Genomic DNA, 57,671 nt, shown 5'->3' with positions numbered 1-57,671 from the left:
ACAGGTGTCTCGATCTCTCCGCCCATGAAGCCGGGGTCCGAGAAACCGAGGTCGTCGGCGACGATCAGCACGAAGTTCGGCGGCGAGCTGACCGCGGCGCCGCACACCAGCAACGCGAGGATCACCAGCGCGCGCACACGCGGGGTGGACGGTGCGGCGGTCAATGCCGCGACCCGGTCGCTGCGCCGATGGCGGCTTTCGGCGCTGGCCAGACGTGCATCGACGCGACGATTTCCTGATGCAGCTGTTCGAGCCGGCGTTGCAGCTCGTCGCGCTGCGCTCCGAGGTCGCGCGAGAGATCGCGGGACTCACCAACATCGTCGGGGAGCCGAAACACGGACACTCCACCAAGTCGCGCGGCGCGAACGCGACCGACCGTCGCCTCGGTGATGTTCTCCATTCTCGGCACCACCGCCCCGTTGGCATCCTCCAGACGAGCGAGCACCTTCCACGGACCGTCCCGCATGGCGATGCGCTGGTCGTTGATCGCGTTGTAGTACGCCCAGTAGAGCGGTTTTCGGCGCTCGAGGGGGGCGCCGGCGAGCCAGCCCGTGAGATCGGTGCCATCCAGTTCCAGGCCCGCGGGCAGCACGGCGCCGGCCAGGCGCGCAAAGGTCGGCAGCAGGTCGAGCGAGCTGATCGGCTCGTCGCAGACCCGACCCGGCGCGACGCGGGCCGGCCAGCGCAGGATGCCGGGTACGCGGATGCCGCCCTCGGTGGTCCACAATTTGCGGCCGCGCAGCGGCCCGGCCGAACCGTAGCAGCGGCTCGCCGCCTGATAGCGGTTCAGCGTCTCCGGGCCGTTGTCGCTGGAGAAGAATACGAGCGTGTTCGTCGCGACGCGCAGGCGCTCCAGCGCGTCGAGCAGTTCGCCGACCGCCCCGTCCATGTTTTCGACATTGGCGAAGTACTGCGCCTCGTTGTCGTTTCGCGCTACGTCCGCGTAGTGCCGCACGAGGTCGGGCGGCGAGGCGACGGGCTCGTGGGGTTCATGGAACGCGACGTAGGCAAAGAATGGGCGTGCCGGCTCCCGACGCCGCAGATCGTCGAGCCAATTGATCACCTCGCGGGCGACGAGTCGGCAACTGAATCCGGTCAGCGGCCCCACCGGCACACCGTTGCGAACGAAGTTCACCGGATTTTCGTGCGAGGGCGTGGCGTTGTTCTGTGTCGCGAACCAGTGGTCGAAGCCCGCGTCGCCCGGCTGCGGTTGTTCGGGGCGGTTGAACATGGAGTTGCAGTGCCATTTGCCGCTCATCGCGGTCGCATACCCGACCTGCTTCAGCACGCTCGGCAGCGTGACCTCGCCGCGGCGCAGGTGGACGGCGTCCCGCCCATCCGCGCGCGGCCGCCCGTCCGTCCGGGCCTCGGGGATCCAGTCGTAGACGCCCGCCCGGTCCGGCACGCGGCCGGTGAGCAGGCCGACGCGGGACGGCGAACAGACCGGCGCCGCGCAATAGCAGCTAGTGAGGCGCACGCCCTCCCGCGCGAGGCGGTCGAGGTTCGGAGTTCGGATGTGAGGGTGCCCGTAGCAGGCCAGGTCGCCCCAGCCGAGATCGTCACAGAGGATCACCAGAAAGTTTGGTCGTTCCGCCGCACCTGCGACGGCGACCGAGCTGACGAACGCGACGATCACCGGGCACAACGTCCGCATGTGCTTCATCGTCGATTCCTCCGATCCGGCGGTTCCGAGTCTCCCTGCCGCTGTGGTCGTGCCGCTTAGCAAGCGGCCGTGACCGCCCTCATTCTATCCACTGCGGCATCAAAATCCGACCGGTCGCGTGTCCTGTGGCGAGGCACGCGGATCGTCACGCAGACGGGGTCTTCGGCGCGGGGGTTCAAGTCCGGCGATTCCGCGGCAGTGTTGCAGAACTCCTCAGCCAGCCGGCGCATGTGGCGCCCCATCGGCCACAGCCGCGCCGCGGTGGGGAGGCAGAGGGGGGCCGGGCGACGAAGCGGGGTGGTTCCAGGCACATGCGTTGGGCCGCGGAAACAGGCCCGAGCGGAGCTCTGCGCGGTGCGGCCGGCACATCGCTCTGCTGACGTCGGCGCGGTCGAGCACGCGCCCCTCGCGCGCAAGACGCTCCGGCGACGGCGTGCGGGCGATCGGTCCGCCAGGGGCGGCAGGTTGTGCGCGGTGTCATCGTCCCGGAGCACAATGAGGAAATTCGGTCGCGTCGTGGGCGGGGTCGTTGCGCTGCACGCGGTGGTCTGCGGCAGCACCGCAGTGTGCGCGCAGTTTCACGGCGGTTCATCCTCGCGCGGACCGCGGCGCGGTGTGGCGAGCACCTTCGCGTATTCCCAGCGCGCGCGCCACGCCTCGAGATAGGGCTGGTAGAGTGGCGAGTTCCACCACATCGTCCGCGGTGGATCGGGGCGCTCGAGCTGCCGCTGGGGGTAGTCGCGGCCGGCAAAGCTCGCCTCGACGCTGGCCAGCCACTGCAGCAGCTCCACCTTCATCCGCTCCGCGATCGCCGGCTGCTCAGCGCTGAGATCGCGGCTCTCCGCCGGATCCGTCTCCAGGTCGTAGAGCTCGGCGGGCCCGTCTGGAAACTTCGGCACCACGAGCTTCCATCGGTCCGCGATCCAGGCGGCCTGGCGCTGATAGCGGAAGCCGATCGGGCGGGAACGGGAGGGGAGCTCGCGCTCAAACAGCGGTCGGAGGCTGATGCCGTCGATGGGTTGAATGAACACCTCCGGCGCCAGCCCGAGGATGTCGGCGACGGTGGGGAACAGATCCATCGTGCAGGCGGGGAACTTCGTGACGCGTGGCCGGATCACCGCCGGCCACTCGATGATGCCCGGCACGCGGATACCGCCCTCGTACAGCGTGCCCTTGTGCCCGCGCAATCCGCCGACGGTGTCGGGCCGGATCTTCGGCAGGCCTCCATTGTCGCTGCAGAACACCAGCAGCGTATTCTCCGCGATCCGCAGTTCGCGGAGCGCGGCGCGCAGCGCACCGAGGCTGCGGTCCATCGCGACGATCTCGCCGTGGTGCTCGGCCGAGTCCGGCCCAAGCGATGCAAACGCGGCGCGGTCCGGCGGCGAGGCGCGCCAGGGGCTGTGCGGCGAGCCGTACCAGATCACCAGAAACAGCGGACGGCCGGTGCCGACCTGCTCGCGAAGGTAGCGGATCGCTTCCGCGACGATCACTTCTGAGGAGTCCCCCTGAAACTGCTCGACCGTTCCGCGACGGCCGAGCAGCGGGTCGCGGTCGAAGTAGTTCGAGGACGACACCCACTCCTCGAAACCGAAGACGCCCGGATGGTATTCATCGCTGGCGAGCACCGGCACGCCGGGACCGGCCAAACCGTTGAGGTGCCACTTGCCGAAGTGGGCGGTGCGGTAGCCGGCCGCAGCCAGCGCCTGTGCGATCGTTTTCTCCTGGCGCCGCAGCGCATGGCCGTGGTTCAACGTTCCGCAGCGGTCGTGGGTGCGGCCGGTCAGCACTGTGGCGCGGGTGGGGGAACAGACGGGACCACCTGCGTAGAAGCGTTCGAACCGCAGCCCGGCGGCCGCCATGGCGTCGAGGTGGGGGGTCTTCAAGACCGGATGGCCCCGATAGCCGGTCTGTGCCCAGCCGAGATCGTCGGCCATCACGAAGATGATGTGGGGACGTTCGGCCGCGGGTACCGGACTCTGCGATCCGGCAACACCCGCCAGCGCTGTCGCCAGCCAGACTGCCCGGCACATGGTGTGGCCCCCTTCGCCCAACCGCGACTGCGGCGTCCGCGCGGCCGGTCCTGGCTGCAGCATAGGAGAGGTGCTCGTCGCGCACAAGGAGTCGTGTGTTCTCCGCGCCGGCAGGTTCCGCATGCTAAGATCTGTTGCAGGAGAATCGAGCGATGGAATGCCGGACCAGTGCGAACCGACGCAACTGCAACTGCACGTATGAACCCTGTTCGCGTAAGGGCGTCTGTTGCGAATGTCTGCGCGCCCATTTGGCGGCGCGGGAGCTGCCGGCGTGTTGTTTTCCGCCCGATGCGGAGCGGACGTGGGACCGGAGCTTTGAGGCGTTTGCGCGGCTGGTGAGGGACGGACGTGTGTGATGCGGGGCGCTCGTGTTGGGGCGCGGCCGCGCGGAGGGTGAGGCGCAGCGCCGCGGTGGCGCTGGGGCTCAGCCTTGCGGCGCTGGGAGCAGCGTACTGGCTGCCGGCGGGGGGTGTGCCGGCGCTGGAGTGTCGTTTTCGGCGGTGGACGGGCTGGCCGTGCCCGACCTGCGGCTACACGCGCGGCGTGCAGGCGGTGTTGCGGGGGCAGTGGGGGCGAGCGGCGCGGGACTGTCCGGCGGCGTTCGGCGTGACGATGGGGCTGGGCGGGGCGGCGCTGGCCGGCGCGGCTGCGCTCCTGCGCGGGCGGCCGGTGGCGATTCCGGTGGAGCCGGCGGTGCGGCGGCGGCGGCTGCGACAGGCGGGGTGGGTTGCGCTCGGCGTTCTGCTGGCGAACTGGATGTGGCGGCTCGTTCACCATCTGGTCTGAGCCGGCGTTGGCGGTGCTGGACCGCGACGCCCGGCGGGGTATAGTGGACCGGCCGGGCGGTGCCCCGGAGTTCGACGATGGCGGACTTCGTTCATCTCCACGTTCACTCGTTTTATTCGTTGCTGGACGGCGGCAACCGCATCAGCTCGCTGGTGGCGAAGGCCTCCGAGTTGGGCATGCGGGCGATCGCGCTGACTGATCACGGCAACTTGTACGGGGCGATCGAGTTTTATCTCGCGGCGCAAAAGGCTGGCGTGCGGCCGATTCTGGGGATGGAGGCGTACGTGGCGCCGCGCGGGCGCTTTTCGCGCGACGGCAGCGCGCGCGATGCGGCCGCGCACCTGGTGCTGCTGGCGATGAACGAGCGGGGTTGGGCGAACCTCCGCACGCTCAGCACGCAGGCGTTTCTTGAAGGGTTCTACTACAAACCCCGGATCGACCGGGAGCTGCTGGCGCGGCACCACGAAGGGCTGATCTGCACCTCTGCGTGTCTGAGCGGGGAGATCCCGCGCGCGCTGCTCGCCGGTCGCGAGGACGAGGCACGTCGCATCGCGGGCGAGTACCGCGACATTTTCGGGCGCGATCGTTTCTTCATTGAGATTCAGAACCAGGGCGTTGCGGACCAGACCCGGATCAACCCCGAACTGGTGCGGCTGGCGCGCGATCTGGGGCTGGGGCTGGTGGGCACCAACGACGTGCACTTTCTCCGCCGTTGCGACAAAGAGGCCCACCACACGCTCACCTGCATCTCGACGAAACGCACCGCGGACGATCCTGATGCGCTCGACCATCCCGAGGAACTGTACCTGAAGAGCCCCAGCGAAATGGCCGAGGCGCTGGGGGAGTGGCCCGAGGCGGTGGCGAACACGCTGCGCATTGCGGAGATGTGCGATTTGCGGCTCGACTTCTCGCGCAAGCATCTGCCCCAGTTTCCCACTCCGGATGGCAGCTCGCCCGACGAGTACCTGCGCCGGCTCGCGCACGAAGGGCTGCGCGCCCGCTTCGGCGGCCGCGAGCCCCCCGCGCCCTATCGCGAGCGGCTCGATCGGGAGCTCGCGGTGATCGCCGGCAAGGGATACAGTTCGTATTTCTTGATCGTCAACGACTTCGTTCAGTTTGCCCGGCGCAACGGCATTCCGGCCGCCCCGCGCGGCAGCGGCGTGGCAACGTTGCTCGGCTGGGCGCTCGGTATCGCGAATGTTGATCCGATCCGCTACGGGCTGTTGTTCGAGCGTTTCACCGACCCGCAGCGGAAGGAAGACCCCGATGTGGATATTGACATCTGCCAGGTCGGCCGTGCGCGCGTGCTGCAGTATGTGCGGCAGAAGTACGGCCACGTTGCGCAGATCATCACGTACGGCACGCTGAAACCGCGCGCGGTGGTCCGGGATGTTGCGCGCGTGTTCAAGTGGCCGCTCGACCGGGTGGAGAAGATCGTCAAACTGATTCCGGAGGGAGCGCGCACGTCGCTGGCGGCGCTGCTGGGGCTGACCGAGGGTGACGAGGACGAGGGCGACGAGGAGGACAGCGGCGCGCCACCGTCCGCGCCGGAGCTGCGCGCGGAGTACGACCGAGATCCCGAGGCTCGGCGGCTGATTGACCTGGCGCGGGAAATCGAAGGGGCTCAACGGCACGCCGGCGTGCACGCGGCCGGGGTCGTGGTCTGCGACCGCCCGCTGGAGGAGATTGTGCCGCTATGCCGGCCGAGCGACCGGCCAGACACGATCACGCAGTGGGACGGGCCGACCTGTGAAAAGGTCGGTCTGATGAAGATGGACCTGCTGGGGCTGAAGACGCTCAGCGTGCTCCAGCGGGCCCGGGAGCTGGTCCGTCAGCGCACCGGTGTGGATGTGGATCCCGACCAACTGCCGCTCGACGACGACGCGGTGTATGCGCTGTTCCGCGCTGGCGACACCGACGCGGTCTTCCAGTTTGAGTCGCCCGGGATGAAGCGCGTGCTGATCGAGATGCAGCCGACGCGCATCGAGGATTTGATCGCCGCGAACGCGATGTTCCGTCCCGGACCGATGGAGCTGATCCCCAGCTACTGCCGCCGCAAGGCGGGCCACGAGCCGGTCGAGCGCATTCATCCGCTGGTGGACGACATCCTCGCCGAGACGTATGGCGTGATGATTTACCAGGAGCAGGTGATGCAGGTGCTCAACCGGCTCGGCGGGTTGCCGCTGGGCCGCGCGCTGACGCTGATCAAGGCGATCTCGAAAAAGAAGCGCGACGTGATCGAGAGCGAGCGGGCGGCGTTCATCGAGGGCGCGCGGCGCAATGGCATCGGCGCGGCGGAGGCGCAGCGGCTGTTTGAATTGATCAGCCGCTTCGCCGGCTACGGCTTCAACAAGGCGCACTCCACCGGCTACGCGATCCTCGCCTATCAGACGGCCTGGTTCAAACGGCATCATCCCGCCGAGTTCTGGGCCGCAACCCTGACCTTCGAGTGCGACAAGATCGAAAAGCTCGGCCAGTACATCGCGATCGCGGTGAAGTCCGGCGTACCGGTGCTGCCGCCGGACATCAATCTGAGCGACGTGGAGTTTTCGGTGAACGATGGGGCGGTGCGGTTCGGGCTGGCGGCGGTGAAAGGGGTTGGCGAGGCGGCGGTGCGGGCGATCCTCGAGGCGCGGCGGAAGGTGGGTCGATTTGCGGACCTGGACCACTTTTGCCGCGTGGTGGATCGCCGCGCGGTGAACCGCGCCGCGATCGAGGCGCTGATCCGCTGCGGCGCGTTCGACCGCTGCGGAGGGTCGCACCGCGCGCAGATGCTGGCGGCGCTGGACGCGGTGCTCGCCTCCGCCGCGGACGCCGCACAGGACCGCGCCAGCGGGCAGCTCTCGCTGTTCGGCGCCGAGGAGCTCACCGGCATGCGCCGCTGGCCGGAGGTGCCGCGGTGGTCGCTGGCGGAGCTGCTCGCGGCGGAGCGGGAGACGCTCGGGCTGAGCCTGACCGGCCATCCGACGGAAGAACACCGTTGGGCGCTGGCCGCGCTGCGCTGGCCGGTATCGCTCTCGCTGGCGCACCCGCCGCCGCCCGGTGACGGACCGCCGGTGAGAGTCGGTGGTGCGATCGCGCGGCTCACGTATCAGACGGTGAAGCGCGGCCGCACGATGGGGCGGCGGATGGCGGTGTTCACGATCGAGGACGGCGCAACGGGCGAGCTCGAGGTGGTGCTGTTTCCGGATGCGCTGGAGCGCTGTGCGCCTGAGCTGTTGCGCGAGGGCGCGGTGGTGGTGGTGGAGGGCATGGTGCAAGCGAACTACCAGAACCGTGTGAGTCTGGCGGCGGAGCGGGTGATGTCGGTGGAAGAGGCGCTGAACCGCTGTGTCGGCAGGCTCACGGTGCGGTTGCCGGCGGCGATGCTGGACGACGCGGAGGCGCTGTCGGCGCTCGAAGATGCGCTGCGCGCCCACCACGGCACGCGCCCGGTGGAGTTCGAGGTCGAGTGGAGCGATTCGCCCCGCCGTCTGCGTATCCGCGCGGGGCCCGCCTGGAGCGTCACGGTGGGGAAGCCGCTTGTCGAGCGACTGGCGGGGTTGGTGGGCGAGGCTGCCATCCGCGCCATGCCGATGCCGGTGGAGACGCCGGCTCCCCGCCCTGTGCGGCCTGCGCGCACGGAGCCGGTCGCATGAGGGCGCCCCCCTCGGTGCCGACCCGTGCCGATGTGCTCGGCTGGCTCCGGGCGCGCGGCGCGGAACGAGAGGCGGTGTGGCGCGAGGCGGACCGCGTTCGACGGCAGTGGATGGGCGACGAGGTGTGGCTGCGCGGCATCGTGGAGTTCTCGAACGTTTGTGCCAACGACTGCCTCTACTGCGGGCTGCGCCGGTCGAACCGCCTGGTGCACCGATACACGATGGACGCGGGGGAGATCCTCGAGGCGGCTCGGGCGATGGCCGCACGCGGCGCCAGCACGATCGTGCTGCAGTCTGGTGAGGCGCCGTCGGCCGAGGGCGACCGGCGTCTGGCCGACATCATCCGGCAAATCCGCTCGACGACGCCGCTGGCGATCACGGTCTCGGTCGGCAATCGCCCGCGCGACGTGTACGCTCGCTGGCGCGATGCGGGCATGGATCGCTACCTACTGCGGTTTGAAACTTCCGATGCGGACGCGTTTGCGCGACTGCATCCCGGCAGCACGCTGGCGGACCGGCTGCGCTGCCTCGAGCACCTGCGCGAGCTGGGGGTGCAGGTGGGCAGCGGATTCATGATCGGTCTGCCCGGCGAAACGGTGGAGCGGCTCGCGGACAACCTGCTGTTGTGCCGCGCGCTCGACCTGGACATGGCCGGCATCGGACCGTTCCTGCCGCATCCGAACACGCCGCTGGCCGGCCAGCCCAACGCATGGGCGCACGATCCGGACATGTGGTTTCTGGCGATCGCTGCGCTGCGGCGGCTGCAGCCGCGCGCGCACATCCCCGCAACGACCGCGTTCGACGCGGCGTTGCCGGGCGGTCGCGACCGTGCGCTGCAGTGTGGCGCGAACGTGTTCATGCCCAACATGACGCCGCGGCGCTATCGGCGGCACTACTTGCTCTACCCGAACAAACCGTGCGTGGACGAGGAGCCGGGCGACTGCGCCGCTTGTGTCGCGCTGCGGCTCGCCGCGATGGGGCGGCGCATTGGCATCGGCCGCGGCGACGCGCTCCGCGAACCGCGCACCACCGCCGCCAGCGAGCGGAGGGAAGCGCCCTCGCGATGAAAATTCTTCGCCTGACCGGCATTCGGCAGCTGGAACTGCAGTCCGCCCCGCTGCCTGAGCTGCGCACACCGCGCGACGTCCGCATCCGGATCACGCGGGTGGGAGTGTGCGGCTCCGACATTCACTACTATGCGGAGGGACGGATCGGCAGCCAGGTGGTTCGCTATCCCTTCGCGGTGGGCCACGAATGCGCCGGCGTGGTCGACGCGGTGGGGCCCGCGGTGCGCGGCGTGAGGCCGGGTGACCGCGTCGCGGTGGAGCCGGCGGTGTCCTGCGGTGCGTGTGATCAGTGCCGTTGCGGGCGGCCCAACACCTGCCGGGCACTGAAGTTTCTTGGCTGTCCCGACCAGTTGGAAGGCTGCCTCGCGGAGATGATCGTGATGCCCGAGTCGAACTGCCTTCCGTTGCCGCCCGGGGCCGACGAGGATCTGGGTGCGTTGTCCGAGCCGTTCGCGATCGCGGTGTATGCAGTGCGCCAGAGCGGACCGATGGTGGGGCGCCGGGTTGCGGTGCTGGGCGCGGGTCCGATCGGGCTTTCGGTGATTCTGGCGGCGCGGGCCGAGGGGGCGGCGGTGGTGTACGCGACCGATCCGGTGCCAGAGCGGCGCGCGGCGGCGAGGCGGGCGGGCGCGGTGTGGGCGGGCGACCCGGAGCGCGACGATCCAGTGGGCGAGTTGGCGCGGCGCGAGCCGCTGGGGCTGGATGTGGTGTTCGAGTGCTGCGGTCAGCAGTCCGCGGTGGACCAGGCCCTGCGGATGCTCGGCCCGGGCGGGACGCTCTCGATGATTGGTATTCCGTCGGTGGAGCGAATCTCCCTGCAGATTGATCTGGCGCGCCGCCGGGAGATTCGGTTTCAGAACGTGCGCCGTCAGGCGCACTGTGCGGAACCGGCACTGCAGATGCTGGCGAGCGGCCGCGTCGACGCGCGCTGGATGATCACGCACCGCTATCCGCTCGAGCGCGCCGCAGAGGCGTTCGAGCTGGTCGAAGGGCTGCGCGACGGCGTGCTGAAGGCGATGATTGAGCTGGACGGCCAGCGCTAGACCTTGGACCGGCGCACGTGGAGGGGCAGCGGGTCTCTGCGTCGAGAGCGTCGGTGCCTGACCACTGGCGCATCGCGCGCTGTCCGGCTCAGCGCAGGCGGCGGGGGGCGTCGGGGGGTGGAGCGGGCGGATTCGTGGCCTCGGCGCCGGCGGCTCGCGCGTTCATCCAGGCGCGGCGAAACGCTTCCGCCTTGATTTCCGCCAGTTCCCTGGCTGCACGCTCGCGATCGAGCTGCTCCCGCAGCGCGCTGTCGCCCTTTTCGGGCCCGGCGGTGCGGGCCTCGTCACGAGCGCGCAGCCGGTTCTCAAGGTCGTCCAGCCGGGCGAGCGTGCGGCGCAGTTCCTCCCGGAGGCGGTCCCGCTCGGCCTCCGCTTCAAGGCGCTGCTGTTCGGCAAGCTCGTGAAGCGATTTCCACGTCTGCTTTTCCGCCGCGAACATTTGGTGCAGACGTTGGATCTCCTCCGGCTGCGGCGCGGCCGGCGGCGAGCGCTCGGGGGCGCCCGACTGGCGGCTGTCGCGTTCGAGTTCTGCGACGCGCCGACGGAGTTCGGCCAGCTCGCGGGTTCGCTGTTCGAGCAGGGATCGGAGCTCGCGGGTGCCGGGCGATTCGGCGGCGGGGGCGGCGGCCAGGCGGGCTTCCAGTGCGCGGATCCGAGCAGCGTCGTCGCGCGCTTGCCGAAGCAGATCGGCGCGTTCGGCCTCCGCGGCCGCCGCGACGCGGGTGACCGCGGCCAGGCGGGTGTTCGCCTCGTCGAGCCGTCGCCGCAGCGTTTCATTGTCGGCGCGGAGGCGTTCGAGCTCCTCCGCCAGGTCGGCGGCCCTGCGCCGCAGCGCGGCGGCGGCCTGTTCGACGGCCTGCAGCCGAAACGCGAGCGGGTCACTCCCGGCGCCGTCCGAGGGCGCCTGCGCCCGCGCGAGCGTCGCGATCGCGAGCATGAGGCGCAGTGCGATCGCGAGCGCGGCCGGCTCAGAGCCCGAGGCGTTGTTCGAGCTGCGCATCTGGCGGCTCTCCCAGCTCGCGGGCGCGGCGGTACAGTGCGCGGATCTCTTCCAGCGGCGGGTTGGGCAGGCTCATCAGCAGCGCGGCGAGGTTGAAGTGCGCTTGGCCGTCGTTCGGATGAAGCCGGATCACCTCGCGGTATTCCGCGATCGCGTCGTCGAGTCGGTTGAGCTTGTAGCAGGCGATCGCGAAATCGCGGTGGTAGGTCGGGTTGTTCGGCTCCAGCGCGACGGCTTTTGCGAACGCGCGGCCGGCGGCGCGGCGGTTGTTGTCGCGCGCCTCGACGAGTCCCAGCAGATGGTGACCGGCGGCGAGCTGGGGGTGGCGGTCGGTCAGACGCTCGGCGGCGGCGCGGGCGGGGCGCAGCTGGCCGAGCGCGAGCGCGGCGCGGCCGTAGCCGAGCAGCGCGTCCGGGTGATCGGGCGCGGCACTCAGCACGCGATCGAAGAGGTCCAGCGCCGGCGCGACCTGGTTGGAGGCCAGCAGGGAGACGGCGGTCTCCAGCTGCTGCTGCAGTTCGGGCGGCAACTCTGGGATGGGCGGCGGCGTCGCGGTCGTGGTGGGGGACGACTCCGGGGGGCGGCGCGTGGCAGATTCCTGAAGGCGGTCGCGTTCCGCGCGCACGCGTTCAAGCTCCTGGCGGAGCGCGTCGCGTTCGCGTTCCGCCTCACGAGCTTCGCGGTCGCGCAGATCGAGTTTCGCGGCGAGCGCCTGGAGGCGGGCTTCGGAGCGGCGAAGCTGCTCGCGTGTTTCCGCGAGTGCGGCATCGGTGTTGGCGGCGGGCTCCGGCGATTCGGTTCGGGCCGCCTCGAGCTCGCGCACGCGGAGCTGGAGCGTGGCGGCCTGTTCGCGGGCGGCGTCGCGCTCTGCGATCGTTTTTTCCAGCAGTGCTCGCAGTTCCTGTTCCGCGCGCGCTGCCGGTTCCGCGGCGCTTTTCAGCGCGCGGCCAAGTTCGCGGATGCGTTCGCGGTCGTCGCGGCGTTCCGCCTCGAGGCGCTCCAGCTCGGTGCGCAGCCGTGCGACCTCCGCGGCGGCCGCGTCGCGTTCGGCGGTGACCTGCTGCAGTTCGCGGGCGGGTGCGGTGTCGCCGCCGCGCGCTGCGGAGGTGGCGGAGGCTTTCAGCGCGGCGATTTCCTCGCGTGCGGCGTGGAGCTGCGCCGCGAGCGATTCCGCGCGGGCGGCGGTGGCCGCCTCGCGACGCGCGGCGGCGTCGGCGCGCTCGCGCGCCTCGCGCAGCTGCTGCTCGTAGGGCGCGGTGAGCCGGGCGGGGTCCGCCACGGTGGCCTCCAGTTCGCGCGCCCGCGACTCGGCGGCGGCGAGGCGCTCCTGCAGCGCGGTGGTGGTGCGTTCGGCGGCCTCGACGCGGCGCTGGAGCGCGGCGCGCTCGGTTTCGGCGGCGCGCAGTGCGGCGAGCGCTTCGCGGTGTTCCGCGACCGGCACATTCGCGCGAGCGGCGGCCAGCTCGCGCTCCAGTGCGGCGGACTGTTGCTGCGTGGCGGCGAGCTGGGCGCGAAGCTCCGCCAGATTCGCCTCCGCGCTGTCGGCCCGTGAGGTTGCGCGCTCGAGCTGCCGGCGGAGTTCGGCGAGCTCGTGCTGGAGGCTCTCGCGTTCACGTTGGAGCTGTTCGAGGGAGGCCTGCAGTTCGCGCAGCCGGTCGGCCGGCGCGGGCGCGCGCGGCTGAGCGGCGGCGGCCTGCACCGCGGGATCACCGAGCAGTGCTGCGATTCGCTTGCGGCAGTAGTCCATCCGGTATTCGATGGCGGCCGGCTTGTAATTCGGCCGCTCGCGGCGGAGCCGCTCGAACAGCGTGAGCGCCTCCTGGTAGGCGCCGAGCGCACGGGGCGCGTCGCCGGCCTCCAGCGCGCGGTCGCCGGCCAGCATTTGCTGATAGGCGGGTTTTTCCGGCAGCTCGCCCGACTGTGCGTTCGCGGCGAGGGGCAGCAGCACAAGCAGCGCGAGCGCGGCGCCGCGGCGCAGCAGGTCAGGGCGCCACATCCGGTTCCCGCAATCGTTGTTCGATCCGTTCATCTTTGGGCTCTCCAAGTTCGATCGCACGGCGGTAGCATTCAGCCGCGCGCTGTCGTTTGGGGGGATCGGTTTTGAGCAGACACACCGCGGCGTTGAACCACGAGAGGGAGTCGTCCGGCTCCAGGCCGGCGGCGGCGATGAAGGTGGCGGCGGCTTCGTCGTAGCGGCCCGCATCGTGGAGCGCGGAGCCGAGTTCCCGCGCGATGTCCGCGCGCAGCGGTGCGAGCTCGCGGGCGCGGCGCAGGTATCGGACCGCCTCATCGTGGCGGCTGCGGCGCGCGGCGACAGTGCCGGCCAGCAGCAGCCGGTCGGGGTGGTCCGGCGCGGCGGCGAGCAGCTGCTGTGCCTGCCGCTCGGCGGCGGCCAGATCGCCGAGCGCCAGCAACGTTTCCGCCAAGCCCGTGGCGGCCGAGGGATCACCCGGGCGCAGCCGCAGAGCTTCCTCGTAGAGTGTGCGGGCCTCCTCCCAGCGGCGCTCCTCGCGGGCAGTCGCCGCCTGAAGAAGCAGTTGAGTGAGCCGGGACTCATCGACCTCTTCAACCGGAACTAGCCGCATCGGCACAGGGGCGGCCTCGGAGGGCGGGGCGGCGGTGGTGAGCACGGCGACGGCCGTTGCCCCGCCGGTGGCGGAGAGGACGGGCACAGGAACGGGCGGAGGATTCGTCCATCCGGCCGGCGGCATCGGCAGGAGCGCGGTGCCGCTCGACGTGGTGGCGACGATGCTGGCGGGCGGCTCCGGTACCGGCCGCGGTGCGACGGTGAGGGTGGTGGTCGTGGCCTCCACCGCCGGCTCGGCGGTGGGCGGAGGGGCGGGAGGCGGCATCGTGACTTCCTGCGCGGGCTCGGCGGCTTCGGGCGGCGGGGCGTCCGGCTCGGTGGCGCTGCGCACGCGCCGCTCGAGATCGCGGACGACCGCGCGCAGACGAAGGCGGTCGCTCTCCGCCTCGTCCGCGCGGGCGCGTTCGCGTTGCAGCGAGGCGGCAAGCTCGTCGCGTTCCTGCGTGAGGCGCCGCAGGTCGCGCTGCACGGTTTGCAGCCGCTCGTCCAGCCCGCGCGCCTCCGTGGTGGCCAGCTCTGCGCGGCGATGGGCTTCTTCCAGATCGGTTTGCAGCCGGCTGATGCGCGCCTGCAGCGAGATGTTCTCGGCCTCCAGCTCGCGCACGCGGCCTTCCAGCTCGCGGTGGCGCGCTTCGGCCGCTTGTCGCGCCGCGCGCGCGCGGCGGAGTTCGCGGTCCTGTTCGTCCATGCGCAGCCGCAGCTGCTCGTAGCTGGCGCGGATGCGGGCGACCGCGGACTCGATTTCCGCCATCGGGTCGGTCGCGGTGGGGGCCGGATCGCGCGGGGGCGTCGTGTCGGGGTCCGCGGCGACGCCGCGCGCCAGCCAGAGGACGGCGGTGAAGGCGGCGATCCGGCCACTGGCACTGGTGTGAGGCATCGGTTGCGAGACCTGCGCTGATGCTATAGGAAGACCGCGTGATGCATCAACGCGAATCGGGCCCGGCTGAAGTGGAGTGGCTGTACGGGCGGCAGGTGCTGCTGGAGGTGCTGAGGGCGGGGCGGCGCCGATGCCGCGCGTTGTGGGTGGCCGAGGGGGTGCGGGAGGGGCCGACGGTGTCGGCGCTTGAAGGGTGGGCGCGGCGGCGCGGCGTGCCGGTGCGGCGGTGTCCGAAGTCCGAGCTGGACCGTCGCACCGCCAGTGCGAATCATCAGGGCGTGGTGCTCGAGGCGGAACCGTTTCAGGAGGCGGAGTTCGAGGAGGTGCTGGAGGCGACGCGTCACAGGGACGAGCCCCCGTTTTTGGTGGTGCTGGATCATCTGCAGGATCCGCAGAACGTCGGTTCGATCATGCGCTCCGCGGAGGCGGCCGGGGTGCACGGCGTGGTGCTGGCTCGCGACCGGGCCTGCGGCGTCACGCCGGCGGTGGTGCGGGCCTCTTCGGGTGCGGTGGAACACCTGGCGGTGACGCGGGTCGCGAACCTCGCGAACGCAGTGACGGAGATGGAGCGGCGGGGCATTCGCTGCTGGGCGCTCGAGGCGGCGGAGGACGCGCGGCCGATCTACGCATGGGATTTGCGCGGAGGCTTGGCGGTCGTGGTGGGCGCGGAGGGACACGGCGTGCAGAAGCGGGTTCGCGCGGCATGTTCGGGCTCGGTCGCAATTCCGATGCGTGGGAAGGTGGCCTCCTACAATGCCGCGGTCGCGGCGGCGATCGCGATGTACGAGGTGCGCCGGCAGCGCGACGCGTCGCTCCCGCCTCAATGACACTGCGGCACCACGCCGTTGAGGAGTTTGAACGGCGGCTGCACGAGATGTTCGGCCGGGTGGACCGCGCGCTTGAAGCGGAGTTCGGGTCCGTCGGGGTGCGGGATCCGCGCCGACCGCCCGCAGGCTCGATTGTGGACCACACCGCGGAGGGTCTGTTCCATTTGAGCGCGTCGTTCAGCGCGGGATTAGGTTCGGCGGCAGGGCCGGGATATGTGGTGACGCTTGACGTGCGGACGGTCGGACCGGTGCCGTTGGCGCTGAGGCGGCAAATCGAGGATCGCGCGCTCGAGTTGTTGCAGCGCGAACTGGCCGCGGCGTTTCAGGATCGCGAGCTCCGGCTCGTTCGGGACGGGCCGGTGTGGAAGATCGTCGGGGACCTTTCGTTGGGGCGCGCATAGGCGGCAGAGGGAGGAGCGCGGCGTCCAAGATTTGGAGAACTGCGGGAGGCGGGGTTCCCATCGTTGGACGAGCGGGAGGGCGTTCAGCTGATGGTGACGCGGCGGCGGGCGTCGTCATAGATTGCACGGAGGGTTTCTTCGATCGGAATGGACGGCAGCCAACCGGTGTGAGTGCGAATGCGGGTCCAATCGAGCCGGGGACCGCGATCTGCCGGACGCCAGAGTTCGGGCGCGGCCTCGACGGGCGGATGAAGGCCGGCGATCGCGCAGAGGCGCTCCCAGAGATCCGCGATGCGGTATTCGCGGCCGGAGGCCAGATGATAGGCTTCGCCGGCGCGGCCGCGCTCGAGCAGCAGCCGGTAGCCGCGCACCACGTCGCGCACGTCGAGAAAATCGCGGACACTCTCGAGGTTGCCCGCGCGCACGGGGGGGGCGGCGACCCCCAGCGAGATCCGCGCCAGCTGCAGCGCGAGCGAGGCGACCACGAACTCCGGCGACTGCCCCGGGCCGATGTGGTTGGTGGGGCGGGCGGTAAGGACCGGCAGCGAGAATCGGTGAGCCCATGCGAGCGCCAGCTGATCTGCCGCAGCCTTTGAAATCGCGTAAGGGGAGGCGGGACGCGGGGGGGTCGTTTCGTCGAGCGGGCGGTCGTCGCCGCCGGCGCCATAGATCTGCGAAGAGGTGACAATGAGGCAGCGGAGGCCGGGGCGTCGCCGTACCGACTCCAGGAGGTACAGCGTGCCGAGCAGGTTCGTCCGGAACGTTTCCGCCGGTGCGGCCCACGAGCGGGGCACCGACGAGACACCGGCCAGATGCACGCATCCGTCCGGGCGGAACCGGTCGAGCGCCGCCTCGAGATCGTCCGCTTCCGCGACGCTGCCGTGGTGCACGGGAATCTCGGGGGGCGGCGTTTCGCCCGGCAGGCAGAAGGCGGCGACTTCGTGGTTGTGCGCCGCGAGCTCCGCGACGAGATGACGGCCGACGAAACCGGCCGCGCCGGTGATCAGCACCTTCACGTCGCGTTGGCCGGCCGCGCGCGCAGCCGCTCCAGATCGGCGTCGACCATCATTCGAACCAATCCAGGGAAGTCCACGGTCGGCGCCCAGCCCAGACGGGCTCGCGCTTTCGCGGCGTTGCCGATGAGGTGCTCGACCTCAGCGGGGCGCAGGAACGCGGGGTCGCTGACGACGTACTGGCGCCAGTCCAGCCCGACGTGTGCGAACGCGATCTCGCAGAACTCGCGGACGGAGTGGGACTCGCCGGTCGCCACCACGTAATCATCCGGCTCCGGCTGCTGGAGCATCTGCCACATTGCGCGGACGTAGTCGCCGGCGAACCCCCAGTCGCGGCAGGCGTCGAGGTTGCCCAGCCGCAGCTCCCGCGCGAGGCCGAGGCGAATGCGGGCGACACCGTGGGAGATCTTGCGCGTGACGAACTCGAGCCCGCGGCGGGGGCTCTCGTGGTTGAACAGAATGCCGGAGACTGCATAGAGGCCGTAGCTTTCGCGGTAGTTGACCGTGATGTAGTGGCCGTAGACCTTCGCGACCGCATACGGGCTGCGGGGGTAGAACGGCGTGGTTTCCGATTGCGGCACTTCGCGCACCTTGCCGAACATTTCGCTGCTGGAGGCCTGGTAGAAGCGGGCTTTCGGGCAGACTGTCCGGATTGCGTCGAGCAACCGCGTGACGCCGAGCGCGGTGAACTCTCCGGTGAGCGTCGGCTGGTTCCAGGAGGTCGGCACGAACGACATGGCGGCAAGGTTGTAGATTTCGTCCGGCTGGGCGACCTCGAGCACTTGGATCAGCGAGAAGGGGTCGAGCAGGTCGCCCTGCAGCAACGTGATCCGGTCGCGGAGGTGTTCGATCCGTTCGAAATTCTCGGTGCTGGCGCGGCGCACCATGCCGATCACGGTGTAGCCCTTGGACAGCAGCCATTCGGCGAGGTAGGAGCCGTCCTGTCCGGTGATGCCGGTGATGAGTGCTCGTTTCATGTGGGGGTCTCCCAGGAAGGATGTGCCGGCCTCCAGAGCGCGTTCAGATGTTGCAGCGCTTTTTGTAGCGCTTCCGGGGGTGCATCGCGCGGCGGCTCAATCACGTACGGTACGGGTAGCCGAGCGAACTGGGCGAAGTCGGCGAACGGAATCATGCCCTCCGGCGGTAGTACATGGTCGGTGGCGGGCGGTGTGACGTCGTGCACATGGAAACCCACGACGCGGTCCGCAAGGTTTTCCAGCATGCGGCGGTGGTTGGTCCAGCCGAGGTTTTCCCGAATCTGGCCGTGGCCGAAGTCGTGCCAAACGCCGAACTGAGCGGGCGGCAGGCCCCTCAGGAGCTCCTCCACCTCGCGCTCGGCGGGGACAGCTTCCCACGAGGGGAGGTTTTCGAGTCCGAGGCGGACGCCACACTCCGCGAGCACCGGCTGCAGTTCCTCCAGGGAGGCGCGCAGCGCATCGAGGTGCCGCGCGACCCGCCGTTCCCGATCGCGGAGCGCGGCGGACCAGTGCCAGCGCCACCACCACCCCTCTCGGCGGCCGGCTGCAGCCAGCCGGATCAACCGTGCGCTGCGGTTCTTCATCCGTACGTAACCACCGTGGACGACCACCGCGCGGGCGCAAAGGGAGCCCGCGAACCGGATGGTTTCGCCGAGGTGCTGCACCGCCTTGCGGCGTTCCTCCGGCTCCAGCGAAGCGGGTAGCCAGAGCTCGGGGTGACCGCTCGGCACTCCGCTCGGAACGGGGCAGAAGGCGTGAACACTGACGATCTCCACAGCGCCCTCTCGGACGCGGGCCTCGACGCCCTCCACGAGGTCGCGACGGAGGTCGTAGCTCAGCTCGAGCGCTCGAAAGCCTGCGGCGAGGATTTCGTCAACCAGCGCCCGGCCATCGCGATGCCGACGCGCGTTCCAGCGGGTGGACAAGGCCCAGTTCATCGGCCCACCCGCGGCGGTCTCGCACCGGCAGCGGGGGAGGCGACCGACAGCTTACTTTGCGGCGTTTGCAGCGGCGGCGGCCCGGCTCCGGGCCCGTGCGGCCTTGCGCCGGCGCTGCTCCGACGGCTTCTCGTAGTGCCGCCGGGCGCGAAGTTCGCGCAGCACACCTTCCCGGTCGAGCTTTTTCTTGAGCCGCCGGATCGCCTTATCAATGGTTTCGCCTTTACGAACCTTGACTTCCGTCACAGTAGCGGTCACCCCTTTCCCAAGCGCGCCCCACACGCGCGAGGTCCGTGCTAAGCCACGAATCTATTGCGTCGCCGGTGCCCGGTCAAGCTGAAGATGCAGCTGCAGGGGGGGCATTGCAGTCGGTGGCCGATGGGCGTATGTTGCGCATGCGAGTCGAATCGGTAGCGCGAAAGAGAGGATTGATGTTGGGGGAGCGGGCATGGTGGAGAGCCGCGCTCGCGGGCGCGTTGTGGGGCGCGCTCGGGGCGATGGCCGGTTTTCGCGATGAACACTGGACGCCGCTCGGGGGGCCGATACGTCCCGACATCAACGGACCGGTGAACGGAGTTGCGGTCGCGGCGGACGGCACGGTGTTCATCGGCGGAAGTTTCACGCTCATTGGTAATGAGAGCGTCAGCCGGGTGGCCCGTTGGGAGGGGGGCCGGTGGCAGCCGCTGGGAAGCGGTGTGAATGGGGAGATCCGGGCAGTTGCGCTCGACGGGCAGGGGCGGCTGCTGGTGGGGGGGGCACTGACCAGCGCCGGCGGCGTCTCTGCAAACGGCATTGCGCGATGGAATGGCGCGATGTGGGAGGCGCTGGGCGCCGGGGTCTCGGGCGCGGTGCATGCGATCGCGGTGGACGGGCTCGGACGCGTGTTTGCAGCGCATGGCACTCCGGCGTCGGTCTCGATGTGGAATGGCGTCGCGTGGACGACGATTGGCACCGCTGGTGCGGAAGTTTGGGCACTGGTGGTGGCGGCGGACGGTACACTGTATGCGGGCGGGGCGTTCACGAACATTGGTGGCGTCGCTGCGGCGCGGGTGGCGCGGTGGAACGGGACGTCGTGGAGTTCGTTGGGGAGCGGGATGAACGGGCCCGTGCGGGCGCTCGTGCTGGATACGAACGGACATCTTGTGGCGGGTGGCGAGTTTACGAGCGCAGGCGGTGCGGCGGCCAACCGTGTGGCGCGGTGGAACCAGACGGGCTGGTCGGCGATCGGGGGTGGGGCGCCGGCGACGGTGCGGGCGGTTGCGGTGGGGTTGGACGGCCGTCTCTGGCTCGGCGGGGGGATGGCGCCGGGTTCCGGTGTCATTGCGGTCTGGGACGGCGTGCAGTGGAACACGGTGGCGCAGTGTGACGATCCGGTGCATGCGTTGGCGGTCTGTCCGCTCACCGGCCGGCTGCATGCGGCGGGTCCCTTCCGCAGCGCCGACGGTGTGTTCATGCCGCACGTGATGGTGAGAAACGGCACAGACTGGGTTCCGTTCGGGACGGGTTTTGATGGGCCAGTGCTGACGTTGGTGACCGATCCGGTGAGTCTGGATGTGTTCGCGGGAGGTGGGTTTCAGGTGCTGGACGAGCGGCGGGTTCGGCATGTGGCGAAGTGGTCGGGGGGCGTGTGGAGCCCGGTGGGCGAGGGGTTCGATGGCTGGGTGTACGCTCTGGCGATGGGGGCCGACCGGCGACTGTATGCGGGGGGGGACTTCTTGGCTTCCGGCACGGCGAGCGTCAACCGTGTCGCGGTGCTCGAGGGGGGAGGGTGGCGCGCGCTCGGCAGCGGAATGAACGGCGCGGTGTATGCGCTGGCGGTGCCGGCGACCAACCGGCTCTACGCCGGGGGGGTGTTTACAACGGCAGGCGGCACGAATGCGGCGCGCGTGGCGGAATGGGATGGCACGCGATGGCGGCCGCTCGGAACGGGGATGAACGGGCCGGTGTATACCCTTTTTGTGGATGACAATGGCGACCTGTATGCGGGGGGGAGTTTCACGACCGCGGGTGGGACGGCGGCAAACCGGATCGCCCGTTGGAATGGCGTGCAGTGGGCGCCGGTCGGAGGCGGACTGGACGGCGAGGTCTGGGCGATCGAACGCGCACCGGGCGGAGGGCTTGTTGTGGCGGGGAAGTTTTCGCAGGCGGGCGGACAGCCGGCGGAGCGGGTGGCGCTCTGGCGTGACGGCGTCTGGCAGGCGCTGGGAGCGGGGATTGAGGGTGACGGGGTGTTCGCGTTGCGCCGCTGTCCATCTGGGGCGCTATACGCGGGAGGGCAGTTTTCCGAGGCCGGCGGTGTCCCGGCGAACAACATCGCGCGATGGGATGGTTTGCAGTGGTCGGGACGGGGGTCGGGCGTTCAAGATGAAGCCCCCTTTGGTGCGCCTGACTTCACCGCCCTCTATGTCTACGCGCTGGCATCGGACGGCAATGGAGGCATCCTGGTGGGCGGTGCCTTCGGGCTGGCCGGGGGCCGTCCGTCCGCCTACCTGGCGAAGCTGGCTTCCTTTTTCGATATCGCTGCGTCGCCGAACGATTCGAATGCAGGCTCTGTCGCCGGCGCAGGGCGGTATTTGCCCGGCGACACGGTACAATTGAATGCAACGCCCTCTTACGGCTACCACTTCCGCAGGTGGACCGAAAACGGCGCCGCCGTTGCGACCAATCCGGTCATTGCGTTCGAAGCCGATCGCCATCGGACACTGATCGCTCTGTTTGGGACGAACGTTTACGTGGTCCGGTATGGGGTCAGCGTAAGTGGTTCAATTTCAGGAGTGGCGACGCAGTCGATCCCTCACGCGACCACAGGCACTCCGGTGCTGGCCGTGGCGCCGGCAGGCGCGCAGTTCCACCGTTGGAGCGACGGGCGGGTGGACAATCCAAGGCGCGACGGCCCCGTGACCAACTCGTTCCAGGTGCTCGCAGAGTTCCACACGGCGCGGCAGGTTCCGCTGGAGTGGTTTGCTCAGCATGGGCTGCTGCCGACGCCGCCGCAAACGTGGACGGAGCTCGAAGGGGAGGATTCTGATGGCGATGGCGATGCGAACTGGGCGGAATTCATTGCGGACACTTCGCCGACGAATGCGCAGAGCGCGATTCCACGTCTGCAGATTTCTCGCGCGCCGGTTGGCTGGAGACTGTCGCTCAATCCCACCTCGTTGCAGCGCAGATACCATTTGGAGCTCTGCGTCAGTCTGGCCGCCGCCTCGTGGACTGCCCAGACTAACCGTCCCGGTACCGGTGGCGAGTGGGTCGTGGAGGTGCCTGAAAATGTTGGCGCACCGCTGTTCTTTCGCATTCGCGTCACCTTGCCATGAGGTTGCGGCTGCCCATCGATTGGGATCGCGAACGGCGTTTTAGATTGCCAGTTTTGCAGAAATGGTCAATGGCTGCGGAGCGGGAAGCTTCTCGTTGAAAAATTTTGCTCCGAAATATTTGACAGGTGATCTGTGGAGTGGGAAGATTGAACTCTCAAGCCCGAGCCTGGTCCGGAGGCACGGAAACTGCTTCGACTGTTTCATAGAGGGGCCAGAGGCGTTGAAGAGCCGCGCTGCGGGCGACCGCCGCGAGGAGAGGACAGCATGCAAACACTGGAGCTGAAGAACGAGGGGACGGCGCGGGGAGTGGGCTGCGGCGCCGCGGTGGGGTGGCGTATCCGCGTTACGGCGGCGATTGGAGCGTTGGCGCTAACCAGCAGCGCACAAACGGGCCTCGAGATCACCAAGCTGGTAAAGGATGGGCTGACGACGGTTCCCACGGGTCAATCGTTTGCCTACATCCTGCGATACCGGGCTGCGAGCACTGTGACCAACTTTCACGGTGTGATCCTCGACGATGTGTTGCCTCCGGGCCTTGAGTTTCAAGGATTGACCGGTACCGTCCATGTGGACTCCTATACGTACACCGCATCCAACCGGCTGCTGCGCATTCGCTTCATCAACCCGCTGCCGGCAGGAAGCACGGGCGAGATTGAGGTGCAGGTGCGTTTCACACCCGGTTCCACCCTATCCGGTACGATTGCCACCAACACAGCGACAATGAGTTCCAGTAATGCGCCGCCCGCGACCGCTCCACCGGTGACGATTACCGCGCTGGCGACCAACCGGGCGACGTTGTCGAAAACTCTGGCGGGGGGGACAGTGCCGCTGGACGAGAACGTGACCTACACGATCACGCTGAACAACAATCAGACAGTGGGATCGCTCAATCTCACCAACGTGACACTAGTGGATGCGCTGCCTTCCGGCGCCGTGTTTGTGGCGGCGAGCGGTGGAGGCATGTACAGCGCCGGCCCCCCCCAGATGGTCACGTGGACGGCTGCAACTCTCAGCGCGGGATCTTCGCTTTCGCGAACACTGACAGTGCGGTATCCATCCGGAGCGTTTCCGCTGGGTGCGCGGATCACCAACCAGGTCTCCGCCACAGTGACGCCGTTGGGCCGGCCGCCGACCAATCTGACGGCGATCGCGGTTCATACGGCCGCGCTGGCTCAGGCGTCCTCGTCGTTCTCGAAAGGTGTCAATCAGAGCTACGTGTATGAAGGTAAGCCGGTTGCAAAGAACTGGACCTTCACGCTGCAGAACACCGGCACCATGCCGATACACAATGTGGTCGTGACGGATGCGATTCCGCGGGAAGTTCGAGTGACCTCGATCAATGTGGGTCAGCCGAGCGGTACGCCGCCCGGATTGCACAGTCCGATCAGCGTGTTCTACATGAAAACTGGTGGCAGCACCTGGCTGCCGGCGCCGGGCAATCCTTATCCGGGCACCTCCTCGGTGACGATTGCGGTATCGAGCCTTGGACTGGGGCCGGGCGAGGATGTGACGGCGATCATGTGGAACTTCGGCACTCTGCCGCCTGGATATTCGATTGGAAGTCTGCAGTTTGCTTCGACGATTCTCGCGACGAATCGGGATGGGCAACCCGTTACTGCCGGCACGGTGATCACGAACACCGCGCGGCTCTCATACGAGGCGCCGTTGGGTACTGCGACCAGCCGTGTCGCGGTGGCGACGCTGCCGGTGCTGACGCAGCGGCCTGTGGCAGAGATAACGAAAAGCGCGGACAACTCGACGTACAACGATGGCGACACCGCGACCTTCACGATTCGGTTGACCAACCGATCGGAGGCCGCAGAGCCGCTGGTCAATCCGGTGCTCGCCGATCTACTGGATCCGCGTCTCGTGTACGAGGTCGGCAGCTATACGATTGTCAGCAAGCCGGCGGGCGCACCGGATCCGGTGTTCGAAACGGTCCCGAACCACGGGGGGAGCGGTCGAATGCTTTTGCGGTGGAAGTGGACGGGCGCTTCCGCGTATTCGCTGCCGATCAACAGCTTCATCGAGTTGCGGTTCCGGGCGCGGATTCCCTCCGGCGCACTCTATGGCACCGTCACCAACGATGCGACGCTCGCGCAATGGGCGAACAGCGCGCTGGACAACGCCAACCTGACCGGCACGCCGGACACCTTTGACCTCGACAGTGACGGCAACAAAACCGAGACCGTGTACTATCGGCGGGCGACCGTCACCATCCGCGCGCGGGCCTCGATGGATTCGGTGAAATGGGTCCGCGGCGAGCTCGACAGCGACTGGTCCAGATATCCGGACGCCGGCATGACGGTGCCGGGAGGGCGGGCCGACTACCGGCTGATTGTGAAGAACACCGGCAACGTGCCGATTCGAGACGTGCAGGTGCTCGATATCCTGCCGGCGATTGGCGACACCGGCGTGATTGACCTCTCCGCTCGCGACACGCAGTGGAAAGCCGCGCTGGCAGGCCCGGTGGTGGCGCCGACGGGTGTCGTCGTCTATTACAGCCGCGAGATGAATCCGGCGCGGCCCGACTTTGTGCCGTCTGGCCCGCCGGGCTCGATGCCCCCCGGCTGGAGCACAAATCCGCCGGCGACGATCACCGACGCCCGCTCGCTGCTGTTCGTGTTCACTAACATCGTGATTCAGCCGGGGCAGGAGTTTGAGCTCTCCTGGCCAATGCGCTCGCCGGTGGGAACGCCGACCGACGGCCGCGTGGCGTGGAACTCGTTCGGGTATTCCGGCACGCGAGTGGACACCGGATCGAAGCTGCTGCCGTCGGAACCGATCAAAGTCGGCATCTGGGTGCGGCCGGATACGAACGCGGTCTATGGGAACCGCGTCTGGTTTGATCTGAACAAGAACGGCATCCAGGACCCCGGCGAGGTCGGCGTGAATGGCATCCGCGTGCGGTTCTACGAGGACAGCGGACCGGGCGGTTTCCCGGACGGCATCATCAACACGAACGAGGACCGCTACGTTGGGTTCACTGTCACCGCGGACGATTTCTACGGCCAGCCCGGCTACTACGTGTTCCCGAACCTGGACCGCGGCAACTACTACGCCGTGTTTGAGATTCCGTCCGCCTACACGGTCAGCCCGCGTGACCAGGGCGGCGATGATGAGGTGGACTCGGATGTGGATGCGGCGACCGGCTTCACGCCGATCACCTGGCTGGCGCAGGAGGAGACCGACCTGAGCTGGGACCTTGGTCTCTGGCTGCCGCCGACGGCGGTGAAGATTATGAAGACTGCGGGCACCGCGCCGGACGGCGGGGTGCACTGGTTCGTGCCCGGAACGGCGGTGACGTACCGGTACGTGGTGATCAACACCGGCGAACTTCCGCTGGTGCGGCTGACGGTGACAGATGACCGGCTTGGCGTGGTGGGGACGATTGCCGGCCCGCTCATGCCGGGGGCCACCTCGGTGTTGACCAAGGTGTCCGGCCCGCTCTCGGCGGGGGTCACGAACATCGGCTCGGTGGTGGGCCACCCGGCGGATCCGCAGGGGCGCGAAATTCCCGGCGCGCCGCCGGTCCGCTCGAATGACCCGGCGGTGGTGATGCCGCTGGCCGCGATCGGCGACCGGGTGTGGTATGACGTGAACCGCAATGGCGTGCAGGACGCGGGCGAGTCCGGGGTGCCGGGCGTTACGGTGGTGCTCTACAACGCGCTCGGCGCGCCCGTCGCCACCAACACCACCGACGCGAGCGGCCTCTACCTCTTCGAAGGCCTGATGCCGGGCGACTACTCGGTGGGATTTGTGCTGCCGGCCGGTTACGCGTTTACGCTGCGCGATCAGGGCGGCGATGACGCGCGCGATAGCGACGCGGACACCTCCACCGGCCGGACGGTTCTGACGAACCTGGAGGCCGGAGAGTACGACCGCAGCTGGGACGCGGGCCTCTGGCGGCCGGCGGCGATCGGGGACCGGGTGTGGCTCGATACGGACCGCGACGGCGTGCAGGATCCGGGCGAGCCTGGGATCCCGGGCGTGACGGTGACGCTGTATGACGGCAGCGGCAACGTGGTGGCCACCACCACCACCGATGGGAGCGGGAACTATCTCTTCGATCAGCTCGTGCCGGGCGACTACTCCCTCGGCTTCACGCCGCCGCCGGGCTATGCGTTCAGCCCGCGCGACCAGGGTGGCGACGATGCGAAGGACAGCGATGCCGACGTGACCACCGGCCGGACCATTCTGACACGGCTGGACCCGGGCGAGACGGACCGCACGTGGGATGCGGGTCTCTATCTGCGGCCGGCCTCGCTCGGCGACCGGGTGTGGCACGATCTCAATGCGAACGGTGTGCAGGACGCAGGTGAGCCCGGCGTGCCCGGCGTCACGGTGCGGTTGTACGACGCGAACAGCAACGTGGTGGCCACCACCACCACCGATGCGAACGGGAACTACCTCTTCAGCGAGTTGACGCCGGGTGACTACTCGGTGGGCTTCACGCTGCCGCCGGGCTACGCGTTCAGCGCGCGCGACCAGGGCGGCAATGACGCGCAGGACAGCGACGCCGACCCCTCTACCGGTCGCACGATCGTGACGACGCTGGAGCCGGGTGAAAACGATCTGACCTGGGACGCCGGCATCTGGCAGCCGGCCTCGCTGGGCGACTTCGTGTGGTTCGACGTGAACCAGAACGGTGTGCAGGACGCGGGCGAGCCCGGCGTGCCGGGGGTGCGCGTGGTGCTGCTGCAGGGCGGTGTGCCGATCGCCTCGACGGTGACCGACGTGAACGGTCTGTACCGCTTCGATCTGCTGCAGGCAGGAACGTACGAGGTCGAGTTCGACCTCTCGACGTTGCCCGCGCAGTACAAGCCGACCGTCCGCGGTCCGATCGGCGGTCCCGATCCGACGGACAGCGACGCGGACGTGAACACCGGCCGCACCGGGCCGATCACGCTGAGCTGGGGCCAGCACGATCCCAGCTGGGACCTCGGCATCGTGCCGCGCTCCGCGGACGTGTCGCTGACGAAGCAGCGGCAGCCCATCGCCGAGTATCCGAACAAGTGGACGATTCCGCTCTCCAAGGGTCAGCAGTTCGTGGACGGCGACTACTGGCTGCGTCTCGAATATGACCAGCCGAGTTTCGACGTGTGGGGACCGGGCAACCTGAAGAGCGGTGTGAACATCTCGAAGGGCTGGCATCACCTCGCCGGCCGGTTCCGCCGAGGCCCCAATTCGTGGGGTCCGCACACGATGGAGATTCTGGTGGATGGGGTCGTCGTCGCGACACGAACTGCCACCGGTACGACGGATCCTTCCACCGCACCGCTGGTGCTGGGTGCGTACCTGGGCAACAGTTACTGGTTCGCAGGGCTGATGGACGAGGTGCGGCTATCGCGCGGCGCGCGCAGCGATGCATGGCTGCGCGCGACGGTGGCGCAGCAGCGCGACCCGGCGGCGTTCGTCGCGCTCGGAGCCGAGCAGCCGGGCTCGCTGCCGGGCTATGCGCACCGCCGGGTGTTGACCGTGAACGGTGCGCTCGTTAGCTCGCCGCTGACGAACTTCCCGGTGCTGGTGAGCTTGACCGATCCGTTCCTGATGACAAAGGTGCAACGGCCCGACGGTGCTGACATCTCCTTCACGTTGCCGGACGGCACGCCGCTTGCACACGAGATCGAGCTCTTCTCGCGCGACAGCGGCCGGCTCGTCGCGTGGGTCCGCCTGCCGCTGCTCGCGTCGGGCACGCCGACCGATTTCGTGATCCACTACGGCCATTCGAGCCCGCCGCCGCCCGCGTACGCGCCCAGCGCGGTCTGGGACGACGGCTTCATGATGGTGCAACACCTGAACGAGGCCTCCGGCCCGGTCCGCGACTCAACCACGAACGGCAACCACGGTGTCGTTTCCGGCGCCACGCCGACGCCGTGGGGCATCACGGACGGCGCGTTCGCGTTCGACGGCCTGGACGACAAGATCACGATTCCGGACCACCCGACGCTCCAGTTGAACAGCACCGATTTCACGATTGAGCTGTGGGTCAGCCGACGCGCGGTGGCGGCGGACTACTTGTTCCAGCTCACCGTCCGCAACGACGGACCTGATCCGGCCGATGGGGTCGTGATTGCCGACCCGCTGGCGCCGGCGTTCCGCCTCGTCAGCGCGACGGCGACGCGCGGCGTTTACGCGGAGCCGCCGGGGCTCTGGACGATCGGCACGCTCGGCGTTGGCGAAACTGCGACGCTGTGGATCGCGGCCAGCGCCCGCGGCTGCGGACCGCTGACGAATCTCGCCGAGGTCGCGGCGCAGCAGACACCGGACCCGGACTCGACGCCCAACAACCGCGCGCCGGGTGAGGACGATCTGGCCTCCGTGGTGGTGCCGGGGCCGACCGGAGCGCTGGCCCGGGTGCAGTTGATCGTTCGCGCCGGTGCGGCTGCAGACGGGCAGATCCTGACCATCCCGGCTGGCGATCCGGTGGTGTACACCTATCAGGTTCGCAACACCGGCTCGGCGCATCTGGCGGACATCGCCGTCACTGACAGCCGGCTGGGCTCGATCGGCACGATTCTGGGGCCGCTGGCGCCCAACGCGAGTGTGACGCTGACCGCGACGGTCGCGTCGGTTTCGGAAGCGGTCACGAATGTGGGCAGCGTCACTGCGCGACCGGTCGGGCCGGGAGGTGTCGAGCTGCCGTGCGACACCGGGCCGGTGAGCGCGACAGACGATGCGATCGTGCACATCGCGGTGCCACCACCGCCGACGCCGGGACTGTCGGTCGTGAAGATTGCGGTGGGGGCGGCGGACGGCGCGGTGCTCACGGTGGTGAACGGATCGCCGGTGACCTACATCTACACGGTGCGTAACACCGGCAACGTGGCGCTGACGAACATCGTTGCGACCGACGACAAGCTTGGCGCGGTCGGCTCCGTGCCCTCGCTGCCGGCCGGCGGCAGCCTCAGTTGGACCGCGCGGCTGGACAGCGCCACGGCTGACGTGACGAACGTCGTCGCCGTCACCGCGCAGTATGGAGCGCAGACCCTCACCGCGCGGGATGATGCGGTGGTGCGCGTTACCGATCCGGCGCCCGCGATCCAGGTGGTGAAGATTGCGCTGGGGGCCGCGGACGGGGCGGTGCTGAGCGTCGAGGCCGGCGCGAACGTGACCTATTCGTACACCGTCCGCAACATCGGCAACGTGCCGCTGAGCAACGTGACCGTCACCGACGACAAGCTCGGGACGGTGGGCACGGTGGCGTCGCTGCCGGTCGGTGGCCAGGCGGTGTTGACGAAGACCGCGCTGAACGTGCAGGCGGATGTGGTGAACGTCGCAACGGCGACCGGGCAGTACGGCCCGACCACCGTCAGCGCGCAGGACGATGCGGCGGTGGTCGTCGTTGCGCCGAGCGGCGCGGACCTCTCGCTGCGGAAGGAGGTCGTGACGAACCTCGTGCCGCCGGTGCAGTGGTGCATCCCGATTTCGAAGGGCGAGCAGTTTGTCGACGGCGATTACTGGCTGCGCCTCGAACACAACGAGCCGAGCTTCGATGTGTGGGGGCCAGGTAACCTGAAGAGCGGCATAGAGATCACCCGCGGCTGGCACCATGTGGTCGGCCGGCTCACCCGTGGCCCGGCGGCCTGGGGTCCGCACAAACTCGAAATCCTCGTGGATGGCGTGGTCGTCGCGACGCGCACCGCGTCGGGAACGATCGACCACTCTACCGCGCCGTTGATCCTCGGGGCCTATCTCGGCAACAGCCACTGGTTCGGCGGGCGGATGGATGAAGTTCGGATCTCGAAGCGGGCGCGGTCGACCGCGTGGCTGTTGACGACCTGGCGTTCGATCGCACGGGCGGGCGAGTTCGTCCAGGTGGGGCCGGAGCAGCCGGGTACGCTGCCGGGCTATGCGCGGCAGCTGCCGATCACCGTGCGCGGCGCGCAGGTGGCCGGTACCCTTGCGCAGTTCCCGGTGCTGGTGCAGCTAACGAACGCGGCACTGCAGGTGGCGAAGGCGGATGGATCGGATCTGGTCTTCACGCTGCCGAGCGGTGAGGTGCTGCCGTTTGAGATCGAGCTGTTCGACGCGACGACCGGCCGCCTGACGGCGTGGGTCGCGCTGCCGCTGTTGCAGGCGGGTATGGACATGCCGTTCCTGCTGCAGTACGGCAACCCCGGCGCCCTGTCGCTCGCGAACCCCTCCGCGGTTTGGGACGGCGACTTCGTGTTGGTCCAGCACTTTGACGAGCTCGTCGGGCCGGTGCAGGACTCCACCGCGTTCGCGAACCACGGCACCGCGTACGGGGCCTCGCGCACCGAGCTGGGGCTGGCGGGCCCCGCGTACCGGTTCAACGGCACGTCGGACAAGATCGTGATTCCAGACAGCGCCAGCCTGCATTTGGACACGACGAGCTTCACGATCGAAGCCTGGTTCAACCGCTCGGCGCTCGAGGCGCAGCACACGTTCCGATTGACCGTTGCGAACGGCGGCCCCGCCACCGCGCCGCTCGTTGCGGTTGCGGACCTGCTGCCGTCCGAGCTGCGGTATCTGGGCTCGACCGCGAGCGCCGGCGCGTACAACCCCTCCAACGGCCTGTGGATTGTCGGCAGCCTGCCACCCGGCCGCTCTGCGACGCTTCACATCGAGGTGGACCGCCGGGTGAGCGGGACGGTGACGAACACCGCCGAGGTTGTATCGGCGGGCATTGCGGATCCGGATTCGACGCCGAACAACGGCCTGCCGGGTGAGGACGATCAGGCCTCTGCCGCGGTGCCGGGCACATCAAGCCCGCCGCCGTCGGGAGGTGGTGGGTACGTCGAACCGCCGGACTTCAAGGTCAACAGCATCGCCTTCGTGCCGGACCCGCTGACGCGCGGCGGTACGTTCACCGCGCGCGTGACGATTGAAAATGCGGGCGCCGCCGGCGCGCCCGGCCGGCTGGCGGTCTGGATCCACAAGCCTGCCGCCGCGGTTCCGGGCGAAGTCTCGGACGCGTCGGTGAGTGTCGGCGTGATGGCCAAGGGCGAGAGCCGCACGATTGAGTTCCCCGGCCTGGTGGCGCCGACCGCGAAAGGCACCTATACCTTCCGCGCGTTTATTGACGCGGACGGCGCGGTGGCCGAAAAGAGCGAGGGCAACAACCAGAAAACTCGCACCTACGGCTTCTATTGAGCCGGTGAGGAGCACCGGTGCGCGCGTCCGATTTCGAGCGCATCGGACCGCGTGTTCCGGCAGGCGGTGAATCCATCCGCGAGGGTGGGAGTAGCCCGCCGTACCCAAGGATCGCCCGCTCATTGGTCAGCATTCGACGTTGCCCGCTCTTCGCAGTGACCGTTCTCCTCGGAGTGTACCCCTCCGGTTGCCCGCGCGGGAGGGTGGCGGCTCGCGACTGGCCCGCTCGCATGTTCGTGATTCCGTGGCATTCGCCTTCACGGCCCGCGTGGACGCGGTCCTCCAGACGCGCCGTGTGCAGCTCCCTTGCCGTCATGCCTGCACGTAGAGGAGGGGCGGCTTCGACGCCGACCGATTCGTCTTCCGCCGCGTAACCACCCGGTTGCCCGTGGTTCGCACTGATTGGCCAGGCGGGAGTTTGCCCCTCCGATGGGCGATCAACCCATCGGTGAGTCCGAGGGGCGGTGGTTGCGCTCTCCAAGGGGGGCACCCGCGACCTTCCGGCACGCGCGATACCTGAAAGCGACTCGCGCACAGGTGTGTTTCGCTCGCCTGCACAAGGCCGGCCATGAGCGCGGCTTCGGGCTGCTTGAGTCAGTGAGACTGCAGAGTTTGGCGGCCGGATCGGGCGGCAAAGGGCGGACGAATGCACTACAGTCGGCATTGGGCGTGAGGACGCCCAATGTCTTAGTTCGGACGGATTGCGTGTCCGGCAGCCGTTGTCCGCCGGTGTGCTGTGAACCGATGGGAGCCGATCAATGAAGGCATCGATCATGCGAACAGACGAGGGGGGACGATCGGGAGGCCGGGTGTTCTGGCGTGCTCTTTGGTTCGGATTCACCGCCGCTGTGGCTGCGAGCGCACAATCTGCGGACGTTGTCGCGCCCGGCGCGGAGGCCGGCGGCTGGACTGCGATTGCCGCCCGTGCAGAAATCGCACCGATCTTCTCGTTTGCGCCCACTGGGGGTTATCGGCGCGGCCAGGTCTGGGTGCTGGCGGGTGGTGGCCGAACTGGCGTCAACGGATGGTGGCGGCGCGCTTTTCCGATCACGGGCGGCCGCTGGTATCGCTTCCGTGCGGTCTATCAGGCGCGGAATTTGCCCCATCCCGATCGCAACCTCATGGCGCGGATCTCCTGGCATGGCGCTGACGGGCGCGCTGCTTCCTTTGATGTTCCGCCGGAGGCAAGGGTGTGGGCGTTCAAGGTATCGGAGGCCCCGGCCGAGACGCCTTGGCCGGCTCGACCGGCAGACGAGCCGGGTTGGGAGGAGCTCTCCGGCGTCTACTGGGCACCTTCCAATGCGGCGTCCGCCGTCATTGAGCTGCAGATGCGCTGGGCGCCGGAGGGGATGGTTCGCTGGAGTGGTGTCGAGCTGGAGCCAGCCGCGGCACCCGCCCGGCGGCCGGTGCGCGTGGCTGCGGTCCATCTGCGACCATCCGCCGGTCGAAACCCCGCAGACAAGCCGCCTCAGTTTGCACCGCTGATTGAGGAGGCCGCCCGACGCGGTGCGGATCTGGTGGTGCTGCCGGAAGTGCTGACGTACTACGGAACTGGCAGAACGATCGCGGACTGCGCGGAACCGATCCCCGGTCCGTCCACGCGTTATTTCGGCGAGCTCGCCCGGCGACATGATCTCTACATTGTGGCGGGGCTGGTGGAGCGCGAAGGCGCTCTTGTGTACAACGTCGCGGTGCTGATCGGCCCCGACGGCGAGGTCGTCGGACGCTACCGGAAAGTGACGCTGCCGCAAGAGGAGATCGCGCAGGGCGTCGAACCCGGCGGTACGTTCCCGGTGTTCGACACGCGGTTTGGCCGGGTCGGCATGATGGTGTGCTACGACGGTTTTTATCCGGAGGTCGCGCGCGCGCTGGCGCACAGCGGGGCCGAGATCATCGCGTGGCCGGTATGGGGCTGCGATCCGCTGTTGGCGGCCGCGCGCGCATGCGAGAACCGCGTCTGGATCGTCAGCAGCACCTACATGAACAGCGGCGACGGTTGGATGCGCACCGCGGTATGGGATCCGCGCGGGGAGGTGGTGGCGGCCGCCGAGCAATGGGGTACGCTCGCCTTTGCGGAGATTGATCTCGCCGCGCGGTATTTGAAGTACAATCTTGCGGACTTCCGCGTGATCTGGCCGCGGCACCGGCCGCCGGTGCCGCTGCAGATTGCAGCGCCGTGCGGCGCAGGCCCCTGAGGCGCCGGAGGGTTTGACCGCGAGCGGCTCGCCGGGTATTCTTGCGCGTCCCGTCTCCCCGTGCCGCAGCGGAGCGCGGGTGTGGGGGCAGGGCGAACAGAGGAGCACGAAAGACCATGGCGATCAAGGTTGGTATCAACGGGTTTGGCCGGATCGGGCGGCTGGCGTTTCGCGCCGCGATCGAGCGGGGCGACGTCGAAGTGGTGGGCATCAACGACTTGTTCGACTCGAAGCAGCTGGCCTACCTGCTCAAGTATGACAGCCTTCATGGCAAGTTCGCGGGCAGTGTCGAGGCGGCGGAGGGCGCACTGATCGTGAACGGAAAGCGCATCCGGCTCACCGCGGAGAAGGATCCTGCGAACCTTCGCTGGGGCGACGTCGGCGCGGACTACGTGCTGGAGTGCACCGGACTGTTCTTGGAGAAGGCGAAGGCGGAGGCGCATCTGAAGGCCGGTGCGCGGCGAGTGGTGATGAGCGCGCCGTCGAAGGACGACACCCCGATGTTTGTGATGGGGGTCAATCACAAGACGTACAAAGGTGAGGCGATCGTGTCGAACGCCTCCTGCACCACGAACTGTCTGGCGCCGATTGCGAAGGTGCTGCACGACAACTGGGGAATTGTCGAGGGGCTGATGACAACGGTGCACGCGACGACAGCGACGCAGAAGACAGTGGACGGCCCGGGTGGGAAGAAGGACTTCCGGGGCGGCCGCGCGGCATCGGGCAACATCATTCCCTCCTCCACCGGCGCCGCGAAGGCAGTGGGCAAAGTGATCCCGTCGCTGAAGGGGAAGCTCACCGGCATGGCATTCCGAGTGCCGACGTTGAACGTGTCGGTGGTGGATCTGACCTGCCGTCTCGAGAAGGCGCCGGGTCCCGATGCGGCGAGCGCGTATGAGGCGATCAAGGCGGCGATGAAGGCGGCGTCGGAGGGCGAGCTGAAAGGCATCCTCGGCTACACGGAGGATGAGGTGGTTTCGTCCGATTTCAACCACGATCCGCGCACCTCGATTTTCGACGCGAACGCCGGCATCATGCTGAATCCGACGTTCGTGAAGGTGGTCGCGTGGTACGATAACGAGTGGGGGTATTCGAACAAGCTGCTGGACCTGATCCTGCACATGGAGACGGTCCGCTAAGACTGCCGGCCCCGGCGGAAGCGGGATGCCGGCCGCGCGTCGGCATCCCGCGACGCGTTTCGGGGGGCGGCGGACGGAGGCGACAGGCATGAACAAGCTGACGGTTCGCGATGTGGATGTCCGCGGGCGGCGTGTGCTCTCGCGGGTCGATTTCAATGTGCCCATTCAAGATGGCCGCGTGGCGGACGATACGCGCATCCGCGGCGCGCTACCGACCATCCAGTACATTCTGGACCACGGCGCCTCGTTGGTGCTGATGAGCCATCTCGGCCGGCCGAAGGGCAAGGGATTCGAGGCGGCGTTCTCGCTGCGGCCGGTGGCCGACCGGCTCGCCGAGCTGCTGGGGCGGCCGGTGAAGTTCGGGCCGGACTGCGTTGCGGAGGAAACGCTCGCGATGGCGCGCGCGTTGAGGCCCGGTGAGGTGATGCTGGTGGAAAACACGCGGTTCTATCCCGATGAGGGCAAGGTGAAGCTGCCCGACACCGCCACCGAGGAGGAAACGAAGGCGGCTAAGGCGAAAGCGAAGCAGCAACAGGCGGAGCTGGCGGAGAAGCTCGCGAAACTGGGCGACGGCGAGGTGTTTGTGAACGACGCGTTCGGATCCGCCCATCGCGCGCACGCATCGACCGCGCTGGTATGCAAATACTACCGGTACAACGTCGCCGGTTTCCTGATGGAGAAGGAGATCGAGTACCTGAGCCGCGCGCTCACCAATCCGGAGCGGCCGTTTGTGGCGATTCTCGGCGGCGCGAAGGTCAGCGACAAGGTGAATGTGATCCAGAACCTGTTGACGAAGGTGGACGCACTGCTGATCGGTGGTGCGATGGCCTACACGTTCTACCGCGCGCGCGGCCTGCCGACCGGCGATTCGTTAGTGGAAGCAGACAAGACCGAGCTGGCGCGTGAGCTCTTGGACCGCGCCGCTGCGGCCAACGTGAAGTTGTTGCTGCCGGTCGACCACGTGATCGCGGACAAGTTCGATGCGGCGGCGGCGACCGAGATCGTCGGCGAGCGCGGCATCCGCGACGGCTGGCGCGCGCTCGACATCGGGCCGGAGACGGTCCGCAAGTTTTCCGAGGTGATTCGGGGCGCGAAGACGGTGGTGTGGAACGGCCCGATGGGATGCTTTGAGATGGAGCCGTTCGCAAAGGGCACCTTTGCGATTGCGCGCGCGATCGCGGAGACGAAGTGTCTGAGCATCATCGGGGGCGGTGACAGCGTCAGCGCGGTCAACCGTAGCGGTCTGGCCGACAAGATGAGTCACATTAGCACCGGCGGCGGCGCGAGTCTGGAGTTTCTGGAAGGGAAGGAGCTGCCGGGCGTCGCCGCGCTCACGGATCGCGCCTGAGTCCAATGGGTGGAGGTGTTCGGATGCGAGAGCATGCAGCGGCGTTTGCGGCGGTGACGCTGCTGCTGTGGGGCGTGCGCGTGGCGCTTGCGGCACCAACTGGCGGCACGTTGGAGCTCGGCGTGACGATCCGCGGCGACTCGACCGGGTTCGGGCCGCGCCACGTGGTGGCGGTCTGGATCGAGGATGCGCAGGGGCGGTGGGTGCGGACGCTGGCGGTCGAAGGGCGCAAACAGTGGCGGCGGCTGGAGGCGTGGCGGGCGGCGGCGGGCCGCCTGGCCGGCCCGGACGCGGTAACCGGCGCGACGAGGACCGACTGGGGTCGCCTCACGGCCAGTTGGGACGGTTTGATGGCGGGTGGAACGCCCGCGCCGGACGGTGAGTACCGTGTCCGGATCGAGACGACCTGGTGGAATGGTGCGGGGCCGCGGGTGGACAACTTGAAGTTCACGAAGGGGCCATCGCCGCAGCAGGTCACCCTTCCGGACACCGGTCCCTTCCGCGAGATCCGCCTCGACTGGAAACCCGCTGCTCCGCCGTCGCAGTAGAAATCCGGCAGATTTCATCTGGTCCTCATGCGCGGCAGAAGGGGGCCAGGTTGTGGTCCAGCGCTGGCGGCCCGGCAGCGCACACAAGGGCGCTCCACCGCAGCGCAGGGGGGAGCGCGATCAACCCGCTCGGCGGGGTCATCCTGCGGAGAGGCCGCCGCGCCGGCGCACGAGGAGCTCCCGCATGTGCTTCACTTGAGAATTTCGAACTGGGAGGTGAAGTCGACGGAACTGGCACCGGCCGCCCGCGGGATGATCGCCACTTGGATCAACCCCTTCGGCAGTTTCGCGAGCTGCGGTGCCTGCCAGTTGGTCACCAGCAGGATCTTCGGGCGCGGAGTCGGCAGTGCGCTCATCTCGCCGGCGGCGAGCAGCGGCGGCGGGACGAACAACACCACCAGCTTCGCAGAGGCGTGACGCCGCAACAGCTCTAGAAAGTCGTTCTTGCGAAGCGCCTCGCCCGTGCGTTCGATCTGCGGGTTGATCGGGAGGCGCTCTTCGGCGCGAAGCGTCAGGCCCCGTGCTGCCAGCCCCGCGCGAATGCCCGCGATCGCGCGCGCGGAAAATGGATCCGTGAGCTCGGGCGTCCGCTCCACGTCCACCAACACGACATCGCCACCGGCGCCGGCGAGCGCGACGGCCTCATCCAGCGCGGCGGCGGTGAGCGCATCGGCGGCCTGGTGGACTTCGGCCGGGACGGACGGCTTGCGCCGGCACCCCGGCGCGGCGGCGAGCGCCACCAGCAGGACCACGCCCAGTGTTCCGAGCCGGCGAAGTGAGAGGGGGAGCAGCTTCATCACAGGTCTCCGGGCGCGCTACCAATAGAGGTCCACCGCCGCGATATAGGAGTAGGTGCGATACATTGTTTGCCGCGGCTTGTCGATCACGCCGCCACCGCCGGTGCAGATCTTGCAGACCTGGGGGCGAGCGGGGCCGGCGTGCGGGAAGGTCAGCCAGAACCGCACCTTGTCGCCCTCCAGCGGCGAGGGGCGCGGGGCGGAGCAAACGTCTGCCAGCAGCACCATGCTTTCATTGAGATCGGTGCTGCTTTGCGGATAGGGGGTCTTGTATTTTTCGACCGCGCCTTCGGGCGCGCCATTGTAGGCGTAGCCGATGCGGAACTCGTTGTACTGGGCCTGGGAGGTGTTGGGGTTCATCCAGTTCTGCGGGCCGCGGTTGACGGGGTCCTGGCGCATCAACGAGGGGCAGTACCAGATCAGCGGAGGCAGGCCCTGTCGGGTCATGTAGGCGGTGATGATCTCGTTTTCGCCGAGATGAAACGTCGCGGGGTTGTCTGCGTTGGCGGGGGGAAGACGGCCGGCATTGTCGGCGGCATACTGCATCACGACCTTGTAGCACTGCGTGAGATGATTGCTGCACGCGGCCTGCCGTGCTTTTTCGAGCGCCGGCCCGAGCGTGGGCACAATCAGCATCATCAGGATGGCGATGATGCCGATGATCACCAGCATTTCGACCAGCGTGACGCCGCGGCGGGGTGCGATCGGTCGTGTCGCGTTCATGGCCTGCATGCCTTTGCGGAGAAGATGCCATCAGCCGGTTGAGTTGTCACGCGCCGCGGTGCCGATGCGGTTCGCGCGCGGTTCGCGAGGCGCGCATACTGTGGGCTTTCGGTGACGATCCTTTGGAGAGCGAACGCATGACGACACCGTCCAGTTCCGTCCCCCCGCCGGGGGCGGCGGCGCGCGCGGACGAGCCCGCGCGCCAGGCAATGCGACTGCATCCTTTTTATCGCGGAAAGATCGAAACGGGGATCAAGTGTGCGGTCCGCAGCATGGAGGACTTTGCGATTTGGTATTCGCCCGGCGTTGCGGCACCGTGCCGGGCGATTGCGGCGGACCCGGCCGCGGCCGATGAACATACGAACCGCTGGAACACTGTCGCCGTGGTCAGCGACGGGAGCCGCGTACTAGGGCTGGGGGACATCGGTCCGCTCGCTGCGCTGCCGGTGATGGAGGGCAAGGCGCTGCTGTTCAAGTACCTGGGCGGGGTGGATGCGGTGCCGCTGGTGGTGGATGTGCACGAACCGGAGAGCCTTGTTCGGTTGGTGCTGGCGGTGCAGCCATCGTTCGGTGGGATCAACTTGGAGGACATCGCGCAGCCCAAATGTTTTGAGGTGCTGGATCGGCTGCGGGCAGAAGCGGCGATCCCGGTGTGGCACGACGACCAGCAGGGCACCGCGACCGTGATCCTCGCGGGGCTGATCAACGCGTTGAAGGTGGTCGGCAAGCGGCTGGAGGAGGTCCGGATTGCCTTTATCGGCGCGGGCGCCTCCAACACGGCGGCGGCGCGGCTCGCATTTGCGGCGGGCGCGGACCCTGCGCGTTGCCGCGTCGTGGACCGCGGTGGGATCCTCGGCCGGCATCGATCGGATATCGCGCGGCAGCGGGGTGAATATGCGGCGAAGTGGCGACTCTGCGAAATGACCAACGCGGACGGAGCGACAGGGGGCGCCGCGGAAGCGATCGAGGGGGCGGACGTCGTGATCGCCTGTTCGACGCCGGGACCGGGGACGATCCGGCCGGAATGGGTCCGGCGGATGCGGGAGGGGGCGATCGTGTTTGCGTGTGCAAATCCGGTGCCCGAGATCTGGCCGTGGGAGGCGGCGGAGGCGGGGGTGGCGGTGTTTGCGACGGGACGGTCGGACTTTCCGAACCAGGTGAACAACTCGCTGTGTTTCCCGGGGCTGTTTCGCGGCGTGCTCGACGTGCGGGCGACGACGATCACCGACGGCATGTGTCTGGCGGCGGCCCGTTCGCTGGCGGAGTCGGTGGGTTCCTCGCTACGGGCGGACCGGATTCTGCCGACGATGGAGGACTGGGAGGTGTTCCCGGCGGAGGCGGCGGCGGTGGCGATGCAGGCGCAGGCGGAGGGTGTGGCGCGGCGTCGACTCGCGCGCGAGGAGGCGCACGCGATCGCGACCGCCACGATTCGGCGTGCGCGGGCGATGGCGGCCGATGCGATGCGATTGGGGCACGTGCCGCTGCCGCCGTGAGGAGGCGCTGACGCCCGTCCGTTGTCGAGGAGAGGAACCTCGCGTTCGGCGAGCCGAGAGACCGCGCCTGTCTGGTGCCGATGGAGTTCTTCGCGGCGCCGGTGGAACGGCGCCCTCGATGCGTGTGGCATGCACGCCCCTTGCCGGCGTGATTGGGCGCTGGGACGCCCTGCGCGTGGTTTGACACGGTCGGCCGTGCCGTCTATTCGGAGCCGGATGACATCGGTGGTTCACGTTGAGCTGGGGGAGCGCGGGTATCCGATCGCGATTGGTCGTGGTGTGCTGTGTGATCTCGGTCGCTGGTGGCAGGAGGCGGGACTGGGCCGGCGCTCGCTGGTGGTGACGGACTCGAACGTCGGGCCGCTCTACGGCGAGGCGGTGCGGGCGCAACTTGCGCAGGCGGGCGTGAGCGCCGCGCTGGCGACGGTGGCGGCGGGGGAGGGTTCGAAAACCATCGAGCGGTGGAGCGAGCTGCTGTACGCGGCGGTGGAAGCGGGGTTGGATCGCCGCTCCGCGATCGTGGCGTTGGGTGGGGGAGTGATCGGGGATCTGGCGGGGTTTGTGGCGGCGACCTTTCTGCGAGGTATTCGCTATGTGCAGGTGCCGACGTCGCTGCTGGCGATGGTGGACAGCTCGGTAGGCGGGAAGACCGGGCTCGATCTGCGATGTGGGAAGAACCTGGTCGGCGCATTTCATCAGCCCTCGCTGGTGGTGGCGGACCTGGAAACGCTGCGCACTCTGCCGGAGCGGGAGCATCGGGCGGGCCTGGCGGAGGTGATCAAGTACGGTGTAATTCTGGATGCCGCGCTGTTCGAGCGGCTCGAGGCCAGCGCGGCGAGGTTGATGGATCCGGCCTGGTCGGGCCTGGACGAGGTGATTGCAGCCTGTTGCCGGCTGAAGGCTCGGGTGGTCGCGGCGGACGAGCGGGAGGGAGGACTTCGGGCGATTCTGAACTATGGCCATACGCTCGGCCATGCATTGGAGGCCGCGACAGGCTACGAGCGGCTGTTGCATGGGGAGGCCGTCGCGATTGGGATGGTGTATGCCGCCGAACTCTCGGTGCGGCGGGCCGGACTACGGCGGGAGGAGTGCGACCGGCTGGTGCGCCTGCTGCGCGCGGTGGGTCTGCCAGTGACAGTGGCGGGTCTGGGTGTGGAGTGGGAGCGTGTGGAAGCGGCGATGGGGCTGGACAAGAAGGCGGCAGACCGGGTGCCGCGGTTCGTGCTGGCCGAGACGATCGGGCGGGTCCGGCCCGGCGTTGAGGTGCCGGCGGCGGAACTGAAGGAGGCATGGGATGCCCTCGCTCAGTGAAACGGTGGTCCGCGACTGGCTGGAGCATCTCGGGTTTCTGGTGTGCCAGCCCCGAAAATACCAGGTGGTGGCCCGGGCGAAGCGGCCGGAGGAAGAACCGGACCTTTTGGGATGGAATCCGGCGGCTGCAGGGCCACCGCCGGAGCCGGGCGTGTGGACCGGTTCGACGCTGCGCCGGGTCAAGGCGGTGGCGGTGGGCGTGAAGGGCTGGTTTACCGAGCGGTTCGGGCCCTCGGCATTTCAGGATTCGGCGGAGTTGTTGCGGCTGGGGGCGCCGGACGTGCGGCGGGCGGCGGCGCGACGGTTGGGCGCGGACGATGTGGTTGCGGTGTTGTGTTTGCCGGCGTTGCCGGCCTCGGCGGAGCTGCGGCGTCGCACGCTGGAGATTTTGACCGGCCATGGAATCGCGGGCGTGGTGCTGTTCCGCACGGTCCTGGTGGAGCTGGCGGCGGTGGCGGGGCGCCGGCTCGACTACGACCGGTCGGACGTGCTGCAGTTGCTGCGCATGGTGCGCGCCTCGGGGCTGTTGCGGGACCCGCAGCCCGAGCTGTTCCGTGTTCGGCCTGCGCGCCGCCGTGCGACGACGCGTCCCGAGCGGGGTGCGGCGAGGTCGGAGAACGGCGGCCCGTGACCGAGCGCGAAGCGTACATTGCGCTCAACCTGATGGGCCAGATCGGGCCGGTGCGCGCGCGATCGCTGGCCGCCCGGCTGGGGTCGCTGGCCGCGATTTTTGAAGCATCCGAGCGCGAGCTGTGCTCGGCGGATGGCATCGGTCCGGAGCTGGCGGCGCACATTGTGCGTCGTCGTGGAGAGGTGGAGCCGGTGCGCGAGGAGGAGGCGGCTCGCGGGCTGGGGGCGCGCATTGTGACGCCGGCGGACGCGGGCTATCCCGAGCCGCTGCGCACGATCCACGACCCGCCGCTGGCGCTCTACGTGGTGGGGGAGTGGACGGCCGCCGACCGGCATGCGATTGCGGTGGTGGGTTCGCGCCGCTGCACGCACTACGGCCGCTCCACCGCCGACCGGCTCGCCGCGCAGCTTGCCGGCGCGGGCGTGACGGTGGTCAGCGGGCTGGCGCGCGGCATCGACATGGCGGCGCATGAGGGGGCGCTGCGCGGCGGCGGGCGGACGATCGCGGTGCTCGGCGGCGCGCTGGACCGGTTGTACCCGGCTGAAGCCGGACCACTCGCGGACCGGATTGCGGAGCGGGGCGCGGTGATCTCCGAATATCCACTGGGGCGGGAGCCGGACCGCACCACCTTTCCCTACCGCAACCGGCTGATCAGCGGTCTTTCAATGGGTGTGGTGATCGTCGAGGCGGACCGGCAGAGCGGGGCGATGATCACCGCGGCGCAGGCGCTGGAGCAGGGGCGGCTGGTGTTCGCGGTGCCCGGACGGGTGGACCAGCCGATGTCGCGAGGGCCTCACCAGCTGATCCGGCAGGGCGCACGGTTGGTCGAGGACGCGCGGGACGTCTTGGAGGAGTTTGAATATCTCTTTCCACCCGGCGCGACAACGACGCCCACCGCGGAGGAGCCGGCGCCCGCCGCGTTTGCGTTCAGCGACGAGGAAGCGCGAATTGTCGAGGTGTTGAGCGAGGGGGAGCTGGATGCGGACTCGCTCGCGCGCCGAGCGGGGCTGCCGCCGGCGAAGCTCGGGCCGCTGCTGGTGGGATTGGAAATCAAACGGGTGGTCCGTATGCTGCCGGGCCGGCTCGTCGCGCTGACGGTGAAGGTGCGGCGGAAGGCGCAACCGGAATGAGTTCAACGCTGGTCATTGTCGAGTCGCCGGCGAAGGCGCGTACGCTGGCCCGATTTTTGGGCCGCGACGTAACGGTGCGCGCTTCGATGGGGCACATCCGCGATCTGCCCGAGTCGGAGTTCGGCGTGGACATCGAGAAGGGATTCCGGCCGACGTACGTGGTGATTCCCTCGCGAGCAAAAGTGGTGCGCGAGCTGAAGGCGGCGGTGAAGACGGCGCGACGGGTCGTGCTGGCGCCCGACCCGGATCGGGAAGGGGAGGCAATCGCCTGGCATCTGCGCGAGGTGTTGGCGCCGGCGGCGGAAGGGTTGGAGTTCGTCCGGGTCAGCTACCACGAGATCACGGAGCGGGCGATCCGGCAGGCGCTCGCCGCGCCGCGCGACATCGACATGGCGATGGTGAACGCGCAGCAGGCGCGGCGGATTCTGGACCGCATTGTGGGCTACCGGGTGAGTCCGTTTCTGCGGCGCCGTATCGCCGGCGCCGCCAGCGCCGGTCGGGTACAGACCGCCGCGTTGCGGCTGGTTTGCGACCGCGAGAAGGAAATCCGCAACTTCCGCCCGGAGGAGTACTGGGTCATCGGCGTGCGGGCAGCGAAACGGGTCGAGCCGCGCACGCCGTTCATCGCGCGGCTCGCGAAGGTCGGCGGGGAGAAACCGGCGATTCGCACCGCGGCGGACGCCGACGCGCTGCGGCGCGAGCTGGACGACCGGCCGCTGCGCGTCGTGACGATCGAGCGGAAGACCGTCGAACGGCGTGCGCCGCCCCCGTTTGTGACCAGCACTCTGCAACAGGCGGCAAGTCGGGAGGCCGGCTTCTCGCCGTCGAAGACGATGCGGATTGCGCAGACGCTGTATGAGGGCGTCGACCTCGGTGACGGACCGGTCGGATTGATCACCTACATGCGCACCGACTCGGTCGCGGTGGCGGCGGAGGCGCGCGAGGCGTGCCGGCGACTGATCGCGGAGCGGTACGGTCCCGACTATGTGCCGGCGACGCCGAACGTGTTTCGCAGCAAAGCACACGCGCAGCAGGCGCACGAGGCGATCCGGCCGACCGACGTCAGCCGCACGCCGGAATCGGTGGCGGCGCGCCTGAAGCCCGAAGAGCGGCGGCTGTATGAGCTGATCTGGCGTCGTTTCGTCGCCAGCCAGATGGCACCGGCGCGGCTGGCACAGCTGCAGGTCGAGATTGAGGCAGTCCCGCCGGCTAGCGGGGGGCGGCCGATCATATTCCGCGCATCCGCCTCGAACGTCGAATTTCCCGGGTACCTGGCGGCGGCCGGCACGGAGGCGGTCGCTGCGCCGACGCCGGGGGCGGAGGGCGAGGAGGAGGCGGAGGAGGCGCAGACGCTGCCGCCGCTGGAGGAGGGGGAATGGCTGGACCGGGTCGGTGACTGGCTTGCGGAACAGAAGTTCACGAAGCCACCGCGCCGCTACTCGGACGCGACGCTCGTGCGCGCGATGGAGGAGCGCGGCATCGGCCGGCCCAGCACCTATGCGGCCACGGTGCAGCTGCTCTACGACCGGCGCTACGTGCAGCGGGAAAAACGCACGATCGCGCCGACCGAGCTGGGCATGGCGGTCAACGACTACTTGGCAGAGCGCCTTCCGGAACTGTTCGACATCGGGTTCACGGCCGCGATGGAAGAGCAGCTCGATGAAGTGGAGGAGGGACGCGTGGACTGGCGCGAGATGCTGCGCCGGTTTCACGAGCAATTTCAGGCGTGGCTGACGGAAGCGCGCGGCGCGGATCCTCACCCCGATGCGACCCGCCGCGTGCTGGAGCTGCTCGGACAGGTGCGCGAGTGGATACCCCCCAGAGTGCCGGGTCGGCGCGCCTTCGATGAACGCAAGTTTGTCGAATCGCTCCGCCGCCGGCTCGAGGAGGGCGGCGCTCTGACGGAGCGTCAGGCCGGCGTGCTGCGGCGGATCGCATGGACCTATGCGGACCAGGTGCCCGAGCTGGCCGCGCTGTTGAAGGAGCTCGGCTGGCCATCGCCCGCCGCGGAGCCGGCACCACCCAGCCCGGCCGAGCAGGATCGCGTCAAGCAGCTCTTCGCGGCGTTGGAGGGCGTCAGGTTCGAACCGGCCCGCCGGACGCGTGGGCGCTCGTTCGATGACGCGAAGTTCGTCGCCTCGCTCAAGCGGCAGTTCGAGGGCGGCCGGCCGCTGAGCGCGCGGCAAATGGACGCGCTGGTGCAGATCGCCCGCCGCTACGGCGTTGAACCGTCGGCTGGAGCGCCGCCCGCGGCGGGGGATGCGCCGAGCAGCGCGGAGGAACGCGCCGAGTGGGAGTCGCTGCTGCAGGCCGCTCGGGAGATCCGTGAGTGGAAGGCGCCCAGTCAGTCCCGCGGCCGCACATGGGACGACCGGCAGTTCTTCGAGTCGCTCGAACGCCAGTTTCGAGAAAAAGGCCGGCTGTCGCCGCGGCAAACCAGCGCGCTGAGGCGTCTGCTGGCGCGGTATGGCCGCACCGCGGGCAAAGAGGTGCCTCCGCCGGCGGCGCAGAATGATTGATTTACATCTTCACTCGACGTTCTCCGACGGCCAGCACACGCCCGAGGAACTGGTGCGCGATGCGGTGACGGCCGGACTGACGGCGATTGCGCTGACGGACCACGATACGATCGCGGGCTGGGCGCGGCTGGAGTCTTCGGCGCTGGCCGCGGGCATTCGGCCGGTCCGCGGTGTCGAAGTCAGCGCCGCGCACGCGGACGGTCCGTTGCACATCCTCGGCTATGGTTTTGCTGGCGAGCTCGGAGAGCTGTGCAGAATGCTTGAGCAGTTGCAGCGTGGCCGGGAGGAGCGCAACCGCCAGATTGCGGAGCGGCTGGACCGGTTGGGAGCGGGGGTGCGGATGGAGGAGGTCCGCGCACTTGGCGGTGAGGGCGGCCAGATCGGGCGGGTGCATTTTGCGCGCGCGCTCGTTGCGGCCGGACACGCCGCGACGACGCAGGAGGCGTTTGATCGGTGGCTGGGGCGGGGCCGGCCCGCGTACGTCGAGCGGTTCCGCTTTCCCGTGGCGCAGGTCATTCGGGTGTTCCACCGCGCCGGCGGGCTTGCGGTGCTCGCGCATCCCGGTCTGATCCCGGCGGGCGAGGCGCGGTTGGAGCAGATCGTCCGTGAGCTGGCCGCCGAGGGACTCGACGGCCTTGAGGCGATCCACTCCCGGCACGGTTCCGAACAGGTCGCCCGGTTTCACGCGCTGGCGAAGCGCTACGGGCTGGTGGCGACTGGTGGATCAGACTTTCACGGACCGGACGCCCGCAACGCGAGTGACGCCGGCACGGTGGGGGGTGTGCCGGTGCCGGATGAGGTGCTCGCGGAAATGGACGCGCGGCGCGCCCGGCTCAGCGGCCGGTCCCCGCTGCGGTGGGCGTAGAGCCGCCGCCCGTTCGCGTCACCTTCGGGCCGATGTACTCGGTGGCGACGACGACGTCGTCAAACCATACCGTCTGACGCTCGGGCCAGTGCGCACGCGTCGGGTCGGACTGGTCCATGCCGTAGTGCTGAAGCCAGAAGCAGTTGATTTTCAGATCCGGCGAGAGACGCCAGCGCAGGCCGGTGAACTCCGCAATCCGGCGGCCGTCCAGCCACATCGCCTGCCGGCCGTCGGCGCGGTCGGGCGCGGAGTTGGCCTCGATCATGAACTCCCAGCACTGCCATCGGTCCAGCGCGGGCAGCACGCGGGCCGGTCCGGCGGCGGCGCCGCGCTCCGGGCCCGGCGGGAAGAAAAAGTTTCCATAGTATCGGCCCGTGGGGCGGTCGAGTTCCATGTCGAGGAAATAGGTGTACATCGCCAGCTCACCGGGCGGGGGGTTGCGGCCCCAGGCGAACCACGGCTCCATGCCACTGCAGAACCAGGTGCCATCCGGGCGCAACCCCGCCTTTCCGAAGGCCGACCAGCGGTTGGTCGGCGAGTTCGCCAGCAGCGTGACGAAGTGGTGCGGATAGCGATAGTCCGCGGAGAAGCGCACATAGAAGCGCGCGTGCACGCGATCGGCGCCGCGGAACCACTTCTTTGCGTCCTGGCCGGTGTTTTGTCCTCGGATCATGGTCATCCGCGCGCAGAACCGGCCCGAGTTCGGCGCATCCTCCACAACCTCCGTCACCCCGCGCAGATGGTCCCAGCGTTCCATCGTGCCGGTCTCAAAGTTGTCCGCGAACAGCACCGCTGGATCGCTGGCGATGCCGGCATCGTCGGGGTGGCGGGCTGCGATTCCGAGCTGCAGCTCGCCGCCCCAACACGTGAGCCCCCAGAGAAGACCCAGGGCAAGCAGCGCGGCGGTCTGCAATGTCCAAGGGTTGGAGGGTGAACCGGGGCGGGCGTCCAACGCTTGGACGGCCCCGGGCGGTGACACCCCGGGCGCCGCGTTACCGCGAGGGCTCGCGGCGCGCGGCCCAAAGTATCGCGCGGCCCACCAGGGTTCGGAACGAAGGGTGGTCATAGGCCTTCTCGTCGTGGCCGAGCTGCACGTACACCACTCTGCCGCGGCCCTCCTCGCGGACCCATGCGATCGCCGGACTGGCTTTGGGGTGGGTTGTGGTCAGCAGCACATGCACGTCCGGCGCGATCCAGAGCCCACCGTATGTTTCGTCGCGAATGACGAAGTCGTCGAGTCCCTGGGTGATGGGGTGGTCGCGGTCGGCGATGCGCACGTGCACCTCTTCGCCGTGGGAGTAGGTGGATTTAGGTAGCTGGCGGCCGTCGATGGTTTCGGCCTTCAGCAGGAACTTACCGCCGATCAGCCGGGCATGGTCCATGGAGTCGGGGTGGGCGCCGATCGCATGATGGAGCGCGACGAGACCCATGCCGCCGGCAACGAGATCCCGGACGGCCCGTGCGTGCTCGGCGGTGCCGCGGAACATGTCGTAGCGGACGATCACATCGAACTCGCGCTCGAGGCCGGCTTTCAGCCGCTGCAGCGCGTCCGGTAGGCGGTCAATCTCGATGCGGACCCCCGGCAGCGATCGCATCGTTTCGAAGAACGCATTGGTCGGGAAGCCGTGGCCGCCGTAGAGAAGCAGTGCACGGACGGGCTCCTCCGCCGGTGCGTCCGCAATCGGAACCAGATAGAGCGCAAGGGGGAGATAGCGCAAACGAATCGATGAGCGAAGACTGAACATGACCACCTCCGAAAATCCACTACTTCAACCTTCGCACGCGGCCGCCGCGCGGGCAAGTCGAAAAGCGGTGCGCTTGCACGCAGATAGCTCCGATGAAACAATCGGAGAGCCGTGGAGCCAAAGGCGGGTCAGGCGTCATCGCGCCGGGAGGATGACCGATGAGCCCAGAGGGTGACCGAGTCCCAGAAAACGGACATCGAACGCGGCGGCGTTGGTGGCGGTGGTGGTGGCCGTGGGGTGACCGAGTCCCAGGAAACGGACATCGAACGCGGAGAACCGTACCGCCGGACCATGTTGTATTGAACTTGAGCATAGCGGGGGTCGCATTCGAGGGGCGAGCCGAAATCCTTCGGCGCTGCCGGTTGGGTCAGGAGGTGTGGTTGCGTCGCGAGTCCTGGAACGCACACGACTCGAACGCGATCGCAATTTTGGATTCCAAAGGTCAAAAGCTCGGCTATGTTGCCCGGGATTGCGCGGCCCGGCTGGCGCCCCACCTGGATGCTGACGGCCGGCCCCACCAAGCTTATCTGACCTTGCTGCAAGCGGATCTTGCCGGCGGTGTGGTCGGCGCGTCGGTCACGCTCGTGGTGCCGTCGGACTGGTTGAAGGGGCAACTCGGCGTCGGCCGCATTCGGGGCTTTACCTGCGAGCCCCGACAGGATGGTGGCGCGTATGTGTTTGCCGATTGCGAGGAGCAGACGATTCACGAAATTGTCGCGGCGATGTCCTCCCGTTTTCGGGTGTTGCGCCACGGCTATTCATACCGCTGCGCGAGCGACGGCCGGCATTACAAATGGTACATCGCGCTCGAAGACGCGTTTGATGAAGCGAAGATTCGGGAGTTTTTCACCGGCACGCTCGGCTGGTCGCAACCGGCCGAGCGCGGGACCGCTGCCCCAGACCACGAGGCGGCCGAGCTGCAACAGCTTCGGCGTTCCCTGGAGGACATGACCCGCGAACGCGATGAATTGCGCGCCCACAATGAGCGCTTGGGAAGAGAGAATCACCAGCTTGCGGAACAGTGCCGGCAGCTTCAAACCGCCGCGCAAAGAAAGATGACTGAGGCCGGCAAGCTGCTTACGATGATGGAGGAGGAGATTGCGGCGGCGGAAAAGAAAACTGATTCGGAGCGAGAGCTCAGACTGAAAGCGGAGGAGCAGGTCAAACAACTTGAACAGTGGCGGACGGAGGCGGAGCGCGAACTCGAAAAAAAGAGGGAACTGGAAGACCGACAGAAACGCCACAATGCTGAAATGATTGAGCTGCTTTGCGTTCTCTGCCCGAGGACCACGTTCGTTCGGGATTCCCTCGATGTTCTTTTCACGGAGCTGAAAGAGCACCGGCACGCTCTCCGTCTTGTGCACCAACTCGATGGCGGCGAGCATCCGCCGAATTGCAAACGGGTTCAACGGGCGCCGTCGTGGTGGGAGGCTCGCTTTTCGACCGGGGAGGACGACAGTGGGCGGTTGTATTACCGGATCCAGCGCGACAGGTGCGAGGTGTTGGTTTCGTTCAAGAGATCCCAGGACAGAGACGTCGCGTATCTGGCATCGTGCTGAGAGGGGAGACTGACGGGCGCGTCGCGGCGAATCACGGCTGCGGGTATAGTCGTGATGGAGAGGCGAGCAGATGAGCACGACGTCCACCAACGTTCAAACCGCAACCCAGATCTCCGTTTTTGTGGACAACCGGCCGGGGTCGTTGGCGGAGGTCGCCGCAGAGCTGGGCGCGCGTGGAGTGAACATCCTGGCGTTGAGTTTGGCGGAAGGCTTGGATCACGGGTACGTGCGGGTGGTGGTGGATCAGCCGGAGGTGGCCACCGCGGTGCTGGCCGAGCGGCGGCATATGTTTTTCACGCGGGAGGTGCGGCTGGTGGAGCTGGAGCATCGGCCGGGGCGCTTGGGGGAACTGCTCGGGGAATGGGGGCGGGCAGGACTCAACGTGGAGTATTGCTACACAGGCGCGACGCCGGAGGGCCGCCCGCTGGTGGTGGTGAAGGTGGAGCCGCCGGCGAGGACGCCGGCCGGCTGAGGGGGCCGTTGGGGTGCGGATCGTGTTCTTCGGCTCGGGGGACTTCGCGTGCCCGATCCTGGAGGCGCTGCTGAGCGACCGTAGGGAGGAGGTGGTGGGGGTCGTCACGCGGCCAGATCGTCCCGCGGGGCGTGGGCGGCGGCCGACTCCGTGTGCGGTGCGGGTGCTGGCCGAAGCGCAGCGGGTACCGGTGCGGACGCCGGAACGGGTGAATGTGCCGGAGGAGGTCGCCGCGATCGGAGAGTGGGCGCCGGACCTTGTGGTGGTGGCGGACTACGGAGCGATTCTGAAACCGCCGCTGCTGTCGCTGCCGCGTCTCGGCGGAATCAACGTCCATCCTTCGTTGCTGCCGAAGTATCGGGGCGCGGCACCAATCCCATGGGCAATTGCGAACGGCGAGACCCTCACCGGGGTCACCGTGCAGTTTCTGGCGGAGCGCATGGACGCCGGCGACATCATTTTGGCGGAGTCCGAGCCGATCGGGCCGGACGACACCGCTGCAACGCTGCAGCCGCGGTTGGCGGCGCTGGGAGCCAGGTTGCTGCTGCGGGCGCTGGCGCTGTTCGAGCGGCCGCCGGTGCCGCGCACGCCGCAGGACGAGTCCGCCGCAACCTACGCGCCAAAGATCCGTAAGGAGGACGGGCTCTTGGACTGGAACCGTCCGGCCGAAGAGCTTCGGAACCGGATTCGTGCCTTCGTGCCATGGCCGCGCGCGTTCACTTGGCTGCCCGGCTCTCCGCCGATGCGGCTGCAGGTGCTGGCGGCGCGCGTCGAGTCGGGGCGGGGCGTGCCGGGGGAACTGCTGGAGCTGGGGCGTGAAGGCCCGCTGGTGGCGACGGGCGAGCAGGCGCTGCGGCTGCTGCGGGTTCAGCCCGAGGGCCGGGCGGAGATGAGCGGCGGCGAATTTGCGCGGGGGTGCCGGATTGCAACGGGGACACGGCTCGGATAGCCAGCGGCGCTGTCCTCCTCGTCGGCATCGTCCTCGGGCGGCAAGGGGGTCTCGTCTTCGCTTTCTTCGTCGAGGCTCTCGGAGGTCAGCGGGGTCAACCGTCGGAGTTCCTGTTCGCGCCGCCGCTCCACTTCGGCGGCCTGCCGGCGCAGCGGCGCGAGGTCCACGCCGCGTTGCTCCAGCTTCGCGCGGATGGTGTCGTTAGTGGACTCGAGCACCCAGGCGCGCGACCAGTACTGCACCGCCTCGGTTTCGCGCCCGAGCCGCGCGGCGGTGTCGCCGAGGTGGTCGAGCACGGTGGGGTCCTCCTCCGGCAGTGCGGCGAGCGCGCGGCGCAGTTCCGCCTCCGCCTCCGCGTACCGGCCTTGCTGGTAGTAGATCCAGCCGAGCGTGTCGAGAAACGCGCCGTTATTCGGCTCGCGCTTCAGCGCCTCGCGCACGTAGCGCAGCGCGGTGTCGAGTCGTTCCCCGCGCTCTGCCCACATGTAGGCGAGGTAGTTCCAGGCGACGGCGAGGTCTGGATCGAGCCGCAGCGCGGTTTCGAGGCGCTCTTCCGCCTCCGCGCGGCGCCCGCTCCGCTCGAGGGCGCTGCCGTAGGAAAAGTGAAACTGCGCAGTGAGGAGCTCGCGGCCTTCATCGCTTTGCAGCGCGAGCGCTTCGGCCTGTGCGAACATGTCCACCGCGCGCGCGAACCGGTCGGCGCTGAGCGCGTGCAGCGCATCGTACATCGGCACCAGAGGGTCGTCGGGGCGTAGCCGAGCGAGCTCCGCAAAGGTGGCCTCGGTGGGCGTGTGGTCGCGCAGCCGGCGGCCGATGTCGTAGGCCAGCCGCACGAACAGTTCTGCGGCCAGGGGTGGAGGTTCCCAGACCTCGGCGAGCCGGCGGGCGGCGAGCGCGGCGCGCCCCTGATGCTGCAGCGCAAGCGCCTGTTCTATTTTCACCAACAACCGGCCGCGCAGGTCTTCCGCGGCGAGTCGCGACTCGATTTCCTCGTAGGTCCGCAGCGCCTCGGAAAACTGCCGGTCGAGCATCAGCAGCGTCGCGCGTGCGCGCAACAGCCCGACGTGGTCGGGCAGCCGTGCCAGCCCATCCAGAAGCCGCCGGTGCGCCGCTTCGGCGCGTCCGTCCTCCCAGTCGAGCGCGGCCAGCCGCACGTATGGCGCCGCCTCGTGCGGCGCGTCCGCGGCGCACAACGCCTCCAGCTCCGCCCGGCCGGCCTCGCGCTCGCCGATCGCAAGACGGATCTCCGCCACCAGATACCGCGCGAGTCGGCCGACTTGCGGGTCGGCGCGCAGCGACGCGATACGGCGGAGCACCTCGTTGGTGGGGCCGCGCGCGATCAGGCGCTGCGCCAGGCGGGCGCGGACGGTCATGTCGTCCTGCGGCAGGCCGCCGAGTGCTCGCAGCGCCTCCTCCATCCGATCCAGTGCGAGGAGCGCGCGGCCCAGCGCGGCCAACACGCGCCACTGCGGGGGCTCCATCGATGCCAGCGGTTGCAGCAGCGCCACCGCGCGCTCGCGGTCGCCTCGAGCGGCGGAAGGATCGTTGGACTGATCGGCACGGCGCAGCAGCGTCTCCGCGTGTGCGACGGTCCAGGCGGGGTCGCCCTGGGCGCTCATCGTTTCCAGCACGCGCAGCGCCGCGGCCATGTCGTTGCGCTGCAGGAGGAGGCGAACCAGTCGGCTGGCGACCTCCGGCCGGCCGGGTTCGCGGCGCCACAGCGTTTCGAGCAGGCGCAGGGCGGCGTCCGCGTCGTTGAGCGCGAGGTACACATTGGCGGCACTCAGACCGGCCTCGACAGAGTTGCTGGCGCTGCACGCGATCGCATCGAACGTGGTGCGCGCCTCGCGCGCAGCAGGGGAGTTGGTGTTCGCGTCTCGCAATCGCACCGCGAGCCGGCCGGCGGCGCGGATCAGCTCGGGGGTAGGCGGCGCAGCCGATGCGGCGCGGCGCAACGTCGAGATCGCATCCGCGGCGCGGTCTCGGTCGGCCAGCAGCTCCACCGCGAGCGCGACCAGCTGCGCGTCCGCCGGTGCGCGGGCCAGCCCCGTCTCGAGCGCACGGATGGCGTCCTCGGCGCGTCCCTGCATCGCATAGATCGCGGCGAGCAGCGCGACGATTTCGCGGTGGCCCGGATGCCGGCGCTGGAACTGTTCGAGCGTTGCGGTGGCGCCGGCCAGGTCGCGCCGGCCCCACTGCAGGCGGGCGAGGTCCCGCACGGGGGTGGGCGCAGCCGGGTCCCGTTCAATTGCTCGGCGAAGCTGCTGTTCCGCCTCGTCGGCGCGCTGCTCGCCGAGCGCGACGACCGCGGCGCCGTAGGCGGCGAGCGCAGTAGGATCGGGGCCTTGCGGCGCGCGCGGGGCCGACACGCATCCCGCCGCCACTGCGGCGACCGCCAGCATTGGCAGCGCGCGCCACGGCCGCTTCCAGGGGACGGAGCTCATCTGCGGCGGGCGGGGCCCGGCGCCGGTCAGCTCTTCTTGTGGCGCAGAAGACGGCGGCGCTTGCGCTGCTTGTGCTTGTTCATCTTCTTGCGCCGCTTCTTTTTGATGCTGCCCATGGATGCCTCTTCGCAGTCGGGCCGTTGGGACCGCGCCCTAGGGCACAATCTTGTTCAGCCCGATCTCGATGATACCTTCCGCGCCGGCGGCCTTCAACGCGGGCAGCAGGTCGCGGACTTGCCGCTCTTCGACGACGGTCTCCACGGAGCGCCACTGTTCGTCGCTCAACCGGCTGACGGTCGGGGCATGGAGAGCGGGCAGCTGCCGCAGCACCGCGTCGAGCCGCTCGGCGGGGACGTTCAACTTCAGCAGCACGCGGCCCTGGGCGCGCAGCACGCCCTGCAGCAGCATTGCGATCTGCTCGATCTTTCGGCGCTTCCACGGGTCGGCCCAAGCGGTGCGGTTGGCGATCAGCCGGGTGGTGGACTCCAGCACCGTGTCCACGATCCGCAGGCGGTTCGCGCGCAGCGAGGCGCCGCTCTCGGTGAGTTCGACGATCGCGTCCACCAGCTCCGGCGCCTTCACTTCGGTTGCGCCCCAGGAGAACTCGACCTCCGCATGCACGCCGTGCCGCTCGAGGTAGCGGCGCGTCAGGCCGACCGCCTCGGTCGCGATGCGGCGGCCCTCGAGGTCGCGGACGGAGCGGATGGGGGAGTCTTCCGGCACCGCGAGCACCCAGCGGACGGCCCGGAAGCCGCGCTTCGCGTAGCAGAGCTCGCAGACCTCGATCACGTCGGACCCGTTCTCCTGGATCCAGTCGTACCCGGTGATGCCGGCATCGAGGTGGCCGTTTTCGACGTACCGGCTAATCTCCTGTGCGCGGATCAGTCGGGCGCGGATCTCCTCGTCCTCAATTTCTGGAATGTAGGAGCGCTCGGTGGCGCGAATTGGAAAACCCGCCTTTTCGAACAGTGCGAAGGTCGCCTCCTGCAGGCTGCCCTTCGGCAGCCCGAGGGACAGCACGGGTCGGTTTTCGGTCGCGTCGCTCATCGTCTGGTCTCCCGGCCGCTTGGCCGCGCAGAGTGCGCGCGCGGCGGCGGCTTGTCAAATCCAGCGCACCCGGCGGCCCTCGATGCGCAGGCGACCCTGCGCGAGCAGTTCGAGCGCCTCCGGGTAGGCGAGGTGCTCCTGTTCTTGGATGCGGGCATGCAGCGTTTCGGGCGTGTCGTCGTCGAACACTGGCACGGTGCGCTGCAGGATGATCGGGCCGGTGTCCATGCCCTCGTCCACGAAATGCACGGTGCAGCCGGTCACCCGTACGCCGTACTCGAGCGCCTGCTGCCAGGCGCGCAGCCCTGGGAACGCTGGCAGCAGGGAGGGATGAATGTTCACGATGCGGCCCGGATACGCGGCGATCACACCGCGTTTCAGTAGCCGCATGAAACCGGCCAGCGCGATGGTATCTGCGCCGTACGCGCGCAGCCGTGCCAGCAGCCGCTGCTCCGCTTCGCCCTCCACCTTCGTGCGCCACGGCCCGCAGTCGATGTGTTCGGCGGGTATGCCCGCGCGTCGCGCGCGCTCGAGGATGAACGCGTCCGGCACGTCCGACAACGCGCAGACGACCCGCGCATGCAACCGGCCCGCCGCGATCGCGTCGAGAATGGACTGGAAGTTGCTGCCCTTCCCCGATCCCAGTACTGCCAGCGACAGCATCGCTCTCTCCTCGCATCCCGGTGGTCGCCCCGCTTCAGCTCTGGCGCTGTTCGGCCGCTTCGCCGTCGGGGCCATCCTGAAACAGCTGCGCCGCGTCCGCACGGGGACCCGGGAACAGTTCCGCCAGCGCCTCGGCCGGCGAGCGTCCGAACATCCGTTCCACCTCGTTGAACGCGGCACGGGGATACCGGAGCACCCCTTCGAGCCGACCCGTTGACGAGTCCTCAACCACGAAATCAACGTCGTCGCCGCCGTCGGCCGGTCGCCCCGCGAACCGGAGGCGATGCCGGGCGGGATCGAGCCGTTTCGGATTGCGCGAGAGCATCAGGTACTTCACGTATTCGACCAGCCTCTCGTCCAGTCCCGCCTCTGCGATGAAGATCCGCTCAACGAGCTCACGCCGCTCATGCACCAGCAACAGCCGCAGTGGCAGACCGCCGGTGTGCTGTTCGATTTGCGACTCGAGCAAGCGGAACTCCTTCGCGACCCGTTCCGGATCGCGCACCCCTTCCGGCGCCCACCAGATGCCGAATCCGCGGCCGGGGTCGAGATAGAGCAGCGGCTTGTCCACCCGGAACGACAGCTCGCAGGTGGGGCACTTCACCACGTTCAGGCGGTTCTGCAACACCTCGTCGCGGGCGGAGGGACGGTCCACGAGATTGACCGCGTCCCACAGCTCGACCTCGAACTCGTCGCGACAGCGCGGGCAGCGGATCGAATGTTGGCGGCTCGATGACATGGGTGCCATTGTCGGCGATGACCGCTAGCGGGCCAAGCCGGCCGCAGCGCGCGCGGAGCCGGGCGTGGAACGAAAGCTGCCGTTGCGCAGAAAGTGCACCGTGAGGCGAATCACCTCTTCGTCGAACATGATCCAGGTGTGCGAGCAGGGCACGAGAAGGAACTCCTTCATCCCGGGGACGTGCGCACGGGCGACTGCGACCTTGCCGTCGTCGGCGCCGGGGATCCATGCGGAAAAGAGCGGGTTGAGGGAGTGCCGGCCGGCGATGACGCCGAGCTCGAACCGCACCGGTTCGAGCGCTCGCAGCGGTGAGGAGGGCAGGGTGCCCAGCGCGCAGCCGGCCGGTCCGAGCAGGCGGCGGCCGAGGTTGGACGCGGCGAGGCGGTCGGCCAGCTCGGAACCGCGGCCGGGCGGGGCGAGCATCACGACGCGGCCGATGAGCATCTCCGGATGCCTCGCCGCGTACATCCACAACAACACGCCGCCCATCGAGTGGGTGACCGCGTGCGGCGGACCGTCCCCCGCGGCGTTGCTCCAGAACGGGTGCAGGCGCTCCACGAGCCGGTCCAATGGCTCGCGCTGCGAGGGGTAGTCGAAGAGGACCGGCCGAAAGCCGGCCTCACCCAGCCGGCGCGCAAGCCAGCTCATCGAGCGCGAGGTTCGGCCGAGACCGTGAATCAGTACCACTGGCGGACACTCCGCTGCGCGTGCGGAGATGGCGAGGAGCGCTGCCGCCGCGATGACGCGACGGAGCCGGCCGCTCCGCGGCAGGGGCGGATCATCCCGCGGCGGGCTTGAGGGGCCGACCCGCGCGGCGTGATGGCGGAGGGTCACGGCGGCGGGATCGGTGCCCGGTTGCTTGCGGGGGGGTGGCACGGCTCTCTATCATCGCGCCGTCTTCATGAAGAACAAGTTTCTCGACCGTCTGATCGATCGTCTTGGCCGTGTGGATCCCGGCAGTTTGCAGCTGCAGATCCTGCATCTGGCGCGCGAAAAGGGGTTGCTGGAGACAATTTTTCATTCGATGCAGGAGGGGCTGGTGGTGCTGGACGCGCGGGGGCGCATCGAGTTTGCGAACCGCGCCGCGGAACGGCTGTTGGGGTTTTCCATGGAGGAGGCCCACGGCACGCGCATTGGGCGGTATTTGCGGGAGGTGGACTGGGAACAGGTGCTCAGTCTGGACGCGGCGGAGTGGTCGCGGCTGTTGAGCCGCGAAATCGAGGTGAACTACCCCGAGCACCGGTTTCTCGCGTTCTATGTCGTGCCGTTGCGGCGGGATAGTGCGGACGGTGCGCCGCCCTCCTCGGGAGCGGTGCTGATTCTGCGCGATGTGACGCGGGAACGCGAGAACGCGGCGCAGTCGTTGGAATCGGAGCGGCTGCGCGCGGTGACGCTGCTGGCGGCCGGCGTCGCGCACGAGATCGGCAATCCGCTGAATTCGCTGCACATTCATCTGCAGCTGATCGAGCGCGCGATCGCACGGCCCGGTGGCGCCACCGCGCAGGAGCTGGCGGAGCTGGTGCGCGTCGCGCGGACGGAGGTCGAGCGGCTGGACCGGATCATCACAGAGTTTCTGCAGGCGGTGCGGCCGGTGAAGCCGCAGCTGGAGTCGGCAGATTTTGGCGAGCTACTGCGCGACGCGCTCGCGTTTCTCGGGCCCGAGCTGTCCGACCGCCGGATTCTGGTCGAGACCGAGATTCCGCCCGACCTGCCGACCGCCCGGGTGGACCGGGGCCAGATCCGGCAGCTTCTGTTCAACGTGATCAAGAACGCGGCGGAGGCGATGAGCGGCGGCGGTGTGCTGAGGGTGACGGTCGGCGCGACCGACCGGTTCCTTCGCTGCACAATTCGGGACACCGGACATGGGATGACCGCTGAACAGATGAGCCGGATTTTTGATCCGTACTACACGACGAAGCCCGGCGGCACGGGGCTGGGGATGATGATCGTGCAGCGGATCGTGCGCGACCACGGCGGCGAGATCGAGATTCACAGCGAGCCGGGCGGCGGCACCGCGGTGACGGTGTACCTGCCGCGGGAGGACCGCCTGATTCCTGTCTCTTATACACATCT

General features: G+C 68.7%; 44 protein-coding genes (1 of these 44 running past the window's edge). 24 read left to right on the top strand and 20 right to left on the bottom strand.

Going from position 1 to position 57,671, the window contains the following annotated elements; all coding sequences use genetic code 11:
• The 3 genes from N2652_06600 to N2652_06590 form a co-directional block, all read right to left on the bottom strand.
• On the bottom strand, positions 1-164 hold the beginning of the coding sequence (locus tag N2652_06600; protein MCX7818859.1) for an arylsulfatase. 1,915 nt of this gene lie to the left of the window's left edge; only the first 164 of its 2,079 coding nucleotides appear in the window; the start codon lies at positions 162-164; the stop codon falls past the left edge of the window.
• Positions 161-1,663: a sulfatase-like hydrolase/transferase gene (locus N2652_06595; GenBank protein MCX7818858.1), complete on the bottom strand. Its 1,503-nt coding sequence runs from the start codon at positions 1,661-1,663 to the stop codon at positions 161-163. Before N2652_06595 ends, N2652_06600 begins: the two co-directional genes overlap by 4 nt.
• Positions 1,664-2,241: 578 nt before the next feature.
• Entirely contained in the window at positions 2,242-3,693 is a 1,452-nt protein-coding gene (locus tag N2652_06590) for a sulfatase-like hydrolase/transferase (GenBank protein MCX7818857.1), read from the bottom strand.
• A 152-nt stretch (positions 3,694-3,845) separates the two neighbouring features.
• On the opposite strand from N2652_06590, the gene N2652_06585 reads away from it, so the two are divergent.
• The 5 genes from N2652_06585 (at position 3,846) to N2652_06565 (ending at position 10,227) form a co-directional block, all read left to right on the top strand.
• Positions 3,846-4,049 carry a DUF6485 family protein gene (locus N2652_06585; GenBank protein MCX7818856.1) on the top strand — a complete coding sequence of 68 codons (204 nt, stop codon included), beginning with the start codon at positions 3,846-3,848 and terminating at the stop codon, positions 4,047-4,049.
• Between the two features lie 159 nt (positions 4,050-4,208).
• Complete coding sequence (locus tag N2652_06580; protein MCX7818855.1) at positions 4,209-4,523, top strand: hypothetical protein; 315 nt, start codon at positions 4,209-4,211, stop codon at positions 4,521-4,523.
• Positions 4,524-4,556: 33 nt separating this feature from the next.
• Positions 4,557-8,117, top strand: a complete 3,561-nt coding sequence (gene dnaE, locus N2652_06575; GenBank protein ID MCX7818854.1) for a DNA polymerase III subunit alpha — start codon at positions 4,557-4,559, stop codon at positions 8,115-8,117.
• On the top strand, positions 8,114-9,184 hold the full coding sequence (gene hydE, locus N2652_06570; GenBank protein ID MCX7818853.1) for a [FeFe] hydrogenase H-cluster radical SAM maturase HydE: 1,071 nt from the start codon (positions 8,114-8,116) through the stop codon (positions 9,182-9,184). The genes dnaE and hydE overlap by 4 nt, the downstream gene beginning before the upstream one ends.
• Entirely contained in the window at positions 9,181-10,227 is a 1,047-nt protein-coding gene (locus tag N2652_06565) for an alcohol dehydrogenase catalytic domain-containing protein (protein ID MCX7818852.1), read from the top strand. Before hydE ends, N2652_06565 begins: the two co-directional genes overlap by 4 nt.
• An 88-nt stretch (positions 10,228-10,315) precedes the next feature.
• On the opposite strand, the gene N2652_06560 is transcribed toward N2652_06565, so the two are convergent.
• Genes N2652_06560 through N2652_06550 form a run of 3 tightly spaced genes read right to left on the bottom strand, consistent with a single transcriptional unit; the run spans position 10,316 to position 14,691 of the window.
• The gene (locus N2652_06560) at positions 10,316-11,227 is read right to left on the bottom strand and encodes a hypothetical protein (GenBank protein ID MCX7818851.1); all 912 of its coding nucleotides are present in this window, start codon (positions 11,225-11,227) and stop codon (positions 10,316-10,318) included.
• Positions 11,196-13,256: a tetratricopeptide repeat protein gene (locus tag N2652_06555; protein ID MCX7818850.1), complete on the bottom strand. Its 2,061-nt coding sequence runs from the start codon at positions 13,254-13,256 to the stop codon at positions 11,196-11,198. The genes N2652_06560 and N2652_06555 overlap by 32 nt, the downstream gene beginning before the upstream one ends.
• The gene (locus N2652_06550) at positions 13,210-14,691 is read right to left on the bottom strand and encodes a tetratricopeptide repeat protein (GenBank protein MCX7818849.1); all 1,482 of its coding nucleotides are present in this window, start codon (positions 14,689-14,691) and stop codon (positions 13,210-13,212) included. Before N2652_06550 ends, N2652_06555 begins: the two co-directional genes overlap by 47 nt.
• A 41-nt stretch (positions 14,692-14,732) precedes the next feature.
• Here N2652_06550 and rlmB point away from each other — a divergent pair, with 41 nt between their 5' ends.
• Positions 14,733-15,518: a 23S rRNA (guanosine(2251)-2'-O)-methyltransferase RlmB gene (gene rlmB / locus N2652_06545; protein MCX7818848.1), complete on the top strand. Its 786-nt coding sequence runs from the start codon at positions 14,733-14,735 to the stop codon at positions 15,516-15,518.
• Positions 15,515-15,919: a hypothetical protein gene (locus tag N2652_06540; GenBank protein ID MCX7818847.1), complete on the top strand. Its 405-nt coding sequence runs from the start codon at positions 15,515-15,517 to the stop codon at positions 15,917-15,919. Before rlmB ends, N2652_06540 begins: the two co-directional genes overlap by 4 nt.
• Positions 15,920-16,002: 83 nt before the next feature.
• On the opposite strand, the gene N2652_06535 is transcribed toward N2652_06540, so the two are convergent.
• The 4 genes from N2652_06535 to rpsU are packed head-to-tail and all read right to left on the bottom strand — an operon-like array spanning position 16,003 to position 19,093.
• On the bottom strand, positions 16,003-16,935 hold the full coding sequence (locus N2652_06535) for a GDP-mannose 4,6-dehydratase (GenBank protein ID MCX7818846.1): 933 nt from the start codon (positions 16,933-16,935) through the stop codon (positions 16,003-16,005).
• On the bottom strand, positions 16,932-17,909 hold the full coding sequence (gene gmd, locus N2652_06530) for a GDP-mannose 4,6-dehydratase (GenBank protein MCX7818845.1): 978 nt from the start codon (positions 17,907-17,909) through the stop codon (positions 16,932-16,934). The genes N2652_06535 and gmd overlap by 4 nt, the downstream gene beginning before the upstream one ends.
• Positions 17,906-18,847: a sugar phosphate isomerase/epimerase gene (locus tag N2652_06525; GenBank protein MCX7818844.1), complete on the bottom strand. Its 942-nt coding sequence runs from the start codon at positions 18,845-18,847 to the stop codon at positions 17,906-17,908. Before N2652_06525 ends, gmd begins: the two co-directional genes overlap by 4 nt.
• Before the next feature lie 51 nt (positions 18,848-18,898).
• Positions 18,899-19,093, bottom strand: coding sequence for a 30S ribosomal protein S21 (gene rpsU, locus N2652_06520; GenBank protein MCX7818843.1), 195 nt, complete (start codon positions 19,091-19,093; stop codon positions 18,899-18,901).
• 185 nt (positions 19,094-19,278) lie between these two features.
• Here rpsU and N2652_06515 point away from each other — a divergent pair, with 185 nt between their 5' ends.
• From N2652_06515 to N2652_06490, 6 genes are all read left to right on the top strand, one after another.
• A complete protein-coding gene (locus tag N2652_06515; GenBank protein MCX7818842.1) occupies positions 19,279-22,164 on the top strand; it encodes a hypothetical protein in 2,886 nt (961 codons plus the stop codon).
• A gap of 264 nt (positions 22,165-22,428) precedes the next feature.
• The gene (locus tag N2652_06510; protein ID MCX7818841.1) at positions 22,429-31,281 is read left to right on the top strand and encodes a DUF2341 domain-containing protein; all 8,853 of its coding nucleotides are present in this window, start codon (positions 22,429-22,431) and stop codon (positions 31,279-31,281) included.
• A gap of 758 nt (positions 31,282-32,039) precedes the next feature.
• Positions 32,040-33,476 carry a carbon-nitrogen hydrolase family protein gene (locus N2652_06505; protein MCX7818840.1) on the top strand — a complete coding sequence of 479 codons (1,437 nt, stop codon included), beginning with the start codon at positions 32,040-32,042 and terminating at the stop codon, positions 33,474-33,476.
• Positions 33,477-33,592: 116 nt separating this feature from the next.
• Complete coding sequence (gene gap / locus N2652_06500; GenBank protein MCX7818839.1) at positions 33,593-34,615, top strand: type I glyceraldehyde-3-phosphate dehydrogenase; 1,023 nt, start codon at positions 33,593-33,595, stop codon at positions 34,613-34,615.
• Positions 34,616-34,703: 88 nt separating this feature from the next.
• Positions 34,704-35,963 carry a phosphoglycerate kinase gene (locus N2652_06495; GenBank protein MCX7818838.1) on the top strand — a complete coding sequence of 420 codons (1,260 nt, stop codon included), beginning with the start codon at positions 34,704-34,706 and terminating at the stop codon, positions 35,961-35,963.
• A gap of 23 nt (positions 35,964-35,986) precedes the next feature.
• Complete coding sequence (locus N2652_06490) at positions 35,987-36,511, top strand: DUF2271 domain-containing protein (GenBank protein MCX7818837.1); 525 nt, start codon at positions 35,987-35,989, stop codon at positions 36,509-36,511.
• 191 nt (positions 36,512-36,702) lie between these two features.
• Here N2652_06490 and N2652_06485 read toward each other — a convergent pair whose 3' ends face one another.
• Entirely contained in the window at positions 36,703-37,308 is a 606-nt protein-coding gene (locus N2652_06485; protein ID MCX7818836.1) for a hypothetical protein, read from the bottom strand.
• An 18-nt stretch (positions 37,309-37,326) separates the two neighbouring features.
• Positions 37,327-38,031 carry a type II secretion system GspH family protein gene (locus N2652_06480; GenBank protein ID MCX7818835.1) on the bottom strand — a complete coding sequence of 235 codons (705 nt, stop codon included), beginning with the start codon at positions 38,029-38,031 and terminating at the stop codon, positions 37,327-37,329.
• A 137-nt stretch (positions 38,032-38,168) separates the two neighbouring features.
• On the opposite strand from N2652_06480, the gene N2652_06475 reads away from it, so the two are divergent.
• The 6 genes from N2652_06475 to N2652_06450 all read left to right on the top strand — a co-directional run bounded on the left by N2652_06475 (position 38,169) and on the right by N2652_06450 (position 45,980).
• Positions 38,169-39,524 carry an NADP-dependent malic enzyme gene (locus tag N2652_06475; protein MCX7818834.1) on the top strand — a complete coding sequence of 452 codons (1,356 nt, stop codon included), beginning with the start codon at positions 38,169-38,171 and terminating at the stop codon, positions 39,522-39,524.
• A 216-nt stretch (positions 39,525-39,740) separates the two neighbouring features.
• Entirely contained in the window at positions 39,741-40,835 is a 1,095-nt protein-coding gene (gene aroB, locus N2652_06470; protein ID MCX7818833.1) for a 3-dehydroquinate synthase, read from the top strand.
• A complete protein-coding gene (locus N2652_06465; protein MCX7818832.1) occupies positions 40,819-41,466 on the top strand; it encodes a hypothetical protein in 648 nt (215 codons plus the stop codon). Before aroB ends, N2652_06465 begins: the two co-directional genes overlap by 17 nt.
• Positions 41,463-42,596 (top strand): DNA-processing protein DprA, encoded by a 1,134-nt coding sequence (dprA, locus tag N2652_06460; GenBank protein MCX7818831.1) that lies wholly within the window; start codon positions 41,463-41,465, stop codon positions 42,594-42,596. Before N2652_06465 ends, dprA begins: the two co-directional genes overlap by 4 nt.
• Positions 42,593-45,115, top strand: a complete 2,523-nt coding sequence (gene topA / locus N2652_06455; GenBank protein ID MCX7818830.1) for a type I DNA topoisomerase — start codon at positions 42,593-42,595, stop codon at positions 45,113-45,115. The genes dprA and topA overlap by 4 nt, the downstream gene beginning before the upstream one ends.
• Positions 45,108-45,980 (top strand): PHP domain-containing protein, encoded by an 873-nt coding sequence (locus N2652_06450; GenBank protein ID MCX7818829.1) that lies wholly within the window; start codon positions 45,108-45,110, stop codon positions 45,978-45,980. The genes topA and N2652_06450 overlap by 8 nt, the downstream gene beginning before the upstream one ends.
• On the opposite strand, the gene N2652_06445 is transcribed toward N2652_06450, so the two are convergent.
• Together N2652_06445 and N2652_06440 are read right to left on the bottom strand one after the other, a co-directional pair.
• The gene (locus N2652_06445; protein ID MCX7818828.1) at positions 45,949-46,932 is read right to left on the bottom strand and encodes a hypothetical protein; all 984 of its coding nucleotides are present in this window, start codon (positions 46,930-46,932) and stop codon (positions 45,949-45,951) included. The genes N2652_06450 and N2652_06445 overlap by 32 nt on opposite strands.
• A 40-nt stretch (positions 46,933-46,972) precedes the next feature.
• Complete coding sequence (locus tag N2652_06440; protein ID MCX7818827.1) at positions 46,973-47,725, bottom strand: ThuA domain-containing protein; 753 nt, start codon at positions 47,723-47,725, stop codon at positions 46,973-46,975.
• A 171-nt stretch (positions 47,726-47,896) separates the two neighbouring features.
• Between N2652_06440 and N2652_06435 the strand changes: the two genes are divergently transcribed.
• The 4 genes from N2652_06435 (at position 47,897) to fmt (ending at position 50,705) form a co-directional block, all read left to right on the top strand.
• Positions 47,897-48,028, top strand: coding sequence for a hypothetical protein (locus N2652_06435; GenBank protein ID MCX7818826.1), 132 nt, complete (start codon positions 47,897-47,899; stop codon positions 48,026-48,028).
• Positions 48,025-49,284 carry an HIRAN domain-containing protein gene (locus N2652_06430; GenBank protein ID MCX7818825.1) on the top strand — a complete coding sequence of 420 codons (1,260 nt, stop codon included), beginning with the start codon at positions 48,025-48,027 and terminating at the stop codon, positions 49,282-49,284. The genes N2652_06435 and N2652_06430 overlap by 4 nt, the downstream gene beginning before the upstream one ends.
• Before the next feature lie 70 nt (positions 49,285-49,354).
• Positions 49,355-49,756 (top strand): ACT domain-containing protein, encoded by a 402-nt coding sequence (locus N2652_06425; protein ID MCX7818824.1) that lies wholly within the window; start codon positions 49,355-49,357, stop codon positions 49,754-49,756.
• A 22-nt stretch (positions 49,757-49,778) separates the two neighbouring features.
• Complete coding sequence (gene fmt, locus N2652_06420) at positions 49,779-50,705, top strand: methionyl-tRNA formyltransferase (protein ID MCX7818823.1); 927 nt, start codon at positions 49,779-49,781, stop codon at positions 50,703-50,705.
• Here fmt and N2652_06415 read toward each other — a convergent pair.
• The 6 genes from N2652_06415 to N2652_06390 are packed head-to-tail and all read right to left on the bottom strand — an operon-like array spanning position 50,624 to position 56,285.
• On the bottom strand, positions 50,624-53,149 hold the full coding sequence (locus tag N2652_06415) for a tetratricopeptide repeat protein (GenBank protein MCX7818822.1): 2,526 nt from the start codon (positions 53,147-53,149) through the stop codon (positions 50,624-50,626). The genes fmt and N2652_06415 overlap by 82 nt on opposite strands.
• Positions 53,150-53,175: 26 nt before the next feature.
• Complete coding sequence (locus N2652_06410) at positions 53,176-53,265, bottom strand: AURKAIP1/COX24 domain-containing protein (GenBank protein MCX7818821.1); 90 nt, start codon at positions 53,263-53,265, stop codon at positions 53,176-53,178.
• Between the two features lie 37 nt (positions 53,266-53,302).
• Complete coding sequence (hisG, locus tag N2652_06405) at positions 53,303-54,196, bottom strand: ATP phosphoribosyltransferase (protein ID MCX7818820.1); 894 nt, start codon at positions 54,194-54,196, stop codon at positions 53,303-53,305.
• Between the two features lie 54 nt (positions 54,197-54,250).
• Positions 54,251-54,859: a phosphoribosylglycinamide formyltransferase gene (purN, locus tag N2652_06400; GenBank protein MCX7818819.1), complete on the bottom strand. Its 609-nt coding sequence runs from the start codon at positions 54,857-54,859 to the stop codon at positions 54,251-54,253.
• A gap of 34 nt (positions 54,860-54,893) precedes the next feature.
• Positions 54,894-55,598 carry a CpXC domain-containing protein gene (locus N2652_06395; GenBank protein ID MCX7818818.1) on the bottom strand — a complete coding sequence of 235 codons (705 nt, stop codon included), beginning with the start codon at positions 55,596-55,598 and terminating at the stop codon, positions 54,894-54,896.
• Positions 55,599-55,622: 24 nt separating this feature from the next.
• Positions 55,623-56,285 (bottom strand): alpha/beta fold hydrolase, encoded by a 663-nt coding sequence (locus N2652_06390; GenBank protein MCX7818817.1) that lies wholly within the window; start codon positions 56,283-56,285, stop codon positions 55,623-55,625.
• A gap of 214 nt (positions 56,286-56,499) precedes the next feature.
• On the opposite strand from N2652_06390, the gene N2652_06385 reads away from it, so the two are divergent.
• Positions 56,500-57,671: ATP-binding protein (locus tag N2652_06385; protein MCX7818816.1), on the top strand; the 1,172-nt coding region annotated here is incomplete at its 3' end.

It is taken from the genome of Kiritimatiellia bacterium, from assembly GCA_026417735.1.
In the GTDB taxonomy this organism is placed as follows: Bacteria; Verrucomicrobiota; Kiritimatiellia; order PWTM01; family PWTM01; genus CAACVY01.
This window is presented reverse-complemented; position numbering and strand designations above follow the sequence as displayed.

Excerpts from the sequence above, each read along its gene's own strand:
- N2652_06595 (MCX7818858.1), bottom strand. The coding sequence starts at position 1,663 with ATGAAGCACATGCGGACGTTGTGCCCGGTGATCGTCGCGTTCGTCAGC.
- N2652_06590 (MCX7818857.1), bottom strand. The coding sequence starts at position 3,693 with ATGTGCCGGGCAGTCTGGCTGGCGACAGCGCTGGCGGGTGTTGCCGGA.
- N2652_06585 (MCX7818856.1), top strand. The coding sequence starts at position 3,846 with ATGGAATGCCGGACCAGTGCGAACCGACGCAACTGCAACTGCACGTAT.
- dnaE (MCX7818854.1), top strand. The coding sequence starts at position 4,557 with ATGGCGGACTTCGTTCATCTCCACGTTCACTCGTTTTATTCGTTGCTG.
- hydE (MCX7818853.1), top strand. The coding sequence starts at position 8,114 with ATGAGGGCGCCCCCCTCGGTGCCGACCCGTGCCGATGTGCTCGGCTGG.
- N2652_06565 (MCX7818852.1), top strand. The coding sequence starts at position 9,181 with ATGAAAATTCTTCGCCTGACCGGCATTCGGCAGCTGGAACTGCAGTCC.
- N2652_06560 (MCX7818851.1), bottom strand. The coding sequence starts at position 11,227 with ATGCGCAGCTCGAACAACGCCTCGGGCTCTGAGCCGGCCGCGCTCGCG.
- N2652_06555 (MCX7818850.1), bottom strand. The coding sequence starts at position 13,256 with ATGAACGGATCGAACAACGATTGCGGGAACCGGATGTGGCGCCCTGAC.
- N2652_06550 (MCX7818849.1), bottom strand. The coding sequence starts at position 14,691 with ATGCCTCACACCAGTGCCAGTGGCCGGATCGCCGCCTTCACCGCCGTC.
- rlmB (MCX7818848.1), top strand. The coding sequence starts at position 14,733 with ATGCATCAACGCGAATCGGGCCCGGCTGAAGTGGAGTGGCTGTACGGG.
- N2652_06540 (MCX7818847.1), top strand. The coding sequence starts at position 15,515 with ATGACACTGCGGCACCACGCCGTTGAGGAGTTTGAACGGCGGCTGCAC.
- gmd (MCX7818845.1), bottom strand. The coding sequence starts at position 17,909 with ATGAAACGAGCACTCATCACCGGCATCACCGGACAGGACGGCTCCTAC.
- N2652_06525 (MCX7818844.1), bottom strand. The coding sequence starts at position 18,847 with ATGAACTGGGCCTTGTCCACCCGCTGGAACGCGCGTCGGCATCGCGAT.
- N2652_06515 (MCX7818842.1), top strand. The coding sequence starts at position 19,279 with ATGTTGGGGGAGCGGGCATGGTGGAGAGCCGCGCTCGCGGGCGCGTTG.
- N2652_06510 (MCX7818841.1), top strand. The coding sequence starts at position 22,429 with ATGCAAACACTGGAGCTGAAGAACGAGGGGACGGCGCGGGGAGTGGGC.
- N2652_06505 (MCX7818840.1), top strand. The coding sequence starts at position 32,040 with ATGAAGGCATCGATCATGCGAACAGACGAGGGGGGACGATCGGGAGGC.
- gap (MCX7818839.1), top strand. The coding sequence starts at position 33,593 with ATGGCGATCAAGGTTGGTATCAACGGGTTTGGCCGGATCGGGCGGCTG.
- N2652_06495 (MCX7818838.1), top strand. The coding sequence starts at position 34,704 with ATGAACAAGCTGACGGTTCGCGATGTGGATGTCCGCGGGCGGCGTGTG.
- N2652_06490 (MCX7818837.1), top strand. The coding sequence starts at position 35,987 with ATGCGAGAGCATGCAGCGGCGTTTGCGGCGGTGACGCTGCTGCTGTGG.
- N2652_06485 (MCX7818836.1), bottom strand. The coding sequence starts at position 37,308 with ATGAAGCTGCTCCCCCTCTCACTTCGCCGGCTCGGAACACTGGGCGTG.
- N2652_06480 (MCX7818835.1), bottom strand. The coding sequence starts at position 38,031 with ATGAACGCGACACGACCGATCGCACCCCGCCGCGGCGTCACGCTGGTC.
- N2652_06475 (MCX7818834.1), top strand. The coding sequence starts at position 38,169 with ATGACGACACCGTCCAGTTCCGTCCCCCCGCCGGGGGCGGCGGCGCGC.
- aroB (MCX7818833.1), top strand. The coding sequence starts at position 39,741 with ATGACATCGGTGGTTCACGTTGAGCTGGGGGAGCGCGGGTATCCGATC.
- N2652_06465 (MCX7818832.1), top strand. The coding sequence starts at position 40,819 with ATGCCCTCGCTCAGTGAAACGGTGGTCCGCGACTGGCTGGAGCATCTC.
- topA (MCX7818830.1), top strand. The coding sequence starts at position 42,593 with ATGAGTTCAACGCTGGTCATTGTCGAGTCGCCGGCGAAGGCGCGTACG.
- N2652_06450 (MCX7818829.1), top strand. The coding sequence starts at position 45,108 with ATGATTGATTTACATCTTCACTCGACGTTCTCCGACGGCCAGCACACG.
- N2652_06440 (MCX7818827.1), bottom strand. The coding sequence starts at position 47,725 with ATGTTCAGTCTTCGCTCATCGATTCGTTTGCGCTATCTCCCCCTTGCG.
- N2652_06425 (MCX7818824.1), top strand. The coding sequence starts at position 49,355 with ATGAGCACGACGTCCACCAACGTTCAAACCGCAACCCAGATCTCCGTT.
- N2652_06415 (MCX7818822.1), bottom strand. The coding sequence starts at position 53,149 with ATGAGCTCCGTCCCCTGGAAGCGGCCGTGGCGCGCGCTGCCAATGCTG.
- N2652_06410 (MCX7818821.1), bottom strand. The coding sequence starts at position 53,265 with ATGGGCAGCATCAAAAAGAAGCGGCGCAAGAAGATGAACAAGCACAAG.
- hisG (MCX7818820.1), bottom strand. The coding sequence starts at position 54,196 with ATGAGCGACGCGACCGAAAACCGACCCGTGCTGTCCCTCGGGCTGCCG.
- purN (MCX7818819.1), bottom strand. The coding sequence starts at position 54,859 with ATGCTGTCGCTGGCAGTACTGGGATCGGGGAAGGGCAGCAACTTCCAG.
- N2652_06395 (MCX7818818.1), bottom strand. The coding sequence starts at position 55,598 with ATGTCATCGAGCCGCCAACATTCGATCCGCTGCCCGCGCTGTCGCGAC.